Source organism: Ruegeria sp. BHSA123 (assembly GCF_059613425.1).
The window spans coordinates 1-55,111 of the sequence record NZ_JBXWSL010000001.1; the positions used below are offsets into that span (position 1 = coordinate 1).

At 55.9% G+C, this 55,111-nt stretch carries 59 protein-coding genes and 2 tRNA genes (1 of these 61 cut by a window edge); 30 read left to right on the plus strand and 31 right to left on the minus strand.

Annotation, left to right across the window (positions count from 1 at the left end; genetic code table 11):
* From AC2FNC_RS00005 to AC2FNC_RS00030, 6 genes are all read right to left on the minus strand, one after another.
* Positions 1–569, minus strand: a 569-nt coding sequence (locus AC2FNC_RS00005) for an ABC transporter ATP-binding protein (RefSeq protein ID WP_496714205.1), incomplete at its 3' end; no start/stop codon positions are given.
* The gene (locus AC2FNC_RS00010; protein WP_496714207.1) at positions 566–1,663 is read right to left on the minus strand and encodes a branched-chain amino acid ABC transporter permease; all 1,098 of its coding nucleotides are present in this window, start codon (positions 1,661–1,663) and stop codon (positions 566–568) included. The genes AC2FNC_RS00010 and AC2FNC_RS00005, both read right to left, overlap by 4 nt.
* Before the next feature lie 3 nt (positions 1,664–1,666).
* On the minus strand, positions 1,667–2,542 hold the full coding sequence (locus AC2FNC_RS00015) for a branched-chain amino acid ABC transporter permease (protein WP_480472718.1): 876 nt from the start codon (positions 2,540–2,542) through the stop codon (positions 1,667–1,669).
* A gap of 75 nt (positions 2,543–2,617) precedes the next feature.
* Entirely contained in the window at positions 2,618–3,646 is a 1,029-nt protein-coding gene (locus AC2FNC_RS00020; RefSeq protein WP_496714208.1) for an alcohol dehydrogenase catalytic domain-containing protein, read from the minus strand.
* Between the two features lie 208 nt (positions 3,647–3,854).
* A complete protein-coding gene (locus tag AC2FNC_RS00025; protein WP_496714210.1) occupies positions 3,855–4,409 on the minus strand; it encodes a hypothetical protein in 555 nt (184 codons plus the stop codon).
* Positions 4,410–4,658: 249 nt separating this feature from the next.
* A tRNA-Ser gene (locus tag AC2FNC_RS00030) sits at positions 4,659–4,748 on the minus strand.
* A gap of 123 nt (positions 4,749–4,871) precedes the next feature.
* On the opposite strand from AC2FNC_RS00030, the gene AC2FNC_RS00035 reads away from it, so the two are divergent.
* From AC2FNC_RS00035 to AC2FNC_RS00075, 9 genes are all read left to right on the plus strand, one after another.
* On the plus strand, positions 4,872–5,714 hold the full coding sequence (locus tag AC2FNC_RS00035) for a DUF2059 domain-containing protein (protein ID WP_496714372.1): 843 nt from the start codon (positions 4,872–4,874) through the stop codon (positions 5,712–5,714).
* Entirely contained in the window at positions 5,714–6,517 is an 804-nt protein-coding gene (locus tag AC2FNC_RS00040; RefSeq protein ID WP_480472726.1) for a DUF2059 domain-containing protein, read from the plus strand. Before AC2FNC_RS00035 ends, AC2FNC_RS00040 begins: the two co-directional genes overlap by 1 nt.
* A 220-nt stretch (positions 6,518–6,737) precedes the next feature.
* On the plus strand, positions 6,738–7,349 hold the full coding sequence (locus AC2FNC_RS00045; RefSeq protein ID WP_496714212.1) for a 50S ribosomal protein L21: 612 nt from the start codon (positions 6,738–6,740) through the stop codon (positions 7,347–7,349).
* A gap of 11 nt (positions 7,350–7,360) precedes the next feature.
* Positions 7,361–7,630 carry a 50S ribosomal protein L27 gene (gene rpmA, locus AC2FNC_RS00050; RefSeq protein ID WP_050602452.1) on the plus strand — a complete coding sequence of 90 codons (270 nt, stop codon included), beginning with the start codon at positions 7,361–7,363 and terminating at the stop codon, positions 7,628–7,630.
* A gap of 95 nt (positions 7,631–7,725) precedes the next feature.
* Positions 7,726–8,334, plus strand: a complete 609-nt coding sequence (locus AC2FNC_RS00055; protein WP_480472730.1) for a LysE family translocator — start codon at positions 7,726–7,728, stop codon at positions 8,332–8,334.
* Positions 8,331–8,867 (plus strand): GNAT family N-acetyltransferase, encoded by a 537-nt coding sequence (locus AC2FNC_RS00060; protein WP_480472732.1) that lies wholly within the window; start codon positions 8,331–8,333, stop codon positions 8,865–8,867. Before AC2FNC_RS00055 ends, AC2FNC_RS00060 begins: the two co-directional genes overlap by 4 nt.
* 37 nt (positions 8,868–8,904) lie before the next feature.
* Positions 8,905–9,939: a GTPase ObgE gene (gene obgE, locus AC2FNC_RS00065; protein ID WP_209596239.1), complete on the plus strand. Its 1,035-nt coding sequence runs from the start codon at positions 8,905–8,907 to the stop codon at positions 9,937–9,939.
* Positions 9,927–11,033, plus strand: coding sequence for a glutamate 5-kinase (gene proB, locus AC2FNC_RS00070; RefSeq protein ID WP_480472734.1), 1,107 nt, complete (start codon positions 9,927–9,929; stop codon positions 11,031–11,033). The genes obgE and proB overlap by 13 nt, the downstream gene beginning before the upstream one ends.
* 32 nt (positions 11,034–11,065) lie before the next feature.
* Positions 11,066–12,328, plus strand: a complete 1,263-nt coding sequence (locus AC2FNC_RS00075) for a glutamate-5-semialdehyde dehydrogenase (RefSeq protein ID WP_480517004.1) — start codon at positions 11,066–11,068, stop codon at positions 12,326–12,328.
* Here AC2FNC_RS00075 and AC2FNC_RS00080 read toward each other — a convergent pair.
* A complete protein-coding gene (locus tag AC2FNC_RS00080; protein ID WP_496714215.1) occupies positions 12,325–12,921 on the minus strand; it encodes a histidine phosphotransferase family protein in 597 nt (198 codons plus the stop codon). The two genes, AC2FNC_RS00075 and AC2FNC_RS00080, sit on opposite strands and share 4 nt — an antisense overlap.
* Before the next feature lie 42 nt (positions 12,922–12,963).
* Here AC2FNC_RS00080 and AC2FNC_RS00085 point away from each other — a divergent pair, with 42 nt between their 5' ends.
* From AC2FNC_RS00085 to tsf, 5 genes are all read left to right on the plus strand, one after another.
* Positions 12,964–13,146 (plus strand): DUF3553 domain-containing protein, encoded by a 183-nt coding sequence (locus AC2FNC_RS00085; protein WP_050602459.1) that lies wholly within the window; start codon positions 12,964–12,966, stop codon positions 13,144–13,146.
* 102 nt (positions 13,147–13,248) lie between these two features.
* Positions 13,249–14,004, plus strand: a complete 756-nt coding sequence (olsB, locus tag AC2FNC_RS00090) for an L-ornithine N(alpha)-acyltransferase (protein ID WP_496714217.1) — start codon at positions 13,249–13,251, stop codon at positions 14,002–14,004.
* Positions 13,970–14,845, plus strand: a complete 876-nt coding sequence (gene olsA, locus AC2FNC_RS00095; RefSeq protein WP_480517010.1) for a lyso-ornithine lipid O-acyltransferase — start codon at positions 13,970–13,972, stop codon at positions 14,843–14,845. The genes olsB and olsA overlap by 35 nt, the downstream gene beginning before the upstream one ends.
* Before the next feature lie 168 nt (positions 14,846–15,013).
* Complete coding sequence (gene rpsB, locus AC2FNC_RS00100) at positions 15,014–15,796, plus strand: 30S ribosomal protein S2 (RefSeq protein WP_480553493.1); 783 nt, start codon at positions 15,014–15,016, stop codon at positions 15,794–15,796.
* 77 nt (positions 15,797–15,873) lie between these two features.
* Positions 15,874–16,749, plus strand: a complete 876-nt coding sequence (tsf, locus tag AC2FNC_RS00105; RefSeq protein WP_480517012.1) for a translation elongation factor Ts — start codon at positions 15,874–15,876, stop codon at positions 16,747–16,749.
* A 354-nt stretch (positions 16,750–17,103) separates the two neighbouring features.
* On the opposite strand, the gene AC2FNC_RS00110 is transcribed toward tsf, so the two are convergent.
* The 3 genes from AC2FNC_RS00110 to AC2FNC_RS00120 form a co-directional block, all read right to left on the minus strand.
* Positions 17,104–17,859, minus strand: coding sequence for an autoinducer binding domain-containing protein (locus AC2FNC_RS00110; protein ID WP_480493168.1), 756 nt, complete (start codon positions 17,857–17,859; stop codon positions 17,104–17,106).
* The gene (gene aroQ, locus AC2FNC_RS00115; protein ID WP_480517014.1) at positions 17,856–18,305 is read right to left on the minus strand and encodes a type II 3-dehydroquinate dehydratase; all 450 of its coding nucleotides are present in this window, start codon (positions 18,303–18,305) and stop codon (positions 17,856–17,858) included. The genes AC2FNC_RS00110 and aroQ overlap by 4 nt, the downstream gene beginning before the upstream one ends.
* A gap of 123 nt (positions 18,306–18,428) precedes the next feature.
* Positions 18,429–19,430 (minus strand): NADPH:quinone oxidoreductase family protein, encoded by a 1,002-nt coding sequence (locus AC2FNC_RS00120; RefSeq protein WP_496714220.1) that lies wholly within the window; start codon positions 19,428–19,430, stop codon positions 18,429–18,431.
* Between the two features lie 151 nt (positions 19,431–19,581).
* On the opposite strand from AC2FNC_RS00120, the gene AC2FNC_RS00125 reads away from it, so the two are divergent.
* Together AC2FNC_RS00125 and AC2FNC_RS00130 are read left to right on the plus strand one after the other, a co-directional pair.
* On the plus strand, positions 19,582–20,400 hold the full coding sequence (locus AC2FNC_RS00125; protein WP_496714221.1) for an SDR family oxidoreductase: 819 nt from the start codon (positions 19,582–19,584) through the stop codon (positions 20,398–20,400).
* Positions 20,401–20,414: 14 nt separating this feature from the next.
* Positions 20,415–21,449, plus strand: coding sequence for a phosphotransferase family protein (locus AC2FNC_RS00130; RefSeq protein WP_496714222.1), 1,035 nt, complete (start codon positions 20,415–20,417; stop codon positions 21,447–21,449).
* 7 nt (positions 21,450–21,456) lie between these two features.
* On the opposite strand, the gene AC2FNC_RS00135 is transcribed toward AC2FNC_RS00130, so the two are convergent.
* Positions 21,457–22,080 carry a 2-hydroxychromene-2-carboxylate isomerase gene (locus AC2FNC_RS00135; protein ID WP_480472758.1) on the minus strand — a complete coding sequence of 208 codons (624 nt, stop codon included), beginning with the start codon at positions 22,078–22,080 and terminating at the stop codon, positions 21,457–21,459.
* A gap of 217 nt (positions 22,081–22,297) precedes the next feature.
* Here AC2FNC_RS00135 and AC2FNC_RS00140 point away from each other — a divergent pair, with 217 nt between their 5' ends.
* Positions 22,298–23,512: a serine hydrolase domain-containing protein gene (locus tag AC2FNC_RS00140; protein WP_496714224.1), complete on the plus strand. Its 1,215-nt coding sequence runs from the start codon at positions 22,298–22,300 to the stop codon at positions 23,510–23,512.
* 51 nt (positions 23,513–23,563) lie between these two features.
* Positions 23,564–24,433, plus strand: coding sequence for an acyl-CoA thioesterase (locus tag AC2FNC_RS00145; RefSeq protein ID WP_496714225.1), 870 nt, complete (start codon positions 23,564–23,566; stop codon positions 24,431–24,433).
* Here the strand turns inward: AC2FNC_RS00145 and AC2FNC_RS00150 are convergent.
* The 11 genes from AC2FNC_RS00150 to AC2FNC_RS00200 form a co-directional block, all read right to left on the minus strand.
* The gene (locus AC2FNC_RS00150; protein ID WP_496714226.1) at positions 24,430–25,197 is read right to left on the minus strand and encodes an SDR family oxidoreductase; all 768 of its coding nucleotides are present in this window, start codon (positions 25,195–25,197) and stop codon (positions 24,430–24,432) included. The two genes, AC2FNC_RS00145 and AC2FNC_RS00150, sit on opposite strands and share 4 nt — an antisense overlap.
* Before the next feature lie 178 nt (positions 25,198–25,375).
* A complete protein-coding gene (phoB, locus tag AC2FNC_RS00155; protein ID WP_496714228.1) occupies positions 25,376–26,065 on the minus strand; it encodes a phosphate regulon transcriptional regulator PhoB in 690 nt (229 codons plus the stop codon).
* Positions 26,066–26,077: 12 nt separating this feature from the next.
* Positions 26,078–26,779: a phosphate signaling complex protein PhoU gene (gene phoU / locus AC2FNC_RS00160; RefSeq protein ID WP_267366515.1), complete on the minus strand. Its 702-nt coding sequence runs from the start codon at positions 26,777–26,779 to the stop codon at positions 26,078–26,080.
* A 16-nt stretch (positions 26,780–26,795) separates the two neighbouring features.
* The gene (gene pstB, locus AC2FNC_RS00165) at positions 26,796–27,593 is read right to left on the minus strand and encodes a phosphate ABC transporter ATP-binding protein PstB (RefSeq protein WP_496714229.1); all 798 of its coding nucleotides are present in this window, start codon (positions 27,591–27,593) and stop codon (positions 26,796–26,798) included.
* Positions 27,594–27,605: 12 nt separating this feature from the next.
* Complete coding sequence (gene pstA, locus AC2FNC_RS00170; protein WP_496714230.1) at positions 27,606–28,937, minus strand: phosphate ABC transporter permease PstA; 1,332 nt, start codon at positions 28,935–28,937, stop codon at positions 27,606–27,608.
* Positions 28,934–30,406: a phosphate ABC transporter permease subunit PstC gene (gene pstC, locus AC2FNC_RS00175; RefSeq protein WP_480553505.1), complete on the minus strand. Its 1,473-nt coding sequence runs from the start codon at positions 30,404–30,406 to the stop codon at positions 28,934–28,936. The genes pstA and pstC overlap by 4 nt, the downstream gene beginning before the upstream one ends.
* 89 nt (positions 30,407–30,495) lie before the next feature.
* Positions 30,496–31,536, minus strand: a complete 1,041-nt coding sequence (locus tag AC2FNC_RS00180; RefSeq protein WP_480553507.1) for a substrate-binding domain-containing protein — start codon at positions 31,534–31,536, stop codon at positions 30,496–30,498.
* A 185-nt stretch (positions 31,537–31,721) separates the two neighbouring features.
* Complete coding sequence (locus AC2FNC_RS00185; RefSeq protein WP_480553509.1) at positions 31,722–32,768, minus strand: sensor histidine kinase; 1,047 nt, start codon at positions 32,766–32,768, stop codon at positions 31,722–31,724.
* A 28-nt stretch (positions 32,769–32,796) separates the two neighbouring features.
* Positions 32,797–33,321 carry a gamma carbonic anhydrase family protein gene (locus tag AC2FNC_RS00190; protein ID WP_480553511.1) on the minus strand — a complete coding sequence of 175 codons (525 nt, stop codon included), beginning with the start codon at positions 33,319–33,321 and terminating at the stop codon, positions 32,797–32,799.
* Positions 33,318–33,959, minus strand: a complete 642-nt coding sequence (gene gmk / locus AC2FNC_RS00195; protein WP_480493148.1) for a guanylate kinase — start codon at positions 33,957–33,959, stop codon at positions 33,318–33,320. The genes AC2FNC_RS00190 and gmk overlap by 4 nt, the downstream gene beginning before the upstream one ends.
* A 17-nt stretch (positions 33,960–33,976) precedes the next feature.
* Positions 33,977–34,867, minus strand: coding sequence for a YicC/YloC family endoribonuclease (locus AC2FNC_RS00200; RefSeq protein ID WP_496714233.1), 891 nt, complete (start codon positions 34,865–34,867; stop codon positions 33,977–33,979).
* Positions 34,868–35,111: 244 nt separating this feature from the next.
* On the opposite strand from AC2FNC_RS00200, the gene AC2FNC_RS00205 reads away from it, so the two are divergent.
* Positions 35,112–35,786, plus strand: a complete 675-nt coding sequence (locus AC2FNC_RS00205) for a PAS domain-containing protein (protein ID WP_496714234.1) — start codon at positions 35,112–35,114, stop codon at positions 35,784–35,786.
* A gap of 69 nt (positions 35,787–35,855) precedes the next feature.
* On the opposite strand, the gene AC2FNC_RS00210 is transcribed toward AC2FNC_RS00205, so the two are convergent.
* Positions 35,856–37,226 carry a class II 3-deoxy-7-phosphoheptulonate synthase gene (locus tag AC2FNC_RS00210; RefSeq protein WP_480472784.1) on the minus strand — a complete coding sequence of 457 codons (1,371 nt, stop codon included), beginning with the start codon at positions 37,224–37,226 and terminating at the stop codon, positions 35,856–35,858.
* 169 nt (positions 37,227–37,395) lie between these two features.
* Between AC2FNC_RS00210 and AC2FNC_RS00215 the strand changes: the two genes are divergently transcribed.
* Positions 37,396–38,400: a GlxA family transcriptional regulator gene (locus tag AC2FNC_RS00215; protein WP_480472786.1), complete on the plus strand. Its 1,005-nt coding sequence runs from the start codon at positions 37,396–37,398 to the stop codon at positions 38,398–38,400.
* A gap of 2 nt (positions 38,401–38,402) precedes the next feature.
* Here the strand turns inward: AC2FNC_RS00215 and AC2FNC_RS00220 are convergent, their stop codons facing one another.
* The gene (locus tag AC2FNC_RS00220; protein WP_496714237.1) at positions 38,403–39,500 is read right to left on the minus strand and encodes a PQQ-dependent sugar dehydrogenase; all 1,098 of its coding nucleotides are present in this window, start codon (positions 39,498–39,500) and stop codon (positions 38,403–38,405) included.
* A 154-nt stretch (positions 39,501–39,654) separates the two neighbouring features.
* On the opposite strand from AC2FNC_RS00220, the gene AC2FNC_RS00225 reads away from it, so the two are divergent.
* From AC2FNC_RS00225 to AC2FNC_RS00260, 8 genes are all read left to right on the plus strand, one after another.
* Positions 39,655–40,836, plus strand: coding sequence for an ABC transporter substrate-binding protein (locus AC2FNC_RS00225; RefSeq protein WP_209503916.1), 1,182 nt, complete (start codon positions 39,655–39,657; stop codon positions 40,834–40,836).
* Between the two features lie 106 nt (positions 40,837–40,942).
* Entirely contained in the window at positions 40,943–41,731 is a 789-nt protein-coding gene (locus AC2FNC_RS00230) for an ABC transporter ATP-binding protein (protein WP_209596275.1), read from the plus strand.
* A gap of 8 nt (positions 41,732–41,739) precedes the next feature.
* Positions 41,740–42,570, plus strand: coding sequence for an ABC transporter ATP-binding protein (locus AC2FNC_RS00235; protein WP_267366696.1), 831 nt, complete (start codon positions 41,740–41,742; stop codon positions 42,568–42,570).
* Positions 42,571–42,575: 5 nt separating this feature from the next.
* On the plus strand, positions 42,576–42,998 hold the full coding sequence (locus tag AC2FNC_RS00240; protein WP_496714239.1) for a hypothetical protein: 423 nt from the start codon (positions 42,576–42,578) through the stop codon (positions 42,996–42,998).
* Between the two features lie 278 nt (positions 42,999–43,276).
* Positions 43,277–43,606 (plus strand): hypothetical protein, encoded by a 330-nt coding sequence (locus AC2FNC_RS00245; protein ID WP_496714241.1) that lies wholly within the window; start codon positions 43,277–43,279, stop codon positions 43,604–43,606.
* Positions 43,607–43,812: 206 nt separating this feature from the next.
* On the plus strand, positions 43,813–44,823 hold the full coding sequence (locus AC2FNC_RS00250) for a branched-chain amino acid ABC transporter permease (protein WP_480517044.1): 1,011 nt from the start codon (positions 43,813–43,815) through the stop codon (positions 44,821–44,823).
* Complete coding sequence (locus tag AC2FNC_RS00255; protein WP_480553521.1) at positions 44,820–46,133, plus strand: branched-chain amino acid ABC transporter permease; 1,314 nt, start codon at positions 44,820–44,822, stop codon at positions 46,131–46,133. Before AC2FNC_RS00250 ends, AC2FNC_RS00255 begins: the two co-directional genes overlap by 4 nt.
* A gap of 181 nt (positions 46,134–46,314) precedes the next feature.
* Entirely contained in the window at positions 46,315–46,569 is a 255-nt protein-coding gene (locus AC2FNC_RS00260; protein WP_480472799.1) for a hypothetical protein, read from the plus strand.
* Between the two features lie 32 nt (positions 46,570–46,601).
* On the opposite strand, the gene AC2FNC_RS00265 is transcribed toward AC2FNC_RS00260, so the two are convergent.
* Positions 46,602–48,149, minus strand: a complete 1,548-nt coding sequence (locus AC2FNC_RS00265) for a helicase HerA-like domain-containing protein (protein ID WP_480517048.1) — start codon at positions 48,147–48,149, stop codon at positions 46,602–46,604.
* Positions 48,150–48,581: 432 nt separating this feature from the next.
* Here AC2FNC_RS00265 and AC2FNC_RS00270 point away from each other — a divergent pair, with 432 nt between their 5' ends.
* Positions 48,582–49,160: an invasion associated locus B family protein gene (locus AC2FNC_RS00270; RefSeq protein WP_480472803.1), complete on the plus strand. Its 579-nt coding sequence runs from the start codon at positions 48,582–48,584 to the stop codon at positions 49,158–49,160.
* Between the two features lie 49 nt (positions 49,161–49,209).
* Here AC2FNC_RS00270 and AC2FNC_RS00275 read toward each other — a convergent pair whose 3' ends face one another.
* Genes AC2FNC_RS00275 through AC2FNC_RS00290 form a run of 4 tightly spaced genes read right to left on the minus strand, consistent with a single transcriptional unit; the run spans position 49,210 to position 53,451 of the window.
* Complete coding sequence (locus AC2FNC_RS00275; RefSeq protein ID WP_480472805.1) at positions 49,210–50,418, minus strand: beta-ketoacyl-[acyl-carrier-protein] synthase family protein; 1,209 nt, start codon at positions 50,416–50,418, stop codon at positions 49,210–49,212.
* Positions 50,419–50,427: 9 nt separating this feature from the next.
* Entirely contained in the window at positions 50,428–50,685 is a 258-nt protein-coding gene (locus tag AC2FNC_RS00280; RefSeq protein WP_480472807.1) for an acyl carrier protein, read from the minus strand.
* Between the two features lie 32 nt (positions 50,686–50,717).
* The gene (locus tag AC2FNC_RS00285; protein WP_480472809.1) at positions 50,718–51,809 is read right to left on the minus strand and encodes a UDP-3-O-(3-hydroxymyristoyl)glucosamine N-acyltransferase; all 1,092 of its coding nucleotides are present in this window, start codon (positions 51,807–51,809) and stop codon (positions 50,718–50,720) included.
* A gap of 34 nt (positions 51,810–51,843) precedes the next feature.
* Positions 51,844–53,451, minus strand: coding sequence for a L,D-transpeptidase family protein (locus AC2FNC_RS00290; protein WP_496714245.1), 1,608 nt, complete (start codon positions 53,449–53,451; stop codon positions 51,844–51,846).
* Positions 53,452–53,804: 353 nt separating this feature from the next.
* Between AC2FNC_RS00290 and mepK the strand changes: the two genes are divergently transcribed.
* A complete protein-coding gene (gene mepK, locus AC2FNC_RS00295; RefSeq protein WP_480472813.1) occupies positions 53,805–54,374 on the plus strand; it encodes a peptidoglycan L,D-endopeptidase MepK in 570 nt (189 codons plus the stop codon).
* A 273-nt stretch (positions 54,375–54,647) separates the two neighbouring features.
* Here mepK and AC2FNC_RS00300 read toward each other — a convergent pair.
* Both AC2FNC_RS00300 and AC2FNC_RS00305 read right to left on the minus strand, forming a co-directional pair.
* Positions 54,648–54,724 (minus strand) — tRNA-Arg (locus AC2FNC_RS00300).
* Between the two features lie 77 nt (positions 54,725–54,801).
* Positions 54,802–55,111: the 3' portion of a cysteine desulfurase gene (locus AC2FNC_RS00305; RefSeq protein WP_480505150.1), read on the minus strand. The gene runs 911 nt beyond the window's last position; the window shows 310 of its 1,221 coding nt (coding positions 912–1,221); the start codon falls outside the window, past its right edge — the gene reads right to left on this strand; its stop codon occupies positions 54,802–54,804.

Here is a 55,111-nt window from a genome sequence, read left to right on the forward strand (position 1 = left end):
ATATCGGTCGTCTCTTCCACCGACAGTCCCGAGGCTGGTTCATCCATCAACAGCAGCTTGGGATCGGTCGCCAGGGCACGTGCCACTTCGACCACTTTGCGTACGCCATAAGGCAGCCCTGAAATCATCTTGTCGCGATAGGCCTGCAGGTCGAGGAAATCGATGATCTGTTCGACTTTTTCCCGGCTCTCCAACTCTTGCCGTCGGACCGCAGGGGTGAACAAAAGTTCTGAAATCAAGTTCGTTGTCCGATGCCTGTGTCTTCCGACCAGTAGATTTTGCAGGACAGTTGCGTGTTCGAACAGCTCGATATTCTGGAAGGTTCGCGCCACCCCAAAGGCAGCCACGCCAGACGGTTTAACCTGAAGCAGATCGTGACCATCAAACCGGATCGACCCTGAAAACGGTTCGTAAAAGCGCGAGATCAGATTGAAGACCGTCGATTTGCCCGCGCCATTCGGCCCGACTATGGCAAAGACTTCGCCCTGCTGAACCTCGAAGGACAAGTTGTCCACGGCTGTCAGACCACCAAATTTCAGGGTAACGTTTTCAAATTCCAGCAAGCTCATCTCAGACGCTCCGTCTTGAGATAGGATTTCTGCCGTTTGAACATGTCCTTGCGATAGAAAGGAAACAGTTCGAACCAGGTGCGGATTTTCAGCCAACGGCCATAGATGCCCATGGGTTCGAAAAGGATGAAGCCGATCAGGATCATGCCAAAGATGCCGAACTCCAGCCCCGGAATGGCAACGGTGTTTCCGCCGATGATCGCGCCGACATATTCCTTTGAAATCGATAGAAACTGCGGCAAAAATCCGATAACAATCGCGCCCAGAAACGCGCCATGAATCGAGCCCAGCCCGCCTATAACGATCATCATCAGCAATTGGATCGAGATCAGGACGCTGAAGGTTTCGTTGTTAAACGCACCAGCAAACAGCCCCATCAACGCGCCGGCCCAACCTGTAACCGCACAGGACAGGGCAAACGAAATCATCTTTGTTCGCGCGATATCGATACCCATTGCCTGTGCCGAAACCTCGGAGTCGCGCACGGCGATGAAGCTGCGTCCCAAAGGGGCACGCAGCAGGTTTACGTAACCCAACGTGACCAGAATGGTGACAGACAGAACCAGCCAGAAAAAAAGATCAGGCGTCCCCCAGCGATCAACCGTAAGGCCAAAGACCTCGACCCCGCCGATATATTTACCCGCGACACCACCAGTGATCGGCTCGGACAGAACAATGATGTCATCCATCAGGATGGACAGCGCCATTGTAAAGATCGCCAGGTAGATACCATGAAGCCTCAGGGCAGGGACTGCGACGGTCACGCCCGCGATCCCGGTCAGAATTCCGGCCAGCGGAAACGCAACCAGAAAAGGCACGCCTGCCTCAATCAGGGCCACGTTGGCGTAACAGCCGAAGGCCAGAAAGGCCGCATGGCCCAGACTGACTTGCCCTGTATGTCCGGTCAGGACCATCAGACCCAAACCGGCAATGGCCCAGATCAGAACGTTTGTCAGTTCACCCAGATAGAAATCGTCCAGCGCGAAAGGCGCAGCCGCGACGACAAACAGAAGAAGCAGATATAGGCGCAACTGGAACCCGTCTTTCCAGGGGCGGATATCCTGCATGTAATCGGTTTTGAAAACGATCCGCATGGCTCAGACTTTTTTGACCCGGACCTGACTGAACAGCCCGTTTGGTCGGAAGATCAGGACGGCAAGCAGCAAAGCGTATGGCGCGACCTGGCTGTAGCCTGCCGCGATGTACCGGCTGGCGAATGGCTCGATAACGCCTACAATCAGCCCTCCGGCCAATGCACCCGGCAAACTGCCGAACCCGCCGATCACGGCGGCGGCAAAAGCCTTGATGCCCAGCAATCCGGTTGTCGGATCCACAGCACCTTTTGCAGCAAAGAGAATTCCGGCAATTCCCGCAACACTTCCGGCCAGAGCCCAGACCCATCCCTGAACACGCCTGACGGGAATGCCCATGTAATATGCTGCCAGCTGGTTTTGCGAGGCGCCCTGCATCGCCAGCCCCATTTTGGTGCGGCTAAAGAAAACATAGAGTGCCCATGTCAGCAGCACCGTGACGACGATTATCGCGACATCTTCCATCCCCAGCACAAGACCGCCCATACGCACTTCTTTGCCCGCAAGCGGGTTTTGCAGTGTTTGCGGCTCGTGCCCCCAGATCAGACCGGCAATGAAACGGATCACAAAGCCCAAAGCAATGGTCAGTATGACAACGGCGGTCTGGCTTTCACCAAACAGGCGGCGAATGATCAGGCGATCCAGAAGATAACCGAGCGCGGCCATTATTCCCAATGATACCGGCAGAGCGAGCCAGAACGGCAACCCCATATATTCGGTATTTGTCAGGCCGATGGTCACAAATGCGCCCAGCATCATGAAATCGCCCTGCGCAAAGTTAACCGCTTCGGTAGCCTTGTAGATCAGAACAAAGCCAAGCGCGATCAGGCCGTAGACACACCCGTTCGCCAGCCCGCTAATCAGCAGCTGCGCGTTATCCACACTGTCCTCCCTCCACCGGTGTTCCAGCGTCTTGTTCCGCCCGCGTATATCCTCCGGTAACGCAGGTGAGTTCTACTATGGGGTGATAATCACCTTTCCGTCACTCTTTTTCAGCGCGTCAGCCAGATTCGGCACAAGATTTTCAAGCGTAAGGTGTTCGGAAACATCCGTTTTCCAGCGACCATCGGCAAAGCGGGCCTGAACTTCGGCCACAACCCGCACCTGGTCAGCGGGCGGCGTCGACATCATCCATTGCGTCAGCCAGAAACCTTCGATCCGTTTGCCCATGAAGATCAGCTGACCTGTCTGAGAAAGCGTTGGCGCTTGGGTCGAAAGTTTGCCGTAGCTGACCCAGCGCGCCCGGTTTGGCATGGTGCAGAACAGTTTCTCGGACAGTTGATCCGTCACCGCATCAAGGAAGACCCGAGGTTTCAGCGTGGCGCTTATCGCGGCAAACTTCTCGACGACTTCAGGATCGGACGTCACAAGCACTTCGGCTGCTCCAAGACTTTTCAGCATTTCGACTGTCTCGGCCCGGCGCACCAGCGCGATGGGTTTCAACCCCAGATCACGCCCGAGGCTGCACATCAGTTTTCCCAACTGGCTGGACGCAGCGGATATCACAAATGCATCGCCGTCTTCCCTTGCCATGTCCACCATCGTCATCGCGGTAAGCGGGTTGACGATTTGCGCGGCCCCGTCATCATCTGAAATATCCGGACGCAAGGGGATGCACATTTGCATCTGCGTCACTATGTATTCCGCCCAGGCACCGGATCCAGCGGCCACGAAAGCGACACGCAGCCCCTTCAGCGCCTCGGCACCTTTTCCGGTTGCAACGACGTCGCCACAGCCTTCGAATCCGGCCGCGGCACCTTTGACACGCGGCTGGCCATATTCACCCTTGATAAAGTGGAGGTCGGACGGATTGACCGACGACGCGCGCAGGCGGATCAATACCTGACCGGGGCCGGGATTGGGAACGGGCAGTTCCGCTGCTTCAAGCCAATCAGCCGCATCCTCGATGACTGGTCCGGTCGAAGTGTCCGAGTACCCGCCGTGTTTCAGGATAGCAGCTTTCATTGTTTTGGGCAGGTCAGTCATGGGATCATCCTCTAGATGGCGTGTTCAAAGCGCACACTTGTCTAAACAGGAAACTGCCGACTGGTGACATTGAGCGCGGATATCGTGTCGGAGCAGCCAATCAAATGCCGCACACTGGGTCAATTCAGAGAAACGATAACGTAAGGGCACGCCCGAAAAATAGGCGTGAGGGGTAGGGGGCGGGAACGGGCTACCGGCCCCTTCTTTGTTATTGCTGCGTCAACAGCGCGGTCAGTTCCTGAATCTTCAAGGCGATGGTTTCATGCGACTCTTTAATGTCATCTACGATCTTGATCGCCTGTTCTTTCAGATCCGTGGCCAATGTGCTGTCCTGAATCGAGGTCATGATGCCTTCATAGTCGAAATTGGTGGGATCCAGCTTGCCTTCCTGAATCCAGGAGTCCAGCAATTCCTGTCCCTGACCCGCCAGCGCCGCCACCTGATCACCGGCTTGCTGTGCTGCCTCGGATGCTTGTTCCGCGACAGAAGAAGCCGCCTCGCTGGCTTGATCGGCAACCGACGACACGGCTTCCTGAGCCTGTTCGGTCAAGGATGAAGCTGCCTCGCTGGCCTGTTCTGTTGCGTCTTCAAGCGCGTCAGTCGCAGCTTCCTGAGCAGTTGCCGCGGCATCAGCCACTGCATCGCCCGCCTCCTGCGTTGCGGATTGCACTTGTTCAGCCGGGGTTTGTTCGGACTGGTTGAGATAGTAGTAACCACCAACACCGACAGCGGCGATGATGAGGAGGATGAGAATACGCGACATGTGTGTCTCCTTTGGAAAATGTGTCGCCGGGATGCGTTAAATGTAGCGGATATACAAAGGGGAATTCCTGTGAATTCTCAGCAGAATAGAGGTTTGAGCCGGGCTACGCTGATTGCACCCGATTTCACGGCAAGAACACACCGGGTGACCTAAGCCACTACAGTTTCTGACAACGGACCACTTGCAATTTTGCTGAGAACCCAGATCCGACCGGAAGACGTTTTCTAACGGCTTTCGATATTGGAATTGTGGCGGAGAGACAGGGATTCGAACCCTGGGTGGGCTTGCACCCACAACGGTTTTCGAGACCGCCCCGTTCGACCACTCCGGCACCTCTCCGCGGGGGTCTGTGAGGGGGGGATTTAGTCAGGAACGAACGGGGGTGCAAGCAGAAAATTCCGGAAATCGTGAATGCCGGGATTTTCCGTTGCCTGCCAGCGTAAAACACCTACTCTGATTGCTATGACACAGTTTGCACACCGCATCGCCATTTGGTTTCTCGCCCCGCTTCTGGCACTTGTTCTGGTTCCCCTGGAGCTTTCCGCAGCGAACCGAGATCGGATCGAGGCTTTTCTGACCACAACCGGGTTTGACGTGGCTCTTGAAAGCATCGCCCTTAGCTCACGGTCCGCGCCGCAGATGTTGGGTGTTGACCCAGAGGGGTTCGGCTCGGACTGGACCCGTTTGACGGACGAGGTTTTTGAAGTCGATGCAATGCACGACACCGCTGTTTCCATTCTGGAGCAGACCCTAAGCGACGAGGCCCTGGCACACGCTGTCGAGTTTTACGCGTCTGATCTGGGGCAACGTCTGGTCGAGGCCGAGAATGCCTCACACATGCAAGAAGACGATGACGTCAAGCAATTGGCAGGTCAAAGGATTATCTCTGACCTGATCAAGAGCGGTTCGAAACGGGTCGAAAGTTTTAAACGCATGAACAACGCGATTGATTCCACAGGCACGGCACTGCGTGCCTTGCAGGAAATTCAGGTGCGTTTCCTTCTGGCGGCCAGCGCATCGGGGGTCATCGAGCTGCAGTTGGGCGGGGATGAACTGCGCGAATTGATGAAGCAAAATGAACCGGCAATGCGCCAGTCGCTGCAACTGTCTAATCTGGCCGGTGCGGCTTACACCTATCAAGGTTTTTCCGACGCTGATTTGGATACATATGTTGACGCGCTGGAACAGCCGCTGATGCAGGAAGTCTACGAGCTGTTGAACGCCATCCAATATGAGATCATGGCCATGAGGTTCGAGGTTCTTGCCGCACGGATGGCCGAATTGCACCCGGCACAGGACATTTGATGCAGCGCGTAGTTCTGGCATTTGTGGTCGCTCTGAGTTGGGCACTGCCGCTGTATGCCGATGGAAAAGTCGACCGACTGGCAAAAGCCATGCGTCTGACGCAGGTGATGGAAATCCTTGTTCACGAGGGGCAGGGCCATCGCGAGACTCTTGATGATACCTTTTTGGACAACAAGGGCGGCGCTTATTTCGAGGCGCAGGTCAATCGTATCTACGATCCCCTTTGGATGCGGAAACATTTGACGGACGCCTTCGTGGCGGGCATGTCCGATGTTCAGCTTGATCAGGCCATCTTGTTTTTTGAAAGCGATCTTGGCCAGACCATCGTAACGCTGGAAAATTCGGCCCGGCGCGCCATGTCGGATCAGGCAATCGAAGACATGGCCCGAGAAGCCTATAAATCCGCAGAACGCAGCACCGCTCAGTTCGCTTTGGTCAAGGAATATATCGAGGCAAATAACCTGATTGAAAAGAATGTTCAGGGGGCATTGACGTCAGACTACAGCTTCTTTCGGGGTCTTGATGTTGATGCGCGGACCGACGATCAGGAACTGCTGGCCGAGCTTTTGTTGCAGAAGGACAGTCGGAGCGAGGACACCGAAGAGTGGCTTTTCTCGTTTCTTCTTATGGCCTACCGCCCGTTGGACGAGGCTCAGATGCGCGAAAATATCGCGTTTTCAAGAACCGAAACGGGACGGGCCCTGAATGACGCCGTGTTTGACGGCTTTGACCGCATGTTCAATGATATTTCCTATCGCCTGGGGCAGGCGGTTGCACAGGCGCTGAGGGCGTCTGATCTTTAACGCCGCTTTGGTGTTGACTTTTACCTGCATTCTATGGATAAGCGCGCATCCCGGCCGGTTTTCCGCGCCGGGTATCGTTATTATATGGCCTGCATGACATTGTCAGGGGTCATTCACACAGCCCGAAAAGGGCGCGCTGTTCGAGGTGGCTTTCAAGTTTCTTGGGGCCAAAACACCCGCAAAGGGGACCACAGAACGCGGGTTAGAAAAGGAAAGACGCATGTTTGCGGTCCTCAAGACTGGCGGCAAGCAGTACAAGGTTCAGGCGGGCGATATCCTCCGCGTTGAAAAGCTGGCTGCCGACGCAGGTGAAAAAGTTCAATTCAACGATGTTCTGATGCTGGGCGGTGACGCTCCGGTTGTTGGCGCACCATTCGTTGCAGGCGCAGGCGTTCAGGCCGAAGTGATCGAACAGATCAAAGGTGACAAGGTCATCAAGTTCGTCAAGCGCCGTCGTAAGCACAGCTCGAAGCGTACCGTTGGCCACCGTCAGAAACTGACACTGGTCAAAATCACCGACATTCTGGCGTCGGGCGCTGACAAATCGGGCATCAAAGCCGCAACCGGTTCAGCTCCGGCTGGCGAAGCGGCACCTGCTGCAAAGCCTGCCAAGAAAGCAATAGCCAAGGCTGAAGCACCCGCTGCTGCCGCTGCTGACGATCTGACCCAACTGAACGGTGTCGGCCCTGCCGCCGCCAAGAAGCTGGTTGAGGCCGGCATCGCGAGCTTTGCCGCTCTGGCCGCCTTGTCGGATGAGCAGATTGCTGCTATCGAAACGGTCAAAGTGAAACCCGAATGGGTTGAGCAAGCCAAAGAATTGGCTAAAGGCTAAGGAGAGAGAGAATGGCACATAAAAAAGCTGGCGGTTCCTCCCGTAACGGTCGCGACTCAGCTGGTCGTCGCCTTGGCGTAAAACTGTATGGTGGCCAGGCCGCTATCGCAGGCAACATCATCGTGCGTCAGCGCGGCACCAAGTTCTGGCCGGGCGAAGGCGTAGGCATTGGCAAAGATCACACCATCTTTGCAACTGTCGATGGCGCCGTGAAGTTCCACAAGGGACTTAAAAACCGCACCTTTATTTCGGTCCTGCCAGTGGCGGAGGCCGCAGAGTAAGCCGAGACCCAGAAGGTTTAAGAAAATTCATGGGGGACCGGCACAAAGTGCCGGTCCCCTTTCTCGTTTTAACGCAGTCGTGATCGAAAGAACCAATGACAGTCGCAACCACCAGTTTCCTGATATTTGCCGCCTCTCAGGTCGGCACGCCAGGGCCGGCCAACATGGTCCTGCTGGGAACAGGTGCGCGCTATGGGTTTCGCGCCGCATTGCCTTTTGTGGCCGGTGTCGTGCTTGGCAAGCAGCTGATTATCTGGCCCGTAGGCTTTGGCCTGCTGCAACTGGCGGAACAGGTTCCGACAGTCTTCGCGGCGCTGAAATATGCTTCGGCTGCATATATTTGCTGGCTGGCGTGGAAGATCGCGAATTTGCGATTGTCGCGCGAAAATGCGGTCGGTGATGTTCCGGGATTCTGGGCGGGGTTGATCGTGCATCCGCTGAACCCAAAAGCCTGGGCCATGATTGTTGCGGGTTTTACCGGCTTTGTCGCGGCGGGGACGTCCAGCTTTGATGCAACGCTCACGATCGCTCTTAGTTTGTTGATCTGCCAGATCGTTTTGCACCCGATTTGGACTTTTGCCGGGGATAGAATCGCGCATGCGGTTGAAGGTCGCCCGGCGGAAAAATATCTGATGTGGACGTTGGCGGGTCTTACGGTCGCGTCCGTACTATTCGTGTTGTTCGGAGGAGGAACACACCAATGAAGCTTGAGACAATAATTAATCAGCCGGTCATTGAAACCGAGCGGTTCGATCTGCGCCCCCTGCGCCGGTCGGACATGGGCCTTATCGAGCATTATGCAGGTGATGAGCGCGTGGCGCGGATGACCACCAGTATTGCACATCCACTGGCCCCCGGATCGATCGAAGCCTTTGTAACCCGTTCGATGGCCGACAACCGGGATGAAGACGTCTGGGTCATGGATGCCACCAAGGACGGAGGTCCGGAACTGATCGGTGTGATTTCGCTGAAACGACTTGACCGGAATCAGTCCGAAGTCGGCTATTGGGTCGCGCCGATCTATTGGAACACGGGCATTGCCTCGATGGCTGTCGAAGCACTTGTTAACGCCAACCCGCTGGAGAACGCGACGATGTTCGCCAGTGTGTTTCAGGATAATCCGGCCTCGGCCCGGGTCCTGACCCATTGTGGGTTCCAGTATCTGGGCGATGCGGAAAGCTATTCGGTGGCACGCGATGCGAATGTGCCCACCTGGACATACAGTAAAAAACTCTGACTTGTGGCCGATGGGGCCTTTGCAGTAGGGGACACACATGAAATTTCTCGATCTCGCAAAGGTCTACATCCGGTCCGGGGCCGGCGGTAGCGGCTGCGTCAGCTTCAGACGCGAAAAGTTTATAGAATACGGCGGCCCCGATGGCGGGGACGGCGGCAAAGGCGGGTCTGTCTGGGCCGAAGTTGTGGATGGGCTGAACACCCTGATCGACTTCCGCTATCAGCAGCACTTCTTCGCCAAAAACGGGCAACCGGGCCGGGGGCAGCAACGCACCGGCAAGGATGGGGACGATATCGTTCTGCGTGTGCCGGTTGGCACTGAAATCCTGGACGAAGACGAAGAAACCGTCATCTGCGACCTGACCGAAGTCGGGCAACGTGTTCTGCTGGCCAAGGGCGGCAATGGCGGGTTTGGCAACCTGCATTTCAAATCTGCCACAAATCAGGCCCCGCGCCGCGCCAATTCGGGGCAGGCGGGGATTGACCGCACAATCTGGCTGCGGCTCAAGCTGATCGCCGATGTGGGTCTTTTGGGTATGCCGAATGCAGGCAAGTCGACCTTTCTGGCGGCCACGTCGAATGCGCGGCCCAAGATTGCCGACTATCCGTTTACCACGCTGCACCCCAATCTTGGCGTTGTCGGCGTGGACAACGTCGAATTTGTTGTGGCCGATATCCCGGGCCTGATCGAAGGTGCTCATGAAGGCCGTGGCATTGGTGACCGTTTTCTGGGTCACGTGGAACGCTGTGCCGTGTTGTTGCATCTGGTCGACGGCACCTCTGCGACGGTCGCCGATGATTACCGCACGATCATTCACGAGTTGGAAGCCTATGGCGGCGAGCTGGCTGAAAAGCCCAGGATCACTGTTCTGAACAAGATCGACGCGCTGGATGACGAAGAACGTGCCCTTGCCGTCGCAGAGCTTGAGGAGGCCGTGGGCGGCCCCGTCATGACGATGTCCGGTGTGGCGCATCTGGGTGTAACCGAAGTTCTGCGGGCGCTGCGCAGCCAGATTGACGACAACCGTGTGCGTCAGAAACCCGCTGAGGAGGCACAGCCTTGGCAACCCTGACCTCGGCACGCCGTCTGGTGGTAAAAATCGGGTCGGCTTTGCTGGTTGATCGCGACACTGGCCTGCTGCGGTCTGACTGGCTGCTGTCGTTGGCGCAAGATGTTTCCTGGCTAAAGGGGCAGGGGAAAGATGTGATCCTTGTTTCATCCGGTTCGATTGCACTTGGCCGCGGAGTATTGGGCCTGCCGATGGCGGCACTGCCTTTGGAACAGTCGCAGGCTGCTGCTGCGGTTGGGCAAATCCGGCTTGCACGCGCCTACGAAGAGGCGTTGGCACCCCATGGGATCACTACAGCGCAGGTTCTGGTGACGCTTGAAGACAGCGAAGATCGCCGCAGGTATCTGAACTCGCGCGCGACCTTGGAAACTCTGCTGGGGTTAGGCGTCGTACCGATCGTCAATGAAAACGACACGGTTGCAACGGACGAAATCCGTTATGGCGACAATGACCGCCTGGCCGCGCAAATCGCCGTGACAGTAGGGGCCGACCAACTGATTCTGCTGTCGGATGTGGATGGTTTCTATTCCGGTAATCCAAAAGAAGATTCCTCCGCGACGCGCTTCGAGACAATCGACAGGATCACACCCGAGATTGAAGCCATGGCTGGTGATGCGGGATCGGGCCTATCCAAAGGTGGGATGAAGACAAAGCTGTTGGCGGCCAAGATGGCAACCGCTGGTGGTTGCGCCATGGCAATTACTGAAGGGTCGGTTCTGAACCCTTTGAAAATGCTCGAAAACGGTGCCAATTCCACATGGTTTACTGCGACATTGGATCCACATGCAGCCCGCAAACGCTGGATTTCGGCAATGAAACCTCGGGGTGAGATCACAGTGGACGAGGGGGCGGCCAAGGCACTGGCCAATGGCAAAAGCCTGCTACCTGCCGGGATTGTGGAAGTGACCGGAGATTTCGGTCGTGGCGATCCTGTCGCCATCCTTGATCTGGAGTCCCGTCGTCTGGCTCAGGGGATCAGCCGGTATACGGCGCAGGAAGCCGATGCGATCAAGGGGCGTAAGTCTTCTGAGATTGAAGCGACGCTGGGCTATCCAGGCCGCGCAGCCCTCATCCACCGGGACGACCTGGCCCTTTAACTTTCAATAAGATGATCTGAAAGGCACGCGATATGAAAGACTTCGACAGCATTCCTGCTCTGATGGAAGATCTTGGGAAACGTGCCAAAGCCGCTTCGCGTGAACTGGCTTTCGCAACAGCTGAACGAAAGCACGCAGCGCTGATTGCAGCCGCAGATGCGGTTTGGGCCAATCGGGCACGGATCATCGCAGCCAATCAAAAAGATCTGGAATTCGGCCGCGACAAGGGTCTGAGCCCCGCAATGATGGATCGCCTGATGCTTGATGAGGCGCGTATTCAGGGCATGGTCGACGGGCTGAGAACCGTCGCAGATCAGGCCGACCCGGTGGGTGAGGTTTTGTCAGAATGGAATATGCCCACGGGCCTTAACATCCAACGCGTCCGGACACCGTTAGGGGTTATTGGCGTGATCTACGAAAGCCGACCCAACGTGACTGCGGATGCCGGGGCGCTGTGTCTGAAATCGGGCAATGCGGTAATCCTGCGCGGCGGATCCGAGAGCTTTCATTCCTCAGCCGCGATCCATGCCTGTCTGGTCGAAGGGCTGAAGGCCGCGAACCTGCCCGAAGACGCCATCCAACTGGTGCCCACACGCGACCGCGCTGCAGTGCAGGAGTTGCTGACGCTGACCGACTATGTCGACGTCATCGTTCCACGCGGTGGCAAGGGACTGGTGGGCCTTGTACAACGAGAGGCCCGTGTGCCGGTCTTTGCTCATCTCGAAGGCATCGTGCACATTTACGTCGACAAGGCTGCTGATCCGCAGAAAACGCTGGAAGTGGTACTGAATGCCAAGACCCGCCGCACTGGTATTTGCGGAGCCGCTGAATGCTTGCTGGTTCATCAGGATATCGCCGACACACTGGGGCGTGACGTCGTTGCGGCACTGGTCCAGTCAGGTGTCGAGGTTCACGCCGATGGTGTTCTCGCTGGAGAGAGTACAGTTGCTGCTACGGCGGATGACTGGGGAAAAGAGTTCCTCGACAACGTGATCGCTGCGAAGCCCGTTGCCGATATCGACGCTGCGATTGCTCATATTCAGCAATACGGCTCAAACCACACTGATTGCATCATGACCGAGGATGACGCAGCAGCAGCCCGTTTCTTTGAGCGTCTCGATAGCGCAATCTTGATGCATAATGCCTCGACCCAGTTTGCGGATGGCGGTGAATTTGGCATGGGGGCAGAAATCGGAATCGCGACGGGCAAGATGCACGCGCGCGGGCCGGTCGGGGCGGCGCAATTGACCAGTTTCAAATATCTCGTACGCGGGAACGGAACGATCCGGGCTTAAAACCGAAGTGACACGCGGGTTGCCGAGGTTTCAACGGCAATCCGCCGACCCATCGCAGCCGCCGTTTCAGGCAGCAACGCGAATTGAACGTGCGCGGGCGTGATTTTGGTGGGAAAACGACCTGTCACGACGTTCTTCCAAAGATCACCATCGACATTCAACCTGTCTGCAACCCCGGTCACGATCCACTTGTTGCCCTGATTAACGATCTCGACCGCGCCGCCAAGCGGCATGGCGCTTTCACAGCACATAAGCGCCAGAAAGGCCAGTTTGACCTGATTACGGGGCACTGGCCCGGTCAGGTTCCAATTGACCCGTATCCGCCCCGCACGCTCGATATCTTTCAGCAGTTCGGTTACTTCGGCCCGACCAAGCGGGTGATCACTGCTCGAGCCAAAGGCAACACGGAAAAAGCGAATACGTGCCCCGGCACTTCCGACGCTGCCCGAGATCAGCTCCATCTCGGGCCCCTGTACGGAGCCCACCATATCCAACAGCTCAAGCCCGTTGGTGATCGCCCCGATCGGGCTGATCAGATCATGGCAAATCCGCGAACCGATCAATTCGGCCAGGTTGACGTTGCTCTCGCCCATGCGTACCTCCGACTGTATCTGCCGCACGTCCCGGAGGCCCCTATGACAGACATGAATGCTATACTTGCACCGGGCATGTTCGTCCGCCACCCGGATTTTCCCGAATGGGGCGTCGGACAGGTTCAGTCCAACATTGCAGGCAAGATCACCGTGAACTTTCGCGAGCAGGGGAAAGTGGTGATCGACGGTACGCGCATCGCCCTGATGCCGGTCTTTGATCCGTGAAAGTGGTTTAGGAAATGTTAACAGCGCTGACCGAAGCGGGGCTTGTTGCCTTTGGCCGAATAACTGCGGTATCAGCAGCCAATAGAACACGGATCACCCCATATGCCGGATACTGGCCCTTCTTTCACCGTAAAACTGGCCGAGACCGAAGCCGACCTGCAAGCAGCTCAGCGTTTGCGCTATGACGTCTTCGTGCGCGAGTTGGGGGGCGGTGGAGAGATGGTCGATCATGATGCTGGCCTCGAGAAAGACCGTTTCGACCCGTATTTCGATCATATGTTGGCCTATGATGATCACACCGGCGAAATTATTGGCGTATACAGGATGTTACCGGGCGAACGTGCCGCGGAACTAGGGCAATTCTATTCCGAAGATGAATATGATCTGACCGTTCTCAAGAACAGTGGGCGCAAACTGTTGGAGTTGGGACGGTCGTGCCTGCACCCCGACTACCGTGGGGGTACGGCAATGTACCACCTGTGGAACGGTTTGGCCGCTTATGTGGCGGAACGTGAAATTGAAGTCTTGTTCGGCGTTGCGAGTTTTCACGGAACAAACGTGGCCACATTGGCGCTACCCTTGTCGATGCTTCACCACAACCATCTGGCTCCGCCAGAGTTGCGCGTACGGGCGCAGCCCGATGTTTTTCAGTCGATGGACCTTGTGAAACCAGAGGCTTTGGACCGCCGCGCCGCCATGGTTCAGGTGCCAGCATTGATCAAAGCCTACCTGCGCTTGGGTGGTTTCGTGGGCGAGGGCGCCTTTATCGACCACACCTTCAACACAACGGATGTTTGCCTGATCCTCGACACGACGCGCATGAATGAACGGCAGCGTCGAATTTATGGCGGGGCGTGACGCTGTGAACGACCCGCTCTGGAATAGTGAAGACGCGCCCGACCCGATCGAGCTGGGCTTTATTGGATGGGTTCTGGCCATTCTGCGTGGAGTACCGCTAGCGGCCCTTGTCTTTGGTGGCCTGATCATCCTTCTGACTGTTCGCTTGATAGAGTATCCGTTTTTCGGCGTCCGGCGACCTGTCACGCCGTTCATCACGCAGTTTGTCTGCCGCAACGCGTTTCGAATTCTTGGCATCGGGTTTCGCACATCAGGCGCGCTGATGAAAGAGAGGGGGGCAGTGGTGGCAAACCACACATCCTGGCTGGATATTTTTGCTCTGAACGCGCGCAAGAGGGTCTATTTTGTTTCCAAGGCAGAAGTCGCCAAATGGCCCGGTATCGGCTGGCTGGCCCGTGCGACCGGAACCCTGTTCATCGAACGGGATCGCAAGAAAGCCAAGGAACAAACCAAACTTTTTGAAACCCGCCTGAAGGTGGGTCACAAACTGTTGTTCTTCCCCGAAGGCACCTCAACAGATGGACTTCGAATTTTACCTTTTAAAACAACGCTTTTCGCTGCGTTCTTCGCGGATGAATTGCGTGATTTCATGTATATCCAACCCGTTTCCGTGGTGTTTCACGCGCCCAAAGGCCAGCCAAAACGCTTTTATGGCTGGTGGGGGGATATGGAGTTCGGGCCGCATTTGCTGAAGACCCTTGGCGCACGTCGGCAAGGAACTGTTGAACTAATCTATCATGCGCCAGCGCGGGTCAGCGACTTTGAAAACCGCAAGGCTCTGGCCGCCCATTGTGAAGACGCTGTCAGGCATGCGCACGCATTGGCGCAGCTTGAAAAATAAGGGCGATTGGGCCTTGCGTAGCGCGCAAACCTGCCTTATACGCGCGCCATTCAAACCCGCAGGCGGGGTTTGGCCTTTTTGAGGGAGACATCCTCATCAAGACCGCCGGTTGGAGCGTTCGCTTCTTTCACCCCCGCCCAGGCGTAAACCGGAAAAGGAAAACATAGCATGGCTCTTCCCGAGTTCACCATGCGTCAGCTGCTGGAAGCTGGCGTTCACTTTGGTCACCAGACACAGCGTTGGAACCCCCGCATGGGCCCGTTCATCTACGGCTCGCGCAATGGTATCCACATCATGGACCTGACCCAGACCGTTCCGATGCTGGATCAGGCTTTGCAGGCTGTTCGTGACACCGTCGCAAAGGGTGGCCGCATTCTGTTTGTTGGTACCAAGCGTCAGGCCGCTGGCCCGATCGCTGAAGCGGCTGAAAAGTCGGCTCAGTACTACATGAACCACCGTTGGCTGGGCGGCACGCTGACCAACTGGAAAACCGTTTCCCAGTCGATCAACCGTCTGAACCAGATCGACGAAGCCATGGAATCGGGCGCAGAAGGCCTGACCAAGAAAGAGCGTCTGGGCATGGAACGTGACCAGGGCAAACTTCAGGCGTCGCTAGGTGGTATCCGCGAAATGGGCGGCGTTCCGGACCTGCTGTTCGTCATCGACGTCAAGAAAGAAGCATTGGCCATCGCAGAAGCCAACAAACTGGGTATTCCGGTTGTGGCTGTTGTCGACACCAACTGCTCGCCCGATGGCGTTGACTACATCATCCCCGGCAACGACGACGCAGCACGCGCAATCGCTCTGTACTGCGATCTGGTCGCACGCGCCGCTCTGGACGGCATGACCGCACAGATGGGCGCAGCAGGCGTAGACCTAGGCGCATTCGAAGAAGCTCCGGTTGAAGAAGCTCTTGCGCAAGAAGCCGCAGAAGCCCCTGCCGAAGCGTAAGCTGCCCGTCACGTAAATGACATATGGGGCAGGGTATGACCTGCCCCAATTCCGTTTGAATTGAGGAGAGCCAAAAGATGGCAATCACAGCAGCAATGGTTAAAGAACTGCGCGACTCGACCGGCGCAGGCATGATGGACGCAAAAAAAGCGCTGACCGAAACCGGCGGCAACATGGACGACGCCGTTGACTGGCTGCGTACCAAAGGCCTGGCCAAAGCAGCCAAAAAATCTGGTCGTACCGCGGCAGAGGGTTTGGTTGCTGTTCACGTCAGCGGTGGCAACGGCGTTGCTGTCGAAGTGAATTCGGAAACCGACTTCGTTGCGAAAAACGCTGAGTTTCAGGAAATGGTCGGCAAGATCGCAAACGCGGCTGAAGGCGTGGACGGTATTGACACGCTGATGGCGGCTGATCTGGGCGGCAAAAGCGTTGCCGATACCCTGACCGACAAGATCGCCACCATTGGCGAAAACATGTCGGTGCGCCGAATGGCCAAACTGTCTGGCGACACTGTTGTGTCTTATGTGCACAACGCTGCGACCAACGGCATGGGCAAAATCGGTGTGCTGGTTGCACTGTCGGGTGGTGATGAGGCTATCGGCAAGCAGGTTGCGATGCACATCGCCGCTGTGAACCCGGCTGCCCTATCTGAGGCCGACATGGACCCGGCAATTGTCGAGAAGGAGAAGCAGGTTCAGATGGACATCGCCCGCGAATCCGGCAAGCCGGAGCAGGTGATCGAGAAGATGATCGAAGGCCGCATGAAGAAATTCGTCGCCGAATCGACATTGCTGAGCCAGCAATTCGTTGTGAACCCTGATCTGACCGTTGAAGCCGCTGCAAAAGAAGCAGGCGCAACCATCACCGGCTTCGTTCGCTTGGAGGTTGGCGAAGGCATCGTTGTGGAAAAAGAAGACTTCGCTGCCGAAGTCGCAAAAGCCGCTCAGGGCTAAAGAACGGCTCCGACTGGGGCCTTGCTGAACAAAATGAAAGGGTTACGCATTGCGTAGCCCTTTTTTGTTAGTGGCACATCATAGAATTCGCAAAGAAGTGAAGGATTGGAGGGCCCCGCATGATGGGGATGGTCGAGGCCCCCCAAAATTCCGACACAGGTACGCGGACGAATAGGCGCCCCCTTGTCAGAGTGATTGGAGAGCTTTGAAATCGCAAAGATCCAATCGAATGTTCCCTGGCTAAAGCCACCACTCACGGAACACTCTCACTTTGCAACTTTTAGGTTAGATTTGAAAAGTAGTGATTTCCTTACCTAGGGTAAACTGACGCTGGATGGCATCACAAAAACACTCCTAAACTTCCATAATGAACATCTGATTATGCAAAGATGCCTTTAAAACAGCCTGAGCCGTCGTTTCGACCGACAACGCCTCACGGGCGAGTCGAAGATGCTTTTCGACAGTTGCCGCTGTCAGGCCCATCAGCAGGGCTATGTCCTGCGTGGTTTTGCCGTCACCGACCCATTGCAAAGCCTCGCGCTGACGCTTTGTCAGGGCCCGGTTCGGAGGGTTGAAAGGCAACGTCAGGATCTTCAGATGCGCAACGTTGTTCATCAAAAGAATGTCTTCGCCGTGCTCCTGCCAGATTGCGTCAATGTCTTCCTGGCTCATCCCTTCCTTGGCGGACAAGGAAATCGCCCCTTTGGAGCGCACCGAGACTGAGTTGAAGCTGATGGTGTAACCAGAAACAACACCCATGGACTTGTTGAACTCGAAAACCTCGCGCTCTTTATCGGTCATCGACCCGCGAGAGTGCATGTCCAGCAACATTCTCCAGCTGGCGGCGCCTTCATTGTCCAGCGCCCATTTCAACATGGGGGCGTGAAAATACAAACCGTCCTTGATGAAACCGTCCACATAGGCGCGGTTATGATTGGTCAGGATGACAAAATCCTCTGGATCGCCCAATGAGGTTGCCGTCCTGTATTGCGTATGGCCGTAGATTAAACGATCAAGCCCGTATTCCGCCATTTGTCGGCAATGCGCATCCCACAGGTCTTCCAGGGTTTTGGCATAGCTGACAAATCGCAGATATTCCCTGAGGGTCATGCCGTATCACCTGCTTTCAGATGGGCGGCCAGTGCGTCCAGTGCAAGAACATAACCTTGGGCGCCAAATCCACAGATCTGCCCCAGAGCGACAGGCGCGATATAGGACTTGTGACGGAATGCTTCCCTTGCATGGATGTTGGATAGGTGAACTTCGACAACCGGCAGTTCAACTGACGCGATGGCATCCATCAGCGCAACCGACGTGTGTGTGAACGCCCCCGCATTGATCACAAGGCCATCCTGCACACCGCGTGCGCCGTGGATCGCATCAATTAACACACCCTCATGGTTGGATTGCAGATGCGAGACTTCTAGGCCAATGGACGCGCCATGTCGCTGGCACTCGTCCTCGATCATCTTCAGAGTGGTGCTGCCGTAAACCTCGGGCTGCCGTGTGCCAAGCAGGTTGAGGTTTGGGCCATTCAATACCAAAACGTTGTGCATGTCTTCACGATCCCCATTAATGGTACATAGACGCCTTGAGGTTGGGTTGTCTACCTGCCTTTGCCGGATCGAGTACAGTCGAAAAACCGGTGTGGGAATCGGGCCGCCATTTTGTTCCCGGCCTCAATTTTCCTCCATGGTGACAACGATTTTTCCCAGAACGGATCGTTGCGACAATTGTTCAAGCGCCTCGTGCGCGCGGGCAAGCGGGAACCGGGCGCTAATCCGCGGTTTGATTTTCCCGGCTGTGTTCAGATCGAACAGGTTCTTGACGTTGTAAGCATGGCCGATCGGGTCGCGGAATACTGACGCGCCCCAAAACACACCAACGATCTGACATCCTTTCAAAAGGGCCAGATTCAAGGGAATCCGCGGAATGCCCGCTGGGAAACCGACGACAAGGTAACGACCGTTCCAAGCCATGCTGCGCAGGGACGGTTCGGCCAGCGCACCCCCAACGGCGTCGTAGACGACGTCAACGCCGTCAGAACCTGCGAGTTTCTTAACTTCGGTTGAGAAGGCTCTTTGTGCATCCCTGTCCATGTCGCGCGGGTAAATCACCACGTCATCGGCACCAATCTGGCTACAGAATTCGGCCTTTTCAGGTGATGAAACGGCTGCGATCACCCTGGCACCCATGGCTTTGCCCAGTTCAATGGCGGCTGACCCCACACCTCCGGCGGCACCCAGTACCAACAGGGTTTCACCGGGTTGAATCTCCGCCCGATCCTTCAACGCGTGGTAGGACGTGCCGTAGGTGAAAATGAAACAGGCGGCATCTTCATAGGGCATCGCATCAGGAATTCGGATTGCAGTGTCCGCCTTGAGTGTGACATGGGTCGAAAACCCACCATGCCCGGTTAGGGCCAAAACACGGTCGCCTGGCTTAAATCCATTGACGCCTTCGCCCACAGCCAGAACTTCACCCGCAATTTCACCGCCCGGAGCAAAGGGCCGTGGCGGCTTCATCTGGTACAGATCGCGGATAATCAACGTGTCCGGAAAATTCACGCCCGCTGCTTTCACACCGATCAAAAGCTGACCTTTGCCCGGTTTCGGGTCGGGTAGGGTCGTAAGCTCCAGGGTTTCGGGACCACCCGGTGCGACGCTGAGTAATGCTTGCATACCGCCTCTGATCTGCCTGTACTTTGTGTCGAGGAAGTTTTGGTGCAGCATGGTTTTTTGTCAACGCTACGGTCCAACGCCTGCCGCAACGGCAAGAGGAACGCAATATGTATCACGATGAACTGGTGCCAAAGAAACTGAGGAGCACAAAATGACCCCCGACACCCTCTTTTCGCTTCACGGCAAAACCGCTTTGGTAACAGGTGGAGCGACAGGTATTGGCCGCATGGCAGCCGAGGCGCTGGTACGGGCCGGCGCGCGCGTGCTCATTGCCTCAAGAAAAGGAGACGCCTGTGCCACGGTCGCCGCAGAACTGAACGCGCTGGACGCGCCGGGCAGCGCCGAAGGCTTTGCCGGTGACATTGGCAGCGCAGCCGGTATATGCAAGCTGGTCTCTGACATTCACGCGCGTACGGACAAACTGGACATCCTGATGAACAACTCGGGGGTGTCCTGGGGTGCCCCTTTGGGGCAGTTTCCCTACGATGCATGGGAAAAGGTCATGTCTGTCAACGTGACAGGGATATTCGAACTAACCCAGCGGCTTTTGCCAATGCTAATGAAATCAGGCACCGCCGAAGACCCGGCGCGCATTGTCAATGTGGGGTCAGTCATGGGTGAAGTCCCTATGGGCGATGGGGCCTACAGCTATTCGGCCTCAAAGGCTGCGGTTTTGCATCTGACCAGGGTCTTGGCCAAGGAACTTTCACCGTACCACATCACGGTGAACGCACTCGCTCCGGGACCGTTTGTGTCGCGCATGACGGCCTTTGCGACAGCCGATGAGGATACCAGAGAACGGGTTGGCAAGTCTGTACCTCTGGGTCGCGTCGGACGGGACGAGGATATCGCAGGCTGTATGTTGTTCCTGTGCGGTCGCGGCGGCAGCTATGTGACAGGCGCAGTGATCCCGGTTTCGGGTGGGATCAACGTTGTGACCGCCGGAAACATCTTTGCCGAGGCCCTGTGACGGGAAGACAGCCAATGAAAACCGAAACTAATCTGGATCTGGCAGCCGTAGATACGTATCTGAAAGCGCATCTTTCCGGCTACAACGGGCCATTGGAGGCCAGGAAATTTGACGTGGGGCAATCCAACCCGACGTTTGAGTTACGCACGCCAGAGAAAACCTATGTGCTGCGCCGAAAACCCGCCGGAAAATTGCTGAAATCGGCACATGCCGTTGATCGCGAATTTCGGGTTCAAAGCGCCCTCGCCGGAAGCGAGGTTCCGGTGCCCAAAATGTATCTGCTGTGTGAAGATGACAGCGTCATCGGCTCGGCCTTTTATGTGATGGAACGTTTGCAGGGCAGGGTGTTTCCCGACCCAACCCTGCCCAAAGAAAGCAACGAAACTCGCGCCGCCATCATTGACGAGATGAACAGGGTTCTTGCCCAGCTGCATATGGTGGATATCGATGCCGTTGGCCTGTCTGACTATGGGCCGGTTGGCAACTATTACGAGCGTCAGATCGCTCGCTGGACCAGGCAATACCGCGCGTCCGAAACCTCGGCCATTGCGGAAATGGATGCACTGGCCACTGCGCTCGAAACCTCGGTACCGGCCGATGACGGGCAGCGCACGCTGGTGCACGGGGATTACCGCATCGACAACCTGATGTTCGCGCCAAACCGGGCGGATTGTATCGGGGTGCTGGATTGGGAACTGTCAACGATCGGTCACCCTTATTCGGATCTTGCCGCAGTAATCATGCAATGGCAGTTGCCGCCGGGAAAACAGGGCCGGGGGCTGGCGGGTGTGGATCGAAATAGTCTGGGCCTGCCCAGCGATGAGGCATTCATTGCCCAATACTGCAAACGTCGAGGCCTGGATGGCATAGACAATTTCGGCTTTTATCTGGGCTTCAATTTCTTTCGTATGGCGGGCATTCTACAGGGTGTCTACAAACGCGCGCTGGATGGGAATGCGTCAGACCCCGACCGCGCAAAGGCTTTTGGCGCATATGTTCCTATATTCGCCCAGCACGGCCTGAAAGCTCTTGAGTCCACATTAGAGTGACGACCTATCAAGCTGTTTTTATGTCACTATCTTGCCTTGAAAGCTCAACTTCAAGGTTTGGCAGACTGTTCTTTCCAAAAAACAATTCGGCCCCGGTGAACATGCTGGGAACCCCAAACACGCCACGCCGAACCGACGATTTAGTTTTCTCTTTCAGTTTCAGTTTAACGTCGGGACTTGTCATGGCTTCGCGAATTTTGCGAACGGGCAAGTCGTTTTCGTTCAGAATATCCGTTAGGACACCGATCTCGTCCGCCTTCTGACCATGTACCCAAATAGCATCAAAAATCGCGTTTATATATTTGACTTCCCAAGGTTTTCCATTAGCAAAACACGCGCCTCGCATGGCAAGTTTAGTATTGATCGGAAAATGCGGGCTCATATGAAAGCTCAGCCCACGACGGCGGGCAAACCTATGCAGATCATGCGTCAAATAGGCCGTTTTCTGGCGGTTTTCGGAATATGCCTGAAACGGGCTTTGGTTATGCGTCGCTTTGAACACCGCAGGCAACAGGACGGGAACATAAGTAATGCTTACGTCATAGCGCTCGGCAAGATCGGGGAGCATTTTATGGGCGAGAAACGCGTTCGGGCTGCAAAAATCGTAAATGAAATCTATGGTCCGCGTCATAGGGTTCCTCCGTTTCGGTCCCTTGAAATCTTGTTCATTGAACTTCAGGCGAATCTGCGTCGAAATCAGTCTAACATTTCATTGTGAGGCACGCTGAGGAAGTCTGATCACGAATTTCTCTGCAACACGCAGCTTTTTGCTGTTATTTCAGGTCACAAGCTTAAACAGTCACTGCTTAACACCGAACGGAAATATCTAAATGTCCCACAGGCAATCCATGTTTGATCAAACCCGGCTGGATCGGCTTAGCCATTGGATGGAGAGCTATGTTGAGCAGCGCAAATATGCCGGATCATCCTTTTTGCTGCGCCACAAAGGGGACGAAGCCTTTTTTCATGCCAGTGGTGTCAGCAGTCTGGAGACTGGCCGGCCATTCCAACGCGACACGCTGGTGCGCATTTATTCCATGACCAAACCGGTCACATCAGTCGCGTTGATGACATTGGTCGAACGTGGACTTGTTCACCTGAACGCGCCTGTTTCTGAATTTCTACCTGAATTCAAAGATATGCACGCGCTGGTACCGGGGGCGGAGAGACTGGATCAGACCGAGGCTGCACCGTCTCCCACTCTGCATCAGTTACTGACGCATACCAGTGGGTTAAGCTATCCGTTCAACCCTGGGCTTTTACCCCATGCGATGGATGAACGAGACCTTATTTTCAAACCCAATCAGGGGCTTCTGGAACATATTGTGCGCGATCTGGCAGGGCTGCCACTGGCGTTCCAACCCGGTGCATGCTGGGAATACTCGGTCGGTATTGACGTGCTGGGTCGTGTGATCGAGGTGGTCTCGGGCCAGTCATTGGAGCAGTTCTTTCGAACCGAAATCCTTGAACCACTCAACATGCGAGAAACAGGTTTTTCCGTACCCGTTGGGGTAGGGGATCGTTTCGCATCGCTCTACACCCCATTGGCTGGCGACGCGATGGCGCTGAATTCCGCGGATCACGGCAGCGAAAGCCTGAGGCTGTTTGATTCCCACATAGTATCCCCGTTCGAAAACACGACGACCTTTTCCGGCGGTGGTGGTCTGATCTCGACAATCGATGATTATGCCAAATTCGCGGACATGCTTCGAAACCGGGGGGCCGGGAACGGGTGCCGCATACTTGGTCCGAAAACAGTTGATTTCATGATGCGCAATCACCTTCCCGGCGACATTGCGTCAATGGGCCCGCAGAGTTTTGCAGAGCAACCGATGGAAGGAATGGGCTTTGGGCTGGCCGGTGCGGTTGTTCTGAATCCCGGTCTGGTAAGGGTTCCCGGCTCTATCGGGGATTTCAGTTGGGGTGGAATGGCGTCGACCTATTTCTGGATTGACTGGCAGAATGACCTGACGGCGATTTTCTTTACCCAATTGTCCCCGTCAAGTTCGTACCCATCCCGTGCCGAACTCAAGGCGCTGGTCCATGCCGCCATGATTGAATGATTTCTTCTGTACTGATACCCGGTGCCGGACGACACAACTTGCGAGCAGACGATGACCGAAGCGGAACGTATCTTACTGGATCTTCTGGATATTGAACGGCTTGAGGTCGATCTGTTTCGCGGGACGGGGTCGGGCGGTGAAACGCCAACACGCATATTTGGCGGGCAGGTCATTGCGCAAGCGCTGGCTGCGGCATATCGAACTGTTGAAGAACGGTTGTGTCATTCGCTGCACGCCTATTTCATTCGCCCGGGCGATCCTGAGAAACCCGTTATTTATCAAGTTGATCGAGCGCGAGACGGAGGTTCTTTCACAACTCGCCGCGTGGTTGCAATTCAGCATGGAAAACAAATCCTGAACATGTCGGCGTCCTTTCATGTTCGGGACGAAGGCTGGGACCATCAGCATCCGATGCCCGTCGTGAACGCACCAAAAACGTACCCGTCCCGATCTGAATTGCGTAAAACATACGTTGAACGTGTTCCCGAAAGGTTGAGGGGCGAATTGCTGCGCGAACGCCCGATCGAGGTTCGGGAAGTCGATCATCTGGACCCGTTCACACCGAAAGTCTCTGATGATCGAAACCAGACCTGGTTTCGTATGCCCGCTGCCGCTTCGGTCGACGCCAGAACGCAGCACTTACTGCTGGCTTATGCGTCTGACATGAACCTGATGTCCTCTGGATTGCGGCCTCACGGTCTGAGCTGGTTTAGCGGAGAGTTCAACGGCGCAAGTCTGGACCACGCGCTATGGTTTCACGCGCCGGTGAATTTTCAGAACTGGCATCTGTACGTGATGGATTCGCCGTGGACGGGGCAGGGACGCAGCTTTAACCGTGGATCGATCTATTCCGAGGGCGGTTCCCTTGTTGCATCTGTTGCACAGGAAGGATTGATGCGCAGAGTTCGCGCGCAACCTTAAGTGTTGTCGCTAAATCTCTGATTTAACTTCTGCATTCCACTTAGCCACCGGTCATAGTCAGCCGCCTTGAACTGCAAATAGTCAGCGACTTGTGGATGAGGTAGAACTAAAAACTGTTCATTTCGAATAGCTTGTACGCAGGAGTCAGCCACATCGCTGGGCTCGAGCATTCCATCAATCGAAGCTACTGAAATTTCATGTCCTTCGGTCATTCTTGAACGCACAGCCTGCGGACACAAGACCGAGACTTTCAATCCTTCAGCGCCATATGTCAGCGAAAGCCATTCGGCAAATCCTACAGCCGCGTGTTTGGTAACCCCATATGGGGCTGCACCAGGTTGGTTCAGCAAACCTGCCGCAGACGCAGTTATCATTATATATCCGCCGCCGCGACGAACCATGCGTGGAACCAGATGGCGGGCAGTCCAGACATGGGACATTACATTGATCTTCCAGATCCGATCCCAATCTTCGTCCGCAACATCGAGACCACCAAGCGTCAGAATTCCGGCATTTGCGCAAAACAGGTCAATTGGACCGACAGTTTCCTCAACAAAATCAATCAGAGCTTTGATCTGCGCTTCGCTGGAAACGTCACAGGTATACGCCTGACCACCAATTTGATTCGCGACCAAATTTGCGCCAGCGATGTCGACATCCGAGCAGATTACACGTGCACCTTCATGGGAAAACCGTTCTGCAAGACCACGACCAATACCTTGGGCAGCGCCGGTGATAACGACAGTTTTGTTCTCAAGCTCCATGCGTATTCCGGGCAGGTTCGTTACAGTGTTTTCAATGTGTTGGCTTGCGTTCCGTATTACAAGTATTACGTTTTTACCATAATACCAATTACACGCTAATTGGAAGTAGCGGAGATATACTCAGATTCCATTGCAATCAGTCATCAGACCCTTGCGATCAACACAGGTCTGATGCGATTTATCCCAACGCGTAACCGGCACCTCGGACTGTGCGAACCGGATCATCCCCGCCATGTTGCGTTAAGGCTTTGCGCAATCGTCCAATGTGAACATCAACGGTACGCGTATCGACATAGATGTCGCGTCCCCAGACCCGATCCAGCAATTGTTCACGGCTCCAGACCCTGCCCGGCTTTTCCATGAACGTGCTAAGAAGCCGGAATTCGGTTGGACCAAGTTTCAAGGGCTTGCTGTCACGGCTGACCTTGTGGGTTTCCGAATCCAGAATGATGTCATCGTACTCCAGTCGCAAGCCAACAGTTGCCGGTCGGACGCGGCGTAGTTGTGTTCGGACACGCGCCATCAGTTCGACGATCGAATATGGCTTGACCACATAATCGTCGGCACCAGTTTCCAGCCCGCGAACCTTGTCTACCTCTTCTGATCGGGCCGACAGCATGATTATCGGGATCGAGCGTGTGTCCGGACGGCTTTTGAGCCGGCGGCAAACCTCAATCCCGCTGAGGTTGGGCATCATCCAGTCCAGAACAATGATATCCGGGCAGTCTTCGTCGACCAGCAGCATAGCTTCGTCACCGTTGGCCGCCTTTGAGACGCGAAAACCTTCGGCTTCAAGGTTGTAGGTCAGCACCTCGCGTTGGGCCAACTCATCCTCGACCACCAGAACCGTCGGTTGATCTGCGGACATCTCACGCCTCTCCTACGCTGTTTGTGACGTTATGTCGGCCTTGGGCCGAGCCTCGGTTGGACGGTCGCCTGTAACCAGATACACCACCTGCTCGGCAATCGAGGTTACATGGTCGCCCATACGCTCGATGTTCTTGGCGATGAAATGCAGGTGCATACAGGCCGAAATATTTCGCGGATCCTCAGCCATGAAAGTCAGGAATTCGCGGAACAGGCCGTTATACATCTGGTCGACCTCTTCATCGCGGTTGATGACGTCGGTGGCCAGTTCCGCGTCGCGTTGAATATAGGCGTCCAACGCGTCGCGCAGCATACGCTCAACCTCGCGCGCCATGCGGCGCAAGGCAGCTGCGCTGCCGCTGATCTCGCCTGCATTGGCCAGAACGGTCGTACGCTTGGCGATGTTCTTCGCGTAATCGCCAATCCGCTCGAGATTACCGGATACTTTCAGGACCGAAAGAACCAGTCGCAGGTCACTGGCCGTGGGCGCGCGCAACGCAATCAGACGCGCGGTTTCCTCGTCGATCAGGTCTTCCAACGCGTCGATGGCCTTGTCACCCTGCCGCACTTCCTGGGCCAGCTCAACGTCACGGCTTTCAAGCGAGCGCGCCGCGCCCATGATAGCGGCCTCAACCAGACCGCCCATCTTCATGATATGCGCCTGGATTGTTTCGAGGTCGCGGTCAAAAGCAGATGCAATATGTTGTTCGCTCATTGTTTGATACCTGTGCTTAGCCGATACGGCCTGTAATGTAGCTTTCCGTGCGCGGATCGACCGGATTGGTAAAAATCTGACCGGTTTCACCGAATTCCACCAGATTACCCAGGTGGAAAAAGGCCGTTTTCTGACTGACGCGCGCGGCCTGCTGCATCGAGTGGGTGACGATCACAACCGAATATCGGGAACGCAATTCGTCGATCAACTCTTCGACCTGTGCGGTTGCAATCGGGTCCAGCGCCGAGCACGGCTCGTCCATCAACAGGACTTCCGGTTCGGTTGCCACGGCGCGGGCGATACACAGACGCTGCTGTTGACCCCCTGACAAACCCGTACCAGGCGCATCCAGACGGTCCTTGACTTCATCCCAGATCGCGCCTCGGCGCAGGGATTTCTCAACGATTTCATCAAGTTCCGCCTTATTCTTCGCCAAGCCGTGGATGCGCGGACCGTAGGCCACGTTGTCGTAGATCGACTTGGGGAACGGGTTCGGTTTTTGAAACACCATACCCACTTTGGCGCGCAACTGTACGGGGTCGACCCGCTTGTCATAGATGTCTTCGCCGTCCAAAAGGATATCACCTTCGACACGGCAGATATCGATGGTGTCGTTCATCCGGTTCAGACACCGCAGGAAGGTCGATTTTCCACAACCCGAAGGGCCGATAAAGGCCGTGACGGTCTTGTCTTCGATCTCAACACTCACGTCCTTGATGGCGTGGGTATCACCGTAATAAACCTGAACCTTCTTCGCGTCGATCTTGATGTCTTTGGAGTCCACGGTTCTCTCCACTCGTGTCATGTCGTTCATTATTGCCCCCAATTACCAGCGGCGTTCAAAGCGGCGGCGCAGGATGATAGCGATGATATTCATGGTCAGCAGGAACATCAAAAGGATGATGATTCCGCCCCAGGCCTTTTCGTAGAACCCGACATCAGCGCGTGCGGCCCAAGTGTAAATCTGGGCGGGCATTGCCGAGTTCGGCTCGGTAAAGCCGGCAAGGAACCCGTCGGGATATCCCCGCGCCACAAAGCCTACCATGCCGATCAGCAACAACGGTGCAGTTTCACCCAAGGCTTGTGCCAGACCGATGATGGTGCCGGTCAGAATGCCCGGCGCGGCCAAAGGCAGCACGTGGTGGAACACAGCCTGCATTTTCGAGGCCCCTACCCCCAACGCTGCATCACGGATCGACGGTGGAACCGCTTTCAGCGAGGCGCGGGTCGAGATGATGATCGTCGGCAATGTCATGAGGGTCAGAACCAGACCACCTACCAGCGGTGCCGATTGTGGCAGGTGCATGAACTGGATGAACACGGCCAGACCCAGAATACCGAACACAATCGACGGCACGGCTGCAAGGTTCGAGATGTTCACTTCAATCAGGTCGGTGAACCTGTTCTGCGGGGCGAATTCTTCAAGATAGATCGACGCTGCCACACCAATGGGCAGTGACAGGCCCAAAACCACCAGCATCATGAAAAACGACCCAATGACCGAGGCGCCGATGCCAGCACCGCCCGGGTTGTCAACGCCAGAATCCGCGCCGGTGATGAACGGCCAGTTGAAAGCCTGCTTGATGATGCCCGCCTGTTCCAGCGCATCAACCAGATCCAGATCGCTTAGCTGTAGAAACCGGCTGTCCTGCAAGGTGTCACGGGACACGCGGCCTTTGAAATACCCGTCGACCCGGCTGGAGGCGGCCAGATCAAACTTGACCGGATCACCCAGCTTGCCGGGGTTGTCGGCATAGTAAGTTCGGATTGTACCGCCGATTTTACCAAGAAGACGTTCGATGGCCGCTTCGTCGAAATCAACGCTGATCCCTTGGTCCTCCAGTTCCTTGCTCAGCTGAGCGATGAACAGGTTGGAATAGGCCTTGGTCTTGAACAACGTACTTTCCGCCTCGTCTCGCTGCGCAGCGGACAAGGTGAAATCCACGCTGACAACAGTGCGCTGAAAGGCCGGAATACCTTGCGACAGGATCGAGGCGAACAGAACGATCAGGAAGAACAGGCCCGTTGCAATAGCGACAATCCCGTATGCCCGAAATCGTTTCTCTGCATTTGCACGTTTTTTGGTATGTGCATCCCCTACAGTCAGCGAGACTGAGCGATGACCTGTTTCTGGGCTTTGCATGCTGGCTTCGGTCATTCGTATTGCTCCCGATACTTGCGCACGATGTAGAGGGCAAAGATGTTCAGCCCAAGCGTGAGGGTGAAAAGGGTCATGCCCAGTGCAAAGGCTACAAGCGCTTCGGGCGATGCGAAATCCGCGTCTCCGGTCAGCTGGCTCACGATTTTTGCGGTGACGGTCGTCATGGCTTCAAACGGGTTCAGGCTCAGCCGCGCTGCGGCCCCTGCCCCAAGGACCACGATCATTGTCTCACCTATGGCGCGCGATGCGGCCAGCAGGATCGCCCCCACGATACCCGGAAGCGCCGCTGGCAGAACAACCTGACGGATGGTTTCGGACTGCGTTGCACCCAATCCGTAAGAACCGTCGCGCAGAGCCTGCGGCACCGCGTTGATGATGTCATCCGACAACGAGGACACAAACGGGATCAGCATGATGCCCATGACCAACCCAGCGGTCATGACTGCCGTGCCAGCCTTCATCCAGCCAAGCCCGTCATCCCCGAACAGTCCAAGCAAAAGCGGACCAACGGTAAGCAGCGCAAAAAGGCCGTAAACGATGGTCGGGATACCTGCCAGTATCTCGAGCAGCGGTTTTGCTACGGCGCGGACACGGGGTGACGCGTATTCGCTGAGGTAAATCGCGGCGAACAGCCCGATCGGGACAGCCACCAGAAGGGCAACGAGCGAGATATAGAATGTCCCCCACAGCAGGGGAAGAATGCCAAGTTCAGACGACCCGCCGCGCCCCGAAAAACTGGGGGCCCAAGTCGTGCCGAAAAAGAAATCGGTAGCAGGGTAGAGTTTGAAGAATTCCCAAGTGTTGAAAACCAGGGACAGGACGATCCCGACAGTAGTCAGAATTGCGATGGACGCGGCTGCCAGCAACAGGATTCGCACGCCCTGCTCGACCACATTGCGCGCGCGGTATTCCGCGTGGGTTTGAAGCCAGCTGACCGCAGCACCGGCGAGTGCCGTCAGTATGACGGCGACTGTCATGATCGAATAGCCGGTCGCATTCATGATCCGATAGCTTTGCGCCGCGCGCAGCACAGGTTGCGTGATATCCGACGTCACCACTTGCCCGGCATCCTTCAGACGCTGGGTCATGTCGATCACATCCGCGCGCTCGTTGCGCGCCAGTTCCTCGGGTATCTGCCCGGCGGCAACTGCGTTATCCAAGCCGTACGCGGTGCGACGGACCTCGGCCATGACCAGATTGAGGGACGCGCCGTCTTCGATGGCGGAACCCGAGATCATTTCGGATACCTGAGAGTTCACGTAAAGCGGTTGTACTAGCAACCAGAGGATCATAAGGCCAAATGCGGGAACGATCGTCTTGAGGGCGACATTTGCGCCATAATACGACGGAAGCGAGTGCAAAGCCCGGATATCTCCTGTGGCGCTTTGCAGGGCGCGTGTGCGCCCCAACAGGTAACCGACTGCAGCAATCGCTAGCACGATCAGAACAAGCCATACTATCGGCATGAAACCCCCATTTGGTCTTGGCCGGGAAAGCTAAAAAATGTGGGGGCGACAGGAATGCCGCCCCCCGGTATTTCGAACCAAAGGCGGGATTAGCTGCCCGAACCCATGGTAACTTCGTTGGCGATTGCATCCTGAGTCTGTGCCAGCTCAGGGTCCGCAACCAGACCATAATTTGCCAGAGGACCCGAAGCGCCTGCGATTTCATCGTGGGTAAAGAACTGGGCGTATTCTTTAAGGCCGGGAATCACGCCGATATGGGCTTTCTTCACGTAGAAGAACAGCGGGCGCGAAACCGGATATTCACCGGTCGAGATGCTTTCGGTCGAAGGAGCGATACCCGACATGGTTGCCACTTTCAGCTTGTCGGTGTTGTTCTCGTAGAACGCCAGGCCGAAAATGCCGATGCCATTGGGGTTGGTGTCGATACGCGCCAGCGTTTCGGTGTAGTCACCATCGATGTCGACCGCCTTGCCGTCGGTACGAACAGCCAGACAAGCATCTTCTGCGTCGTCTTCGCTCATGCCGCCAGCAATCATGGCTTCCATCGCACCGGTCGCTTCACAACCGATCAGCAGAACTTTTTCTTCGAATACTTCACGGGTGCCGTGTTTGGTACCTGGAATGAAGCCAGCGATTTCTACATCAGGCAGTTCCGGGTTGAATTCGGCCCAGGTGGTGTAAGGGTTATCAACCACTTCACCGTCTTTCAGGACTTTTGCGCCCAGTGCGTTAAAGATGTCGGCAGGTTCAAAAGCGGTGAAGGCAGGACCGTTCTGCTGGCTTGCAAAGACGATGCCATCATAACCGATGCGGACTTCCATGATGTCAGTCACACCGTTTTCGGCGCAGGCCTTGATTTCTTTTTCACGGATCGCGCGCGATGCGTTTGCAATGTCGATGGTGTTTTCACCAACACCCTCACAGAAACGCTTCAGACCAGCTGACGAACCGCCCGATTCAACAACCGGGGTCGGGAAGTCGGTGTTCTCACCAAACAGTTCCGCGACGATCGACGCATATGGCAGAACGGTCGACGAACCGGCAACCTGAACGTTGTCACGGGCAGCAGCGGTGGTTGCCGAGACGGCGGTGATTGCCAGCGCAGAAGCCGACAGTTTTACAAAGGACATTTCAGTCTCCTTGAAAAGGTATGATTGATCACCCCCATGATGATCCTGCGTGCACCCCTAGGTGCCGTGCGTAAGCCTTTTGTGACAAGTGTGTAACGCTTTTATGACAACCCTCGTTTATCCGGAGATTTCAGGTCAAAAAAACGTAACGAGGCAGATTTTGAAGGGTGATAATGCGGGAAGGGCTACCGTGGTAAGATGACTGTAAAGACGGAACCTTTTCCCAACTCACTTTCCACGCGCAACCGTCCGCGGTGGCGATTGACGATGTGCTTGACGATGGCCAGCCCCAGCCCCGTTCCACCCAACTGCCGCGACCTGTGATTGTCGGCGCGATAGAAGCGCTCGGTCAGGCGTGGCAGATGCACAGAATCAATTCCTGGCCCCTTGTCGATGATCTTCACCCGCACCCCAGGCCCACGCATCGCCGCGTCACGCTCTGATGACAAAACGCTGACTGTGACGCTGCCACCGCTGGCACCGTATTTTATTCCGTTTTCGATCAGGTTGGTGAATACCTGCCGTAACTGATCGCTGTCTCCGGTTACTGCAAGCGGGCCGTCCTGTGCGTCAAGCGTCAGCGTCACACCCGCCTCTTCCGCTAGGGGGCGCAACGAGTTAAGGGTGGATTGCAGCAGCCCTGTCAGCTCCAGCTGTTGTTTTGGGCGAACTCTTTCTTCGCTTTCCACGCGGTTCAGGGACAAAAGATCGCCAACCAGCCGGTTCATCCTGTTGGCTTCATCGGCCATGATTTGCAGGAACCGGTCACGCGCAGCCGGATCGTTGCGTGCAGGGCCGCGCAAGGTTTCAATGAAGCCCATCAGTGCCGTCAACGGTGTCCGCAATTCGTGACTGACATTGGCAACAAAGTCCCGGCGCATCTGACTTGCCTGTTCCAGGTGCGTGACATCTTGAAAAGTGGCCAGAATGGCGCCACCCGACACGGCTCCGACCCCGTTCATATATCGGCATTGCACATCAAATGTTGTGTCCTGAGCGCCGTCACTGGAAAGATGACGCGCCGTCTTGGTTTCCTTCGACTGAAGGCTTTGCTCAATCGCTTCAAGAACCAGTGGCTGCCGCAGGATGGTCGCAAAATGCCGCCCTACAATATTCTGCCCCAGAAAGGTTTTTGCATCCGTATTGGCGGCAATGATCCGTTCGGTCTGATCCACCATCAGCGCGGGCATAGGGATGGCCTGAACAAATCCATCAAGAAGGTTATCTGACATGCTTCAAACCCCGATCAATCCGCGCGTCTTACTGGACAGGTCTTAAGGTGTCCCGAAACCTGCGCATGTTTTCCTGATAGTGCAGCGCGCTTAGGGTAATCCGTTTTGCTGCGGCCTCGTCCAGTTGGCGCACCACTTTGCCCGGAGCCCCCATCACAAGGGAGTTATCCGGAATCTCCTTGCCTTCCGTGATCAAGGCCCCTGCCCCGATCAGGCAATTCCGTCCGATCCGGGCACCATTCAGAACAATCGCGCCCATTCCGATCAGAGTATTTTGTCCGATCGTACATCCGTGCAGCATCACTTTGTGTCCGATGGTGCAATTCGGACCAATCCACAAAGGATACCCGGCATCGATGTGCATGACGCAGTTTTCCTGAACGTTGCTACCTGCACCAACGCGGATTTCCTCGTGATCTGCGCGTATCGTGCAGCCGAACCAAACCGAGGCACCCTTTTCCAGCACAACCTTGCCGATCAGGTTGGCATCGGGCGCAACCCATGTGTCCTCGTGAATATCCGGCATGTGCTCGCCTAACGCGAAGATCGTCATGACAACCCCTCGAATTCGTTTTGAAGTTTGCGCACGTGTTGTTGCAGATTTGGCTGTTGAATACGGCGCATCCGTTCGGCGCTGACGATGGTCTTGAGCTTCTTTTCGGTCGCCTCAAGATCGTCATTGATCAGGACATAATCGTAATAGCCCCAGTGGCTGATCTCATCCCAGCTTTTGAGCATCCGCCTTGCGATAACTTCATCGCTATCTTGTCCACGCGATTCCAGACGGCGGCGCAGTTCAGGGATCGATGGCGGCAGGATGAAGATCGACAACGCATGCTTACCCAGATCCGAGTTGCGGATCTGAACCTCGCCTTGCCAGTCCACGTCGAACAGCACGTCCTTACCCGCGTGGATCGAACTACGCACCGGATCAGCGGGTGAGCCATAGAAATTACCGAAGACATGCGCATGTTCCAACATCTGGCCATCGGCGACCTTCTGCTTGAACTCGTCTTCAGAAAGAAAATAGTAATCCCGCCCATGTTCTTCCCCCGGACGCGGGGCACGGGTTGTGGCCGAGACCGAAAACTCAAGGTCCTTGTCCCAGTCCATCAGCCGCTTTGCCAGGGTGGATTTGCCTGCCCCGGACGGGGAAGACAGGATGATTAAAAGGCCTCGGCGATCCGCCATATCAGTCGTTCCCATCGTTATTCCACGTTTTGCACTTGTTCGCGCATCTGATCGATCACCGCCTTCAATTCCAGCCCGACAGCCGTCAGATCCGTACTCTGAGCCTTGGAACACAGCGTGTTGGTTTCGCGGTTGAACTCTTGCATCAGGAAATCAAGCTTGCGTCCGACAGCCCCTTCCTGCCCAAGCAACTCTCGCGCTGCGGCCACATGTGCAGACAGGCGGTCGATCTCTTCGGTAATGTCGGCTTTGACCGCGATCAAAGCCAGTTCCTGCGCGACGCGATCCGGGTCCGCGCCCTGCGCATTGTCCAGTACGTGCGCCAGATTGTCCCGAAGTGCCGCGGCCATCTTGTCCTTGCGTTGCACGGCCAGATCGGCTGCCTGCGCTGTCAGCGCCGCAACTTGGTCCAGCTGAGTGTTCAGCACGGCCGCCAACGCTTCGCCTTCGGTCTGGCGCATTCCGACAAAAGCGGCCAACAGGTCGTTGAAATCTTCGGTCAGGCGCGCCACCAGCGGAGCGGGATCATCCGCATCTGCGGTTGCATCCAACATGCCTTTCAGTGCCAAAAGGTCCGAGGCGCGCGCCGGTTCCAGAGCGATGCCGCGCGCAGCTGCCATCTTGTGTGTTTGCTCCAACGCACTCAGAGCAGCGGCCATAGCGACCTCGTTCAATGCCAGTTCCGAGGCAGAGTCCTCACGATTCAGACGCATTGAAAGGGTCACATTCCCACGGCTCAGGGATTTTGACAGCGTGGCCCGAAGGGCCACCTCAAGCCCGGTCAGCCATTCAGGGACGCGCAGGCGCATATCAAGGCCTTTACCGTTGACACTGCGCAACTCCCACGTCCAGCTATGCGGTCCGTATTCACCCTTCCCCGAGGCAAACCCGGTCATGGATCTGATCATGACTGTCCTTTCCTGTGGCCTCACCCTTTTGGATGTTTGCCGCACCTAATGCGATTGACCGGTACAGAGCAAGAGTTGGCTGAGGCCGCCTTTGTTTGGGGTAAGTTAACCATTCGTTAAAGAATTGCTCCAAAATTGAATAAACCCGAGTCAAACTACCCTTGGTAATGGCTTGCAGGCCACAAATGCTCCGGTTGTGTTGCATTTTATGAAAATGGCGGCCAATTGACGTAAGGGTGAAAAAATGAAAACCTTTTTCGGGACTGGTTCCGGGTCAGATTTTGGAAAGATCGTCGCAATGGATCGCTTTGACAGTGGGCGCAGCCTTACGCCGATCCGCCAGGCCGAAGCGTATTGGACTGCATTGCTGAGAGGTGACGGTGTTCCGATGCGGTCCCAGGTTGACCCGCGCGGGCTGGAAAACATACTCGAATATACTTTCATTCTTGAACGGATCGCCCCTGGACTGGCTCGGTTTCGCCTTGCCGGAAGTCACCTGAACGGGCTTGCGGGGATGGAGGTTCGTGGCATGCCTGTGACGTCCTTTTTTCAGCCCGATGACCGCGCCAGGATTAAGGATGTTCTGGAGCAGGTACTTGCAGCACCCGCCGTTGCCGAACTGGGTCTGGATTCGAGCGGGATACTGGGGCGTACCCGGATGCAGGCCTGCATGATCCTTTTGCCGCTCAAAAGTGATCTGGGCGACGTCAGCCGGGTTCTGGGGGTCATGGTCGCGGATGGAGCGATTGGTAAAACCCCACGCAGATTTTCGATTACGGATACGCGGATCAAATCGTTTTCGGAAATTCAGGCACCGGTTCCTGCTGCGCCTAAAACCGTTGACGGTTTTGCCGAAGACCAAACGGATTTCAAACGCGCGGCCAAACACCTTCGTCTGGTCGTGTCGCGCGATGACTGAACCAGTCTGAACACCCAGAACAAAAAACAGCGGACCGATGGCCCGCTGTTTTTCTTTCTTTTCGAACGCTTAACTTGCGGCGCGTTTTGATCCGTTGCGGCGCAGGTTGGTCAGTTCTTCCGCCACAAGGAACGCCAGTTCCAGCGACTGAGACGCGTTCAGGCGCGGGTCGCAAGCGGTGTGGTAGCGATCCGACAGATCCTCTTCGGTTACAGCACGCACACCACCGGTGCATTCGGTAACGTCGAGACCGGTCATCTCGAAATGGACACCGCCGGGGATCGTGCCCTCAGACTGATGCACGCCAAAGAAATCGTGTACCTCACGCAGGACAGAATCGAACGGACGGGTTTTGTAGCCCGTGGCCGACTTGATGGTGTTGCCGTGCATCGGGTCGCAGACCCAAGTGACCTTGGCGCCTTCTTCCTTCACGGCCTTGACCAGACGCGGAAGGTGTTCACCCGCCTTGCCCGCGCCAAAGCGCGCGATCAGAGTCAGGCGGCCCTCTTCATTTTCAGGGTTCAGCTTCGACATGAGAACCTTGAGGTCTTCTGCCGTCGTCGTCGGACCACATTTCAACCCAATCGGGTTCAGAACGCCACGACAGAACTCGACATGTGCACCATCAGGCTGTCGCGTACGGTCGCCGATCCAGATCATGTGACCAGACCCGGCCAGCCAGTTGCCCGAGGTCGAATCCAGACGGGTCAGCGCCTCTTCGTACTCCAGCAACAGACCTTCGTGACTGGTGTAGAATTCAACAGTCGAGAATTCGTGTGTCGTGTCTGCCGTGATACCGGCCGCTTCCATGAAGTCGATGGTGTCCTGAATGCGATCTGCCACCTCAGAGTACTTCTGAACATCCTGTTCGTCGGTAAAGCCCAGAGTCCACGAATGGACGCGGCTCATGTCGGCGAAGCCACCAGTTGAGAAAGCACGCAGCAGGTTCAACGTGGCCGCCGCCTGCGTGTAGGCCTGCAACATCTTTTCGGGATTCGGAATCCGCGCTTCGGGCGTGAACGCCAGTTCGTTGATGATGTCACCGCGGTAGCTGGGTAGCTCGACACCATCCACAACCTCGGTCGGGGCGCTGCGTGGCTTTGCAAATTGGCCGGCCATACGACCGACTTTAACCACCGGCACCTTGGCACCATAGGTAAGAACCATCGCCATTTGCAGCATCACCTTGAAGGTGTCACGGATCGCATCGGCGCTGAATTGTTCAAAGCTTTCAGCGCAATCCCCGCCTTGCAGAAGGAAGGCCTCGCCGCGACCGGCGGCACCAAGATGTTGCTTGAGGCGCCGCGCCTCACCGGCGAAGACTAGCGGGGGATACTGCGAAAGCTGGGCCTCGACCTTGGCCAATGCGGCCGCGTCGGTATAGTCTGGCATCTGAACCCGGGGCTTGTTGCGCCAGTTCGATTTTTGCCATTCGGTCATAGCTTTGATCTCCGCTGAAGTGTTCAGGTCGCCTCTATACAAAAAGCAATGAAGAGTGACCATATCCCATTTGCGCCTCTTGACGCCGCAAACAAGCTTTGATCATGGTGACTGCCAAATACGCTGCGGGATACCAGGTTTTCCTGCGCAGAATTAAGGACATTTTGTCATGCAAGTGCAACGCCAAGCAGTCACGGTCGAAAATGCTGGGGCCACGCCCCGCCATTTCGTTTTTGTCCTGTTGGACAATTTTTCGCTGCTGTCTTTTGCGTCAGCGCTCGACAGTCTGCGCATCGCAAATCGCATGGCGGACAAACAGCTTTATACATGGACACTTTCCGGTGAAGGCGGAAACTCGATTTCATGTTCGGCCGGGACCGAATTCAAGCTGGACCGTGATCTTGAGGAGTTGCAGCGCGACGATGTCGTTCTGATTTGCGGAGGCGTTGACGTACAGGCAGCCACCACCAAACGCATTCTGAACTGGTTACGACGCGAGGCACGGCGCGGATTGCGTATCGGCGGTTTGTGCACGGCTGCTTATACCCTGGCCAAGGCCGGGTTACTGGACAACAAGCGGGCGACGATACATTGGGAAAACTCAGACAGTTTCATCGAAGAATTCGATGAGGTCGAGTTGACGAAAGCTGTCTTTCAGATTGATGGCGGTCGGATGACAACGGCTGGGGGGACCTCGTCTATCGATCTGATGCTCAAGTTGATTGCAGACGATTTTGGCGAAGACTTGGCAAATGCGGTGGCGGACCAGATGATTTATTCGTCAATCCGGACAGATCAGGATACGCAACGTCTGTCGACACCGACGCGGATTGGGGTCCGGCACCCCAAGCTGAGTCAGGTCATTCTCATGATGGAAAAGAACATCGAAGAGCCGATCTCTCCTTCGATTCTGGCCAAGGAAGTCGGTATGTCGACTCGCCAGCTTGAGCGTCTGTTCCGGCGCTATCTCAGCCGCTCGCCCAAGCGGTACTATATGGAACTTCGCTTGCACAAAGCGCGGAACCTGCTGATGCAAACGGATATGAGCGTCATCAACGTAGCCCTGGCATGCGGCTTTGCCTCGCCCAGCCATTTCTCGAAATGCTACCGTGCACATTACAACACCACGCCGTATCGCGAGCGTGGCGCGCAGAGCGGGCGGCTATCGGTGTAAGGTCACTCCGCCGGAGCCATTCTGTAAACTGCCCCCCGCCCAACCGAGATAAACCAGATCGACCCATCTGGCGCTTCGACGATATCGCGGACGCGCTCGGTTTCAGGGCTTCTGATCTGTTCGGCCTCGTGCATCGGCTGACCGTGAAGCCGTGCGATATAGTCAAATTTCAACGACCCTACGAAGATATCACCCTTCCATTGCGGCCATAGCTTGCCGGAATAAACCAGCAGACCGGACGGCGCTATGGAAGGATCCCAGTAGTAAACTGGCTGTTCCAGCCCTTCTTTAGCTGTACCGTCGCCGATTTTTTCACCCGAATAATGCGTGCCATATGAAATAACCGGCCAACCATAATTCCGCCCTGCACGGGGTTGGTTGATTTCATCGCCACCCCGCGCCCCGTGTTCCGAGATCCAAAGTCGGCCAAACGCGTCCAAATCCGCGCCCTGCGGATTTCGATGGCCGTAAGACCATATTTCGGGTTCGATATTCGATTGCACGACAAAGGGGTTATCCGCCGGAACTGTCCCATCGCGATTGATGCGAATGACCGAGCCCATGGGATTGGACCGATCCTGTGCATTCTCCGCCTGTCCCCGTTCGCCCAAGGTCACGAATAATGTCCCGTCCGGCGTTTCGACCACACGGCTGCCAAAATGGCGACCACCTGTACCACCTGGCGATGCCTCGAAAATTACTCGAAGGTTCTGAAGGTTTTTGCCAGTCTCGGACAGGCGCGCAACCGCAACAGCAGTTCCTGCACCGTCGCCTTGCGGTTTTGCAAAAGTCAGAAAGACCTCTCGACTTTGATTGAAATCGCGTGAGATCGTGACGTCCAACAATCCTCCCTGCCCCAAAGTCGCGACCTTTGGAACGCCTGAAACAGCTACCGGCTGTCCATTTCGCACATACAGCAATCTTCCATCCCGTTCCGTGACGAGGAAACTCTCATCAGGCAAAATGCCAACCGCCCATGGGGTCTCTAGCCCGCCAACCATTTCTTCCAGTTGGACAATCCCGGCTGAAACCAACAGCGTCTGGGCCGCGGCACTCAAGGCGCACAGTGAGAAAGAGAGAATCATCGCCGTTCTGAGCATTCTGGTCCCTTTCGGTGACAATCAGGGGTGAGTCCCAACAAAACAGATAGAATTTCAAACGAAAAAAACACGTTTGCGTTAGGACTTTTCTTTTCCGAACAGCTTGCCTAGGGTCGTCGCCAGAACGAATACGTTTACAACTGGGAGTAACCATATGAAAAAGCTGCTTACTGCAACTGCAGCAACTGCATTGCTGGCCGGCGCAGCCATGGCCGAAGATGTCAAACTGGGGATTTTGATCGGCTTTACCGGCCCGATTGAATCGCTTGCCCCCGCCATGGGATCGGGTGCCGAGCTGGCAATCGCCGAAGTCAACGAATCCGGAAAGTTCATGAACGGTGCCAGCGTGGCTGGCGTACGTGCCGATACCGGCTGTATCGACAACGGTCTGTCCACCTCGAACGGCGAGCGTATGATCGCTGACGGTGTTGCAGGCATCATCGGCGGCGACTGTTCGGGTGTAACCGGCGCGATTCTGCAAAACGTTGCCATTCCTAACGGCATGGTCATGATCTCGCCTTCGGCGACCTCGCCCGGCCTGTCAACCATGGAGGACAATGGCCTGTTCTTCCGCACCGCGCCGTCGGATGCGCGCGAAGGTCAAGTTATGGCTGATATCCTTAAGGATCGCGGCATCAACTCGATCGCGCTGACCTATACCAACAACGACTATGGCAAAGGTCTGGCCGATGCGATCCAGACGTCCTTCGAAGCGGTTGGCGGCGAAGTGACCATCGTTACGGCGCACGAAGACGGCAAGGCCGACTATTCGGCTGAAGTTGGCGCGCTGGCCTCGGCCGGTGGCGACATTCTGGTTGTCGCAGGTTATCTGGACCAGGGTGGTCTGGGCATCATCCAGTCGTCGCTGGACAGCGGTGCGTTTGACACCTTTGGTCTGCCCGGCGGCATGATCGGTGACTCGCTTCCCGCAAATGTCGGCCCCGACCTGAACGGCTCGTTCGGTCAGATCGCCGGGTCCGGTGGTGAAGGTGCAGAAAAGTACTTTGCACTGGCCGAAGCAGCCGGGTTTGACGGCTCGTCGCCCTATTCGCCCGAATCCTATGACGCGGCAGCGCTGTTCATGTTCGCCATGCAAGCCGCCGGTTCGACCAACCCGGCAGATTACGCGGGCAAAGTAATGGACGTCGCCAACGCACCGGGTGAAAAGATTTATCCGGGTGAACTGGCCAAAGGTCTGGAACTGCTGGCCGCCGGTCAGGACATCGACTATGTCGGCGCGTCCGGTGTCGAGTTGATCGGCCCCGGCGAAAGCGCAGGGTCGTACCGCGAGATTGAAGTGACCGACGGCGAAAACAAGACCGTCAACTTCCGTTGATCCCGCATATCAAGCTATAAAATCAGACAGCCCGGGCCTTGTGTCCGGGCTGTTTCAATGACAAAAGGCTGCACCTCGTTTCACGGGGTCAAGGCAAGGGGATACCATGATCGTCGTCGAGGACGTGCATAAGCATTTCGGCGGGTTTCACGCGGTGGACGGGGCGTCGCTGGAAATCCAAAAAGGGTCGATCACCGGCCTGATCGGGCCCAACGGGGCCGGAAAAACCACTCTGTTCAATGTGATCGCCGGTGTTTTGCCTCCGACCAGCGGCAAGGTGGTCATGGATGGTGAAGATATCACTGGCCTGCCTCCGCATGAGCTGTTTCACAAGGGTTTGCTGCGCACCTTCCAGATCGCGCATGAGTTTTCGTCGATGACCTGCCGCGAAAACCTGATGATGGTGCCCGGTGCGCAATCGGGTGAGGCGCTGTGGAATACCTGGTTCGGACGCAAGCGCATCGCTGATGAAGAACGCGCGCTGAAAGCCAAGGCAGACGAGGTGCTGGAGTTTCTGACCATCGAACATCTGGCCGATCACAAGGCCGGTCAGGTTTCGGGCGGTCAAAAGAAACTGCTGGAACTTGGTCGTACCATGATGGTGGACGCCAAGATCGTATTTCTGGACGAGGTCGGAGCAGGCGTGAACCGCACCCTGCTGATGACCATCGCTGATACGATCCTGCGCCTGAACAAAGAGCGTGGTTATACGTTTGTTGTCATCGAGCACGACATGGATTTCATCGGCAAGATCTGCGACCCGGTCATCTGCATGGCCGAGGGTAAGGTTTTGGCCGAGGGTACTCTGGATGAGATCAAGGCAAACGAGCACGTGATCGAAGCCTATCTAGGCACCGGCCTCAAAAACAAAGACAAGCTGGAGGCCCAGACATGACCGCTGGCATGAGCGACAACCCCTATCAGGACGACAAGGGCAACAAGGACGCATCGATTACCAACACGCAAGGTATCGGAACAATGACGCCTGCCCATCGGAAAAGCGGGACGACTCATCGCGTTGAAGGCGGCCCGTTTCTGATCGGCGATACCATGACCGGTGGTTATGGCAAAGGCCCGGACATCCTGCACGACTGCACCATTGCCGTGGACAAGGGGGAGATCGCAGTCATTGTCGGCCCCAACGGTGCGGGCAAGTCAACGGCGATGAAGGCCGTGTTTGGGATGCTGGATGTGCGCGCCGGCTCTGTACGCCTGGACGGCGAGGATATCACCAGCCTCACCCCGCAAGACCGCGTAATCCGCGGTATGGGCTTTGTTCCTCAGACATCGAACATTTTTACCTCGATGACTGTCGAGGAAAATCTGGAAATGGGTGCCTTTATCCGGCACGACGATTTCTCGGACACGATGGAGCAGGTCTATGACCTGTTCCCAATTCTGCGTGACAAACGCAACCAACCTGCCGGCGAACTGTCTGGCGGTCAGCGCCAACAGGTTGCCGTGGGTCGCGCGCTGATGACGCAACCCAAGGTCCTGATGCTGGACGAGCCCACCGCAGGTGTCTCACCCATCGTGATGGATGAGCTTTTTGACCGCATCATCGAGGTCGCACGCACCGGCCTGCCGATCCTGATGGTTGAACAAAACGCCCGCCAGGCGCTGGAGATTGCCGATAAGGGATATGTGCTGGTTCAGGGGCGAAACGCCTATACCGGTACGGGCAAGGAATTGCTGGCCGATCCGGAAGTGCGGAAGAGTTTCTTGGGCGGTTGAGGCCTATGAAAACCAGCCTACTCGCCGTTTTCTGTTTATGTCTGCTAGGCAGCATCGTGTTTGCTCAGAGCCTAGCACCGCAAGCTAAGCAGTCTAGAAATGGGGTGATCTTCCGTTGCGAGTTCGAGAATCAACGAACGGTCATCCTGTCGGCGCTCGATGACAGGATTGTTTGGCAGGAAAATGGGTCTGATTACCCTGCCAGTGATTGGACACATATTCGGATATCGCATGACCCAATCTTGTCAGTATTTGCTTATGGTGTGGGCATCGGAAGCCCTAGGCTCGATATTTACCAAGGTATCTTCCACGCTGATAAGCCCGGCTACGACCTTGGCACTGCAATCCTAAGCGAGACGCTTGTTGGGCGCGAAAGGTTGATAGTAGAGGCCGTTGAGGGTTTTTGCCAAGGCGAGCAACAGAACTAGTGGGCTTTTTCAAAGCCATTTTTACACCCTCGAACTTCCTTCTTGTTTCTGCAATCGACCGAAGGCGCCAGTTTAGAAGGAAACGCTGGTTGATCTCGGTATCTGGCCGTCTTCAACCGCGACAACCATCCCAAGATTTCCACGCCTCGGCTGCAATCCGGTCACATTGGGCGTTTAGCGCCGGGCGCTGTGAAGGAAACGGTTTCCCGGACAAACAAATCTGATTCCGAGAAATCAAGCGAACCTTCTGAATGAAAAACTTTATTCAGGACCCAAAAATGAAAAAATTGATATGGGTGGCCGTCGCCACTTTGTGCACGAACGCTGCAATTGCGCAAGAGCGCCACTTTGTCTGCGTCTCAGACCGCGACGGCAGTGAAGTGCGCCTCAAACGGGCGTCGGAAGGAGACAAGGGCATCATCGAAACCGCAAGTGTTTCTGGCGACGCGATGGTCTTCAAAGGCGTTGGCAACATGACGTTTGTCTATATCCAGGGCGATGAGGTCATGACCTTTGTTGTGAACTATGACGACATGACCTTTGATCTTTCGGTCAAAGGCCCCAACGCGGGGACTGATCGCGGCGCTTGTACTGAAACAAACGCCTGAGCCCCTTCCGACCATCTCGACCACGCACCGGAATTGACCGGTGCGTGACTGAGCCGGGCTTGATGTGGAAAGTCCGTCCTTCTTGAAAGCTTTTCTAGGGTTTTTTCGCTACCAGCAGGAAAATATGACGATAAACCGCGTGCAAAACATTGTGCCCGCGCAGACCGTTATGCCATAAGGTCGCACCCGGACAGTGAGAAGAAATAATGGACTTACTCAACGCGCTTGTTGCGCTTGCCAACTTTGTCATCGTGCCTGCGATTGCCTATGGCAGTCAGTTGGCATTGGGGGCGCTTGGCGTGACCCTGATCTACGGCATCCTGCGGTTTTCGAACTTTGCCCATGGTGACACCATGGCCTTTGGCGCGATGATCGCTGTGCTTGTCACCTGGGGCTTACAGGCCGCTGGTGTCAGCTTTGGGCCGTTGCCGACTGCCCTACTCGCCCTGCCCTTTGCTATCCTTGGCTGCATCATGCTGGTGTTGGTTACAGACAGACTGGTCTACCGCTTTTACCGCGAACAAAAGGCCAAGCCGGTTATCCTTGTGATCGTTTCAATGGGTGTAATGTTCATCATGAACGGTCTGGTGCGCTTTATCATCGGGCCGGATGATCAAAAGTTCTCGGACGGTGCAAGATTCTTGATATCCGCGCGGGACTTCAAGTCCATGACGGGCCTTCAGGAGGGTCTGGCCATCAAGACCTCGCAAGGGATCACCCTGATAGTGGCCGTTATTGCCGTGGCCTTACTGTTCTGGTTCCTCAACAAAACACGAACCGGAAAGTCGATGCGCGCCTATTCCGACAACGAGGATCTGGCGCTTTTGTCCGGCATCAACCCTGAACGTGTTGTGATGATCACCTGGATCATCGTAGCCGCCTTGGCGACCACAGCGGGTGTTCTTTACGGGTTGGACAAAAGCTTTAAACCCTTCGTCTATTTCCAGCTTCTGCTGCCGATTTTCGCTTCAGCAATCGTGGGGGGGCTGGGCAACCCGCTGGGCGCGATTGCCGGCGGGTTCATCATCGCGTTTTCCGAGGTGACGATCACCTATGCCTGGAAAAAAGTACTGACCTATGTGGCCCCCGAAAACCTGGAGCCGTCCGGATTGGTTCAGCTCCTGTCCACCGATTACAAGTTCGCTGTCAGCTTTGTCATCCTGCTGATCGTGCTTCTGTTTAAGCCCACGGGCCTGTTCAAGGGAAAAGCAGTATGACCGAATCTGTCAAAAACACTCTGCTTTTCATAGCTGTTGGCAGCCTCATTCTGCTGACCGGTTTCACGCAAAGCTGGAACACCGCCGTTCTGATTCTGAACATGGGGCTGATCTCGGCCATCATGGCGATCGGTGTGAACCTGCAATGGGGCTTTGCGGGCCTGTTCAACGTGGGGGTCATGGGCTTCGTCGCGCTGGGCGGTCTGGCCGTGGTGCTAGTATCAACAGCGCCTACCCCGGGTGCCTGGGGCGCAGGCGGTTATGGTATCGTTCTGTCTTTGCTACTGGGGGCTGCCACTGTTGTTGCAGCCGTACTGGTGGCAACGAGAATGCCCAAAGGCCGGGTGCAGACGCTGACAATAATCACTGTCCTTATCGTCGGCTTTTTCCTCTACCGGGCCGTGTTCGACCCCAATGTTGCCGCAGTTGAAGCCATTGACCCGGCGATTGCCGGTAACATCGGTGGACTGAACCTGCCCGTTCTGCTGGCCTGGCCTGCCGGAGGTCTGCTGGCTGCCGGGGCGGCATGGCTGATTGGCAAAACCGCGCTTGGGCTGCGGTCAGATTATCTGGCGATTGCCACGCTGGGTATCGCCGAGATTATCATCGCCGTCATGAAGAACGAGGACTGGCTGGCCCGCGGCGTGAAGAACGTCTATGGCATCCCGCGCCCCTCGCCGGTTGTCGGGTATGAAGTTGACTTGCAGCAAGATCCGGCTTTTCTTGCCCGCGCCGAATGGCTGGGGCTGGATCCGGTCACTGCATCCACCCTTTCGGTGAAACTTGGGTATTCGCTGCTGTTCATGCTGGTTCTTCTGGCGCTGCTGTGGATGGCGCAGATGGCGCTGAAAAGCCCGTGGGGCCGCATGATGCGCGCAATCCGCGACAATGAAGTTGCAGCCGAAGCGATGGGCAAGGACGTCACCCGTCGCCACTTGCAGATTTTCGTATTAGGGTCGGCCATTTGCGGCATCGCTGGCGCGATGATGACCACCCTGGACGGACAGCTGACACCGGGCACCTACAATCCGTTGCGCTTTACCTTCCTGGTTTGGGTCATGGTGATCGTTGGCGGTTCGGGCAACAACTTCGGAGCCGTTCTGGGCGCGTTCCTGATTTGGTTCTTGTGGGTTCAGGTCGAGCCGATTGGCTTGTGGTTGATGAGTGTGATCACCGCAGGCTTGCCGGATGGCAGCGCGCTGAAGTCACATCTTATTGATAGTGCCGCACATATGCGCCTTTTCACGATGGGCCTGATCCTGTTGATTGTTCTCAGATTCAGCCCAAGGGGTCTGATCCCCGAGAAATAGACCGACGCCACGTTCCAATACACAAAACCGCGCCACTAATCTGGCGCGGTTTCTTGATTCTTAAGGTTTTTCTGAATAAACGAACCCACCACAGTGTTTTTGATTTGCGGCAGGTTGCTGGCACTCACCCTCGCCTATGCCGTTTCAATCGATCAACAAGACGAGTAGACAAGAGTAGAAAATGAAAGCACCACATCTGAAATCACTCATTCTGTTTCCGGCTATTGCGGTTGTAGTATCCGCATGCGTTCCCAGCCCCGAAGATCTTGAGACGACGCCGGTCAAGGTACAGACTCCTAAAGGTGTTGTGACCTGCCAGCTCTATCGTCAGGATCGTGTGACCTGGGACCGCGCAATCGACTTCCCAGCCACAAAGATGTCTGTCCCCGAGGCTGACGCCTATTGCCGTCAGGAAGGCCAACGCCGACTGAAGTAAACGCGACAGCGCCCCCAACGGGCGCTGCGTTCTTACCTGTTGCGGAACAAACCGCCGAGGATACCGCGCACGATCCGGCGCCCGGTAGTGCCTTTAAGCTCTTTGATCACCGCTTCGGTCATCGCTGTGGCAAAGGTGTCCTGCTTGCGCTCAACCCGGGATGAGGACCGGCCAACCCGGCTGCCCGAATATCTGCGGGCCGAAGAGTATTCGCGTTCGATCGGCGATTGCGCTTCAAAAACTTCGTCGGATTCGGCCAGTTCTGCGGCATTGGCCGCAGCTTGGGCCCGCGCCTGAAGAATCTCGAAGGCAGATTTTCGATCTATGTTCTTGTCGTATTTCCCCGCCATTGGGGAAACTGCTAGAATGTCCCGGCGTTCGGCATCTGAAATTGGCCCCAGCTGAGATCCCGGCGGGCGAATAAGCGTGCGCTCGACCACGCCCGGAACACCTTTCTTTTGCAGCATGGAAGTAACGGCTTCCCCCACGCCGACTTCGCGAATTGCCGTTTCCGTGTCAAAAGTCGGATTCTCGCGATAGGTTTCAGCGGCCAGCCTCAGGTTCTTTCGGTCCCGCGCCGTGAATGCCCTTAATGCGTGCTGAATACGGTTGCCCAGCTGTCCAAGAATATCTTCCGGGATATCGGCGGGACTCTGAGTAATGAAGTATACCCCCACCCCCTTTGAACGGATCAGGCGGGCGACCTGTTCGACCTTGTCCACCAGTACCTTTGGCGCATCGTCAAACAGCAGATGGGCCTCATCAAAAAAGAACACCAGCTTTGGTTTTTCAGGGTCTCCGACCTCTGGCAGCTCTTCGAACAGTTCACTCAACAGCCATAACAGAAACGTTGCATAAAGTCTTGGGGCGGCCATCAGTTGGTCTGACGCCAGAATGTTCACCATCCCCTGCCCGTTTTCGTCTGTTCGCATCAGATCGGCCAGATCCAGCGCCGGTTCTCCAAACAGCTTTGTACCGCCCTGATTCTCGAGGACCAGCAGACGTCGCTGAATCGCACCGATCGAGGATGTAGATACATTGCCGTATCGCAATGACAGTTGCGCCCGATTCTCTCCGATCCAGACCAGCAGCGCCTGTAGGTCCTTAAGGTCCAGCAACGGCATCCCTTCTTCGTCGGCCACGCGGAATGCGATATTCAGGATACCTTCCTGCGCCTCACTCAACTCCAGTAACCGCGATAGTAACAGCGGGCCCATTTCCGTCACTGTCGTGCGCACGGGATGGCCCTGTTGGCCAAACAGATCCCAGAATGTCACTGGGCAGGCAGAATAGGCAAAATCATCGAACCCGATCCGACCAGCCCGGTCTTGGAACGCCTGATGCAGTTTGTGCGTCTCGCTGCCCGGAAGGGCCAGCCCAGACAGGTCCCCTTTCACATCCGAGAGGAAAACTGGGACACCCGCCTGAGAAAACCCTTCTGCAAGAATCTGCAATGTCACAGTCTTGCCGGTACCAGTTGCCCCGGCAATCAACCCATGGCGGTTCGCATATTTCAACGCCAGTTCCTGCGGCTGGCCATAGTTTTCACCGCCACCGCCCAAAAAGATATTCGTGCCCATTAACATTGCCTTATTGTTCACCGATCCGCCGCCAGCATACAAAGTTAACCTTTGACTGCGATAGTCTATTTGCCTTGCATTGCGGGGCAGACTTCCTCCCTGTCGACTGGCCGTGCCTGCTGGCACGGCCCTTTTGGTTCGGCCACTGGATTATTATTCTGGCGCATAGATTAAAAATTGAGGATAGCTGTTGACCCGTGTGCGCCCCTTACGTAGGGTTTGCGCATAAATAAGTCGGCCAGTCCGACGGGGAGAAACTTATGGGGAAGGGAGCTGGTCGAACAGCTCCCTTTTTCTAATCTCCGAAGGTGCGGTTCCAGCCCTCAGGCAAGAATCCGTTCACCTTCGCAAAGGCTGTTCTGTTAGTGCCTGACACTGGTTCAGAAGAGTGTTAAACGAAGCAAAAAGATCAATCATCAACCCGAGGCATTCATGTTCAAGAAAATCCTTTCGTTCAACACGGTCGCCGCCGTTCTGCTGTCCGGAGCAGCGTATGCACAAGACACAACCACAACCGCGCCAGACGCTGGTCTGGACCTAGGTCAGGAAGGACCCCGGGTCGGAGAACAGTTCGTAAAGGAAGAATTCGGCGATTGGGACGTATCCTGTATCAAGGCACAGGAAGGCGAGGATCCTTGTGCCATCGTTCAGGTTCTGGAAGGCAACAATGGTGATCCGATCGCAGAAGTATCGATCGGGAAACTGCCGGAAGGTGGTGCCGCCGTTGCTTGGGCAAACGTCATCGTACCCCTGGAAACACTGCTGCAAGCGCAACTGGCCCTGTCAATCGATGGCGCTCCGCGTAAATTGTACAACTATCACCAATGCGTTCCCGTGGGCTGCATCGCGCAATTAGGTCTTAGCCAAGGGGATATCGATGCGATGAAAGCTGGCACTAAAGCGACGTTTTCGCTGGTTCCAGCCCGTTTCCCGGATCAGGTTCTTGAAATGGACATGTCGCTCTCCGGCTTCACATCGGGCTTTGACGCTCTGAACGTCAACACAAACTAAGAAAAAAACATCCGTGGAAGCCGCCGTATTAGTAACGGCGGCTTTTTCACTAAACCCGCTTCAGGGCCAGTACGGCATTTAACCCACCAAAGGCGAATGCGTTGCTGAGAGCGACGTCGACCTTTGCCTCGCGCGCTTCGTTCGGTACGACGTCCAACGCGCATTCCGGGTCCGGTTCCTCATATCCGATCGTCGGTGCAATGACACCGTCCCGCAGCGCCATGATACAGGCCAGCAGCTCAACCGCGCCGGTCCCGCCAATCAGATGACCGTGCATGGATTTCGTGGACGAGATCATCAGATCGTCGGCGTGTGGGCCAAATACGTCGGCCACAGCTGCGCATTCGGTTTTGTCATTTGCAGCCGTTCCGGTGCCATGAGCGTTGATATAGCCCACATCTTTTGCGTTCAGCTTCGCATCGGCCAAAGCACCAGCCATGGCACGCGCGGCCCCTTGTTTGCTGGGCATCACAATGTCCGAGGCATCCGATGACATGGCAAAGCCGACAACTTCGCACAGAATTTCGGCACCTCGGGCCCGGGCGTGTTCGTATTCTTCAAAAACAAAGACACCTGCCCCTTCACCCTGCACCATTCCGTTGCGGTTGGCACTGAAAGGGCGACATGCGTCTTTCGACATCACGCGCAACCCTTCCCAGGCTTTGACACCGCCGAAACACAGCATGGATTCCGAGCCCCCCGTTACCATGACCGGAGCCGCGCCACTACGCACCATCTGAAAAGCCTGAGCCATCGCATGATTTGACGACGCACATGCTGTCGAGACCGTGAAACTTGGGCCCTTCAGGTTGTGTTCCATGGAAACGTGGCTTGCGGCAGCATTGTTCATGAGTTTTGGAACGACAAAGGGATGTACCCTGTTTTTTCCATCCTCATAAACCGAACGGTAATTGTCATCCCAAGTCGAAACACCACCGCCCGCAGTCCCCAGAACAACACCTGATCTGGCTGCAAGTTCGCCATGAAACTCGATACCCGACTGCTCAATCGCCTCTTTGGCTGCCGTCAGGGTGAATTGGGTGAAGCGGTCGTACAGCGACATCTGCTGTCGGTTGAACCGCCCTTCTGCCTCGAACCCCCGGACCTGTCCGCCGATCTTGATGGCCAACCGGTCGACATCCCGAAATTCCAGATCCGAAATACCACAACGACCTTCGCGCATGGCTTCCAGCGTGTCAGGGACCGAATGGCCCAGCGAATTGATCGTACCCGCTCCGGTTATGACAACGCGTTTCATGAGCGTTTGTCAGACCTTTTCCGACACAAGCTTTTCGATCCCAGAGATGATCGCAGCCACATTCGAGATATCAAAATCACTGGCCTCGGGTTCGTTGGCATTGAAAGGAATCGAAATGTCGAACTCTTCCTCGATGGCAAATATGCTTTCGACCAGTCCAAGGCTGTCGATACCCAGATCTTCCAGCGTGCTTTCGGGCGTTACATCCGATGGCTCCAGAACGGCCTGCTCTGCAATGATCGCGATGACGCGGTCGCTGATGCTCATGTCGATCCCCTGATTATCAGTTTGAGGTTGATTTAATCGCTCGGGGTCTGTTTGAAAACAGCCTTTTTGAGTGCCTCGACGTCGCGGGCCATGCGGGGCAAGCGTCGTTGCGCCTTGTAGATATCCGTATGCGTTTCCATTTTGACGCCCGGATACCCCATGATCACGCGGCCGGCGGGAACATTGGACAGTATCTTGGTGCCGCCTCCGGCAATAACCCCGTCCCCGATGAATATGTTGTCGACAACGCCGGTCTGACCGCCCAGAACCACGTTGTTTCCGATCTCAACCGATCCCGACACACCAGTCTGACCGCACAGCAGGCAGTCCTGACCGACGCGAGTGTTGTGCCCGACATGGACCAGATTATCCAACTTGGATCCGTTGCCGATACAAGTGTTTCGGATCGTGCCATTATCGATTGTACAATTCGCGCCGACTTCGACGTCATCACCGATTTCCACCGCACCCAACGAATGAATGCGCAGCCAGCTCTGTGCTTTGGCCTCACCCTGATCGCCCATTGTCTTGCGTACATTTTCGACGCCCGAGACTTCGGGTGTTACGAAGCTAAACCCGTCCCCTCCGATCCGGGCACCGGGTTGCGCGATAAAGCGATCTCCGATCCGCGCCCGTGCGCCAATGCTGACCATTTCGCGCAACACCGCCTGGTCGCCCAATATGGCGTCCATTCCCACCACGCACTGTGCCCCTATGACAGAGCCTGCGCCGATCCGGGCGCGCGCGCCCACAACAACCAACGGACCAATCGCCACATCCCGACCGATTTCAGCGGTCGGGTCGATCACGGCCGAGGGGTGAATCCCGGGTTCAACTCCCTGCCCCCGATCCAGCATGGCCGTGATGCCAGCCATGGCCATGCGGGGACGTTTGACAAAGATCGCGGCACGCAGTCCCATCGCCTGCCAGTCGGCCCCTTCCCAAAGGACAGCCGCACGTGCGGCTCCGTTGGCAAGCGCCTCGGCATATTTCGGAGACATAGCCATCGCCAAATCTGTCGGACCTGCGTCGCCCGGTTCGGCGGCGCGCACGATCGTCAGGCCGCCATCGCCCTGACATTCTGCCCCCAGAGACTCGGCGATCTGTTGTATGGTAAACTGCATGGCGGGCTTCCTTTTGGCAGGATTTGCCCTGTGCTTACCCCTGAACGTCCGGCAGGGCCACCCCTGCCTTTTGCAAGGCTTCCCAAATCTTGCCGTCCCGCCCATAAACATCGCGGCGATACTGCACTTCGCCTTTGGGCCCGATATAGGCCGTACGATAAATCAGATGCACCGGAACTTTCTGCTCCAGATTGACTTTGGTTTCTTTTCCGGTGTTCAGAACGCGATGGAAGAATGCCTTTGGATCTTCCTCCTGTTTGGCCAGCAAGGCGTAAGCAAATTCAAAGGGCTGGGCCAAGCGGATACACCCATGTGAAAAGGCCCGAACCTCACGCGAGAACAGGTTTTTCTGTGGAGTATCATGCAGATAGATGTTGTGCTTATTGGGAAACATGAACTTCACCAGACCCAGCGCATTGCTTTGGCTGGGCGGTTGGCGCATTGCGAAAGGAAAATTTCTGGTCGTAAACTGGGTAAAGTCCACCGCACTCCGATCGACTTGCCTGCCGCTTCTGTCAGTTATCAGAATATGGCCCACGGCATTCGGGTTTGATTGCAGCTTCGGCAGGTATTCCTTGGTCACGATCGAGCGGGGAACATGCCAACTTGGGTTAATCACCATATGCTCCATCTCATCCGAAAACTCCGGACTTCTGCGATCATGAGCATTTTTCCCGATGACTGCGCGGGTTTCAAAAGTGACTTGCCCGTCGTCCATGATCTTGGCTGAGAAATCGGCTTGGTTCACAAGGATATGACGCGTACCGCGTTCCCGAGGCAGCCAGCGTTCGCGTTCCAACGCAACGTAAACGGCTTTCAACCGGTCTGTGGCTGGACGGTTAATCTCGGCAATCGTCCCCTTGCCCGCCACGCCATCGGGTTCAAGCCCATGCGCTGTTTGAAAGGTGCGTACACTTTCCAACAACGCGTTGTCGAAAGACGGGCTGGCGGATGGTTTCATGTAACCCATCACCACCAGACGGTCGCGCAACTTGACGACATTCGGTCCGGTATCACCGTATTCCAGCTTGTTTTCGGGCACTGTTGGCCCCCATCCGCCCTGGAACACCAGTTTTTCCAGAACCAGCTTCTGCTTCATCAGCGCTCGGTATTGATGTGTATGCGGTGACAGGGCTGCAAAGTAGGCCGCGCCCTGAGTGTTTATTCCCTGCAAATGCTCGGCCGCGCTGCGACGATCTACTGACCGAACCAGACCCTCATCGACACTGCTGGGCCGGATTATGCCTGCGTAAAGCGCGTCGGCGTATTCGACAAAGATACTGCTCAGCTCTGCTTCAACAGCACCGAGATCGCGCACCGAACGGGCCTTTTCCATCTTCTCCATCACGGCGGCAACAGTCGGCTCGGCCTGTGGCAGGCCATGCAGATGCGCATTCGTAAGCGCATTGATCAGCGCCGCCCGGCGCCGTGTGTGTTCGGTCGTATCACCCACCCAAACTGGCGAAAACCCGTTCGCCCGGTAGAATTCGACCAATTGCGGCGCCTGCGGCGTATGTTCAGCAATCGCCATCTGAAACGCAGTCCCTGGCGCGGCTTCGGACGACGTATTGGCGACAGATGCAGTAGCCACGAAACACGCGGCAAACAGGATGCTGGTACTGGTGCGGAGAACGGAAAGCATAGGATGGCCTTGAAATTCAATAGCTTGAACTGGTGATTGATACGTCGCACGATTATGCAGTCGCGCCAGAACGCTTGTCCACTCACGAAGTTCTTACCAATTCGCTTCTTCGTGGGCCTGATGCGCGTTTGCATCGGCAGGGTGACCCAAAGCCCACAACTGCGAAGTTTTCGTGATTCGCTGTGACATATGCGCAAAAAACTGCCGAAAATTCCCCCTTGAAAAGGTGCAATTGAAACACTTCTTGGCCGTCGATTCCGATTGTGCCATACATTCCGCATCTGGGATGGGAATAATTAAGACAGTGCACGTAACATCGTGTGCAGGCAGGAACAGTACGGGACGAAACTAAAATGACAGAGAGCAGTTCCTCGGGCTTGACCCGGCGTGCCCTATTGGGAGCGTTTGCAGCAACGGCAGTCGTAGCAGCACCCACCTACTCCAACGCAGCAGGCTTTTTACGCGGTGGCGGCGATATTCGTCGCATTCGTATGTATTCCGGTCGCACTGGCGAACGGTTGGATATGATCTATTGGGTCGATGGTAAGTATATCAAGGACGCTGTCAAAGAAGTGAACAACTTCATGCGTGATTGGCGCACAGATCAGGTAAAATCCATCGATTTGCGCACGATTGATATCATGGCGGCATCACACAACCTGCTGGATGTCAACGAACCCTATATGCTGTTGTCCGGCTATCGCTCTCCTCAGACCAACGCAATGCTGCGCTCCCGGTCGCGCCGTGTGGCGCGCAATTCGCTTCATATGGAAGGGCAAGCAGCTGATCTGCGCCTTGCCTCCCGCTCGGTTTCACAGATGGCCAAGGCAGCGATGTCGTGCCGCGCAGGCGGAGTTGGTCAGTATTATGGATCGAACTTCGTACACATGGATTGTGGCGTGGTTCGCACCTGGCGCGGGTAACACCCGGACGCTTTTGGCCTGTTCAGAACTTATACTGACTGTATCTTCCGGTCGGTTTTCTCGTAGTCGTAGCGATTGGCGGCAGAGCCGCCAAGTCTGCTAATTTGCTATTCTCGGCACCTGACAGAATATCTCTCCCTCAAGCACTGCAACTCAGCTATGATTATTAGCTTGCGAGCCGTTGCAATGACTGCACAATCAATGCGCTAAGCAAGCCAAATGACAAGCCCACTGTTCAGGGCTTCCGAATTCAATCCGACGTTGAATACAGGGTGGCGCACCTGAGAGGATTCGAACCTCTGGCCTCTGCCTTCGGAGGGCAGCGCTCTATCCAGCTGAGCTACAGGTGCCTTGGCCGTTAGCTAACCTTGTTCCAATCCGGGTGCAACTGCAAATCGCGATTGCCGCACTCTTATCAAAACCAAAATCAGGCAAACAGATCATGCGCCAATTCAAGCGCTTCGATCAGTGTATCAACTTCATCGGTAGTGTTATAGAGACCAAAGCTGGCGCGGCATGTTGCAGTCACCCCCAGATGGTCCATCAGCGGCCCGGCACAGTGGTGACCGGCGCGAACCGCTACACCTTTCTTGTCGAGAATGGTTGAGACGTCGTGAGCATGGCCAGCACCGTCCAGCGTAAAGCTGAAAATCGCGGCCTTGTCCGGGCGAGTGCCTTGAACCTGCAACCAGTTCAGCCCAGTCAGACGTTGCATCGCGTAATCGCGCAAGCTGGAT

Excerpts from the sequence above, each read along its gene's own strand:
- AC2FNC_RS00080 (WP_496714215.1), bottom strand. The coding sequence starts at position 12,921 with ATGGGCGAGAGCAACGTCAACCTGGCCGAATTGATCGGTTCGCGGATT.
- pstC (WP_480553505.1), bottom strand. The coding sequence starts at position 30,406 with ATGCCGATAGTATGGCTTGTTCTGATCGTGCTAGCGATTGCTGCAGTC.
- AC2FNC_RS00180 (WP_480553507.1), bottom strand. The coding sequence starts at position 31,536 with ATGTCCTTTGTAAAACTGTCGGCTTCTGCGCTGGCAATCACCGCCGTC.
- AC2FNC_RS00055 (WP_480472730.1), top strand. The coding sequence starts at position 7,726 with ATGACAGTCGCAACCACCAGTTTCCTGATATTTGCCGCCTCTCAGGTC.
- AC2FNC_RS00125 (WP_496714221.1), top strand. The coding sequence starts at position 19,582 with ATGACCCCCGACACCCTCTTTTCGCTTCACGGCAAAACCGCTTTGGTA.
- olsA (WP_480517010.1), top strand. The coding sequence starts at position 13,970 with ATGAACGGCAGCGTCGAATTTATGGCGGGGCGTGACGCTGTGAACGAC.
- AC2FNC_RS00210 (WP_480472784.1), bottom strand. The coding sequence starts at position 37,226 with ATGACCGAATGGCAAAAATCGAACTGGCGCAACAAGCCCCGGGTTCAG.
- AC2FNC_RS00120 (WP_496714220.1), bottom strand. The coding sequence starts at position 19,430 with ATGCAAGCATTACTCAGCGTCGCACCGGGTGGTCCCGAAACCCTGGAG.
- AC2FNC_RS00205 (WP_496714234.1), top strand. The coding sequence starts at position 35,112 with ATGAAAACCTTTTTCGGGACTGGTTCCGGGTCAGATTTTGGAAAGATC.
- AC2FNC_RS00285 (WP_480472809.1), bottom strand. The coding sequence starts at position 51,809 with ATGCAGTTTACCATACAACAGATCGCCGAGTCTCTGGGGGCAGAATGT.
- AC2FNC_RS00260 (WP_480472799.1), top strand. The coding sequence starts at position 46,315 with ATGAAAGCACCACATCTGAAATCACTCATTCTGTTTCCGGCTATTGCG.
- AC2FNC_RS00290 (WP_496714245.1), bottom strand. The coding sequence starts at position 53,451 with ATGCTTTCCGTTCTCCGCACCAGTACCAGCATCCTGTTTGCCGCGTGT.
- AC2FNC_RS00200 (WP_496714233.1), bottom strand. The coding sequence starts at position 34,867 with ATGATCAGATCCATGACCGGGTTTGCCTCGGGGAAGGGTGAATACGGA.
- tsf (WP_480517012.1), top strand. The coding sequence starts at position 15,874 with ATGGCAATCACAGCAGCAATGGTTAAAGAACTGCGCGACTCGACCGGC.
- rpsB (WP_480553493.1), top strand. The coding sequence starts at position 15,014 with ATGGCTCTTCCCGAGTTCACCATGCGTCAGCTGCTGGAAGCTGGCGTT.
- AC2FNC_RS00270 (WP_480472803.1), top strand. The coding sequence starts at position 48,582 with ATGTTCAAGAAAATCCTTTCGTTCAACACGGTCGCCGCCGTTCTGCTG.
- AC2FNC_RS00150 (WP_496714226.1), bottom strand. The coding sequence starts at position 25,197 with ATGGAGCTTGAGAACAAAACTGTCGTTATCACCGGCGCTGCCCAAGGT.
- AC2FNC_RS00225 (WP_209503916.1), top strand. The coding sequence starts at position 39,655 with ATGAAAAAGCTGCTTACTGCAACTGCAGCAACTGCATTGCTGGCCGGC.
- phoB (WP_496714228.1), bottom strand. The coding sequence starts at position 26,065 with ATGTCCGCAGATCAACCGACGGTTCTGGTGGTCGAGGATGAGTTGGCC.
- AC2FNC_RS00220 (WP_496714237.1), bottom strand. The coding sequence starts at position 39,500 with ATGCTCAGAACGGCGATGATTCTCTCTTTCTCACTGTGCGCCTTGAGT.
- AC2FNC_RS00250 (WP_480517044.1), top strand. The coding sequence starts at position 43,813 with ATGGACTTACTCAACGCGCTTGTTGCGCTTGCCAACTTTGTCATCGTG.
- mepK (WP_480472813.1), top strand. The coding sequence starts at position 53,805 with ATGACAGAGAGCAGTTCCTCGGGCTTGACCCGGCGTGCCCTATTGGGA.
- AC2FNC_RS00140 (WP_496714224.1), top strand. The coding sequence starts at position 22,298 with ATGTTTGATCAAACCCGGCTGGATCGGCTTAGCCATTGGATGGAGAGC.
- AC2FNC_RS00245 (WP_496714241.1), top strand. The coding sequence starts at position 43,277 with ATGAAAAAATTGATATGGGTGGCCGTCGCCACTTTGTGCACGAACGCT.
- AC2FNC_RS00215 (WP_480472786.1), top strand. The coding sequence starts at position 37,396 with ATGCAAGTGCAACGCCAAGCAGTCACGGTCGAAAATGCTGGGGCCACG.
- rpmA (WP_050602452.1), top strand. The coding sequence starts at position 7,361 with ATGGCACATAAAAAAGCTGGCGGTTCCTCCCGTAACGGTCGCGACTCA.
- AC2FNC_RS00190 (WP_480553511.1), bottom strand. The coding sequence starts at position 33,321 with ATGACGATCTTCGCGTTAGGCGAGCACATGCCGGATATTCACGAGGAC.
- AC2FNC_RS00145 (WP_496714225.1), top strand. The coding sequence starts at position 23,564 with ATGACCGAAGCGGAACGTATCTTACTGGATCTTCTGGATATTGAACGG.
- AC2FNC_RS00045 (WP_496714212.1), top strand. The coding sequence starts at position 6,738 with ATGTTTGCGGTCCTCAAGACTGGCGGCAAGCAGTACAAGGTTCAGGCG.
- AC2FNC_RS00020 (WP_496714208.1), bottom strand. The coding sequence starts at position 3,646 with ATGACTGACCTGCCCAAAACAATGAAAGCTGCTATCCTGAAACACGGC.
- pstA (WP_496714230.1), bottom strand. The coding sequence starts at position 28,937 with ATGACCGAAGCCAGCATGCAAAGCCCAGAAACAGGTCATCGCTCAGTC.
- AC2FNC_RS00275 (WP_480472805.1), bottom strand. The coding sequence starts at position 50,418 with ATGAAACGCGTTGTCATAACCGGAGCGGGTACGATCAATTCGCTGGGC.
- AC2FNC_RS00135 (WP_480472758.1), bottom strand. The coding sequence starts at position 22,080 with ATGACGCGGACCATAGATTTCATTTACGATTTTTGCAGCCCGAACGCG.
- AC2FNC_RS00040 (WP_480472726.1), top strand. The coding sequence starts at position 5,714 with ATGCAGCGCGTAGTTCTGGCATTTGTGGTCGCTCTGAGTTGGGCACTG.
- pstB (WP_496714229.1), bottom strand. The coding sequence starts at position 27,593 with ATGAACGACATGACACGAGTGGAGAGAACCGTGGACTCCAAAGACATC.
- AC2FNC_RS00075 (WP_480517004.1), top strand. The coding sequence starts at position 11,066 with ATGAAAGACTTCGACAGCATTCCTGCTCTGATGGAAGATCTTGGGAAA.
- AC2FNC_RS00235 (WP_267366696.1), top strand. The coding sequence starts at position 41,740 with ATGAGCGACAACCCCTATCAGGACGACAAGGGCAACAAGGACGCATCG.
- phoU (WP_267366515.1), bottom strand. The coding sequence starts at position 26,779 with ATGAGCGAACAACATATTGCATCTGCTTTTGACCGCGACCTCGAAACA.
- AC2FNC_RS00060 (WP_480472732.1), top strand. The coding sequence starts at position 8,331 with ATGAAGCTTGAGACAATAATTAATCAGCCGGTCATTGAAACCGAGCGG.
- AC2FNC_RS00010 (WP_496714207.1), bottom strand. The coding sequence starts at position 1,663 with ATGCGGATCGTTTTCAAAACCGATTACATGCAGGATATCCGCCCCTGG.
- AC2FNC_RS00130 (WP_496714222.1), top strand. The coding sequence starts at position 20,415 with ATGAAAACCGAAACTAATCTGGATCTGGCAGCCGTAGATACGTATCTG.
- olsB (WP_496714217.1), top strand. The coding sequence starts at position 13,249 with ATGCCGGATACTGGCCCTTCTTTCACCGTAAAACTGGCCGAGACCGAA.
- obgE (WP_209596239.1), top strand. The coding sequence starts at position 8,905 with ATGAAATTTCTCGATCTCGCAAAGGTCTACATCCGGTCCGGGGCCGGC.
- gmk (WP_480493148.1), bottom strand. The coding sequence starts at position 33,959 with ATGGCGGATCGCCGAGGCCTTTTAATCATCCTGTCTTCCCCGTCCGGG.
- AC2FNC_RS00240 (WP_496714239.1), top strand. The coding sequence starts at position 42,576 with ATGAAAACCAGCCTACTCGCCGTTTTCTGTTTATGTCTGCTAGGCAGC.
- AC2FNC_RS00280 (WP_480472807.1), bottom strand. The coding sequence starts at position 50,685 with ATGAGCATCAGCGACCGCGTCATCGCGATCATTGCAGAGCAGGCCGTT.
- AC2FNC_RS00085 (WP_050602459.1), top strand. The coding sequence starts at position 12,964 with ATGACAGACATGAATGCTATACTTGCACCGGGCATGTTCGTCCGCCAC.
- AC2FNC_RS00255 (WP_480553521.1), top strand. The coding sequence starts at position 44,820 with ATGACCGAATCTGTCAAAAACACTCTGCTTTTCATAGCTGTTGGCAGC.
- AC2FNC_RS00110 (WP_480493168.1), bottom strand. The coding sequence starts at position 17,859 with ATGACCCTCAGGGAATATCTGCGATTTGTCAGCTATGCCAAAACCCTG.
- AC2FNC_RS00025 (WP_496714210.1), bottom strand. The coding sequence starts at position 4,409 with ATGTCGCGTATTCTCATCCTCCTCATCATCGCCGCTGTCGGTGTTGGT.
- AC2FNC_RS00265 (WP_480517048.1), bottom strand. The coding sequence starts at position 48,149 with ATGGGCACGAATATCTTTTTGGGCGGTGGCGGTGAAAACTATGGCCAG.
- AC2FNC_RS00035 (WP_496714372.1), top strand. The coding sequence starts at position 4,872 with ATGACACAGTTTGCACACCGCATCGCCATTTGGTTTCTCGCCCCGCTT.
- AC2FNC_RS00230 (WP_209596275.1), top strand. The coding sequence starts at position 40,943 with ATGATCGTCGTCGAGGACGTGCATAAGCATTTCGGCGGGTTTCACGCG.
- aroQ (WP_480517014.1), bottom strand. The coding sequence starts at position 18,305 with ATGCACAACGTTTTGGTATTGAATGGCCCAAACCTCAACCTGCTTGGC.
- AC2FNC_RS00185 (WP_480553509.1), bottom strand. The coding sequence starts at position 32,768 with ATGTCAGATAACCTTCTTGATGGATTTGTTCAGGCCATCCCTATGCCC.